The organism is Microbacterium sp. Leaf159 (genome assembly GCF_001423615.1).
Taxonomy (GTDB): domain Bacteria; phylum Actinomycetota; class Actinomycetes; order Actinomycetales; family Microbacteriaceae; genus Microbacterium.
On sequence record NZ_LMOU01000001.1, the window covers coordinates 2,403,246 to 2,459,866 of the forward strand.

Annotated in this window: 53 protein-coding genes (1 of these 53 only partly in view); 27 read left to right on the forward strand and 26 right to left on the reverse strand. The window is 68.0% G+C overall.

The window, feature by feature from the left end; genetic code table 11:
• The 3 genes in view from ASF80_RS11320 to ASF80_RS11330 are tightly spaced (each overlapping or abutting the next) and all read right to left on the reverse strand, a layout consistent with a single transcriptional unit that may run on beyond the window.
• Positions 1-993 carry the 5' portion of a Na+/H+ antiporter subunit D gene (locus tag ASF80_RS11320; protein ID WP_056310815.1) on the reverse strand. Its footprint begins 561 nt before the window's first position, so 993 of the gene's 1,554 nt are visible here — the first part of the coding sequence; it begins with the start codon at positions 991-993; its stop codon lies beyond the left edge, outside the window.
• On the reverse strand, positions 990-1,634 hold the full coding sequence (locus ASF80_RS11325; protein WP_082488286.1) for a Na(+)/H(+) antiporter subunit C: 645 nt from the start codon (positions 1,632-1,634) through the stop codon (positions 990-992). Before ASF80_RS11325 ends, ASF80_RS11320 begins: the two co-directional genes overlap by 4 nt.
• On the reverse strand, positions 1,634-4,576 hold the full coding sequence (locus ASF80_RS11330) for a Na+/H+ antiporter subunit A (protein WP_056310817.1): 2,943 nt from the start codon (positions 4,574-4,576) through the stop codon (positions 1,634-1,636). The genes ASF80_RS11325 and ASF80_RS11330 overlap by 1 nt, the downstream gene beginning before the upstream one ends.
• Before the next feature lie 285 nt (positions 4,577-4,861).
• On the opposite strand from ASF80_RS11330, the gene ASF80_RS11335 reads away from it, so the two are divergent.
• Positions 4,862-5,191 (forward strand): L-rhamnose mutarotase, encoded by a 330-nt coding sequence (locus ASF80_RS11335; RefSeq protein ID WP_056310819.1) that lies wholly within the window; start codon positions 4,862-4,864, stop codon positions 5,189-5,191.
• Between the two features lie 114 nt (positions 5,192-5,305).
• Positions 5,306-6,805, forward strand: coding sequence for a hypothetical protein (locus ASF80_RS11340; RefSeq protein WP_056310821.1), 1,500 nt, complete (start codon positions 5,306-5,308; stop codon positions 6,803-6,805).
• Positions 6,806-6,836: 31 nt separating this feature from the next.
• Here ASF80_RS11340 and ASF80_RS11345 read toward each other — a convergent pair whose 3' ends face one another.
• Positions 6,837-7,898: a LacI family DNA-binding transcriptional regulator gene (locus ASF80_RS11345; protein ID WP_056310823.1), complete on the reverse strand. Its 1,062-nt coding sequence runs from the start codon at positions 7,896-7,898 to the stop codon at positions 6,837-6,839.
• Positions 7,899-7,957: 59 nt separating this feature from the next.
• On the opposite strand from ASF80_RS11345, the gene ASF80_RS11350 reads away from it, so the two are divergent.
• Entirely contained in the window at positions 7,958-9,208 is a 1,251-nt protein-coding gene (locus tag ASF80_RS11350; RefSeq protein WP_082488379.1) for an MFS transporter, read from the forward strand.
• A gap of 26 nt (positions 9,209-9,234) precedes the next feature.
• On the opposite strand, the gene ASF80_RS18920 is transcribed toward ASF80_RS11350, so the two are convergent.
• On the reverse strand, positions 9,235-9,396 hold the full coding sequence (locus ASF80_RS18920) for a hypothetical protein (protein WP_157521040.1): 162 nt from the start codon (positions 9,394-9,396) through the stop codon (positions 9,235-9,237).
• A gap of 107 nt (positions 9,397-9,503) precedes the next feature.
• Here ASF80_RS18920 and nucS point away from each other — a divergent pair, with 107 nt between their 5' ends.
• Complete coding sequence (gene nucS / locus ASF80_RS11355; protein ID WP_056310825.1) at positions 9,504-10,199, forward strand: endonuclease NucS; 696 nt, start codon at positions 9,504-9,506, stop codon at positions 10,197-10,199.
• A 63-nt stretch (positions 10,200-10,262) separates the two neighbouring features.
• A complete protein-coding gene (locus ASF80_RS11360) occupies positions 10,263-10,928 on the forward strand; it encodes an HAD hydrolase-like protein (RefSeq protein ID WP_056310827.1) in 666 nt (221 codons plus the stop codon).
• 94 nt (positions 10,929-11,022) lie between these two features.
• Here ASF80_RS11360 and ASF80_RS11365 read toward each other — a convergent pair whose 3' ends face one another.
• Entirely contained in the window at positions 11,023-11,229 is a 207-nt protein-coding gene (locus ASF80_RS11365) for a cold-shock protein (RefSeq protein ID WP_042540947.1), read from the reverse strand.
• Positions 11,230-11,791: 562 nt separating this feature from the next.
• Between ASF80_RS11365 and ASF80_RS11370 the strand changes: the two genes are divergently transcribed.
• The gene (locus ASF80_RS11370; RefSeq protein WP_200934774.1) at positions 11,792-12,610 is read left to right on the forward strand and encodes a shikimate 5-dehydrogenase; all 819 of its coding nucleotides are present in this window, start codon (positions 11,792-11,794) and stop codon (positions 12,608-12,610) included.
• Positions 12,611-12,653: 43 nt separating this feature from the next.
• Here the strand turns inward: ASF80_RS11370 and ASF80_RS11375 are convergent, their stop codons facing one another.
• The gene (locus ASF80_RS11375) at positions 12,654-13,439 is read right to left on the reverse strand and encodes an aldo/keto reductase (protein ID WP_056312050.1); all 786 of its coding nucleotides are present in this window, start codon (positions 13,437-13,439) and stop codon (positions 12,654-12,656) included.
• Positions 13,440-13,525: 86 nt separating this feature from the next.
• Complete coding sequence (locus ASF80_RS11380; RefSeq protein WP_056310830.1) at positions 13,526-14,713, reverse strand: MFS transporter; 1,188 nt, start codon at positions 14,711-14,713, stop codon at positions 13,526-13,528.
• Between the two features lie 113 nt (positions 14,714-14,826).
• On the opposite strand from ASF80_RS11380, the gene ASF80_RS11385 reads away from it, so the two are divergent.
• Positions 14,827-15,276 (forward strand): MarR family winged helix-turn-helix transcriptional regulator, encoded by a 450-nt coding sequence (locus tag ASF80_RS11385; protein ID WP_056310831.1) that lies wholly within the window; start codon positions 14,827-14,829, stop codon positions 15,274-15,276.
• A 15-nt stretch (positions 15,277-15,291) separates the two neighbouring features.
• On the opposite strand, the gene ASF80_RS11390 is transcribed toward ASF80_RS11385, so the two are convergent.
• Both ASF80_RS11390 and fdhD read right to left on the reverse strand, forming a co-directional pair.
• Positions 15,292-17,637 carry an FdhF/YdeP family oxidoreductase gene (locus tag ASF80_RS11390; RefSeq protein WP_056310833.1) on the reverse strand — a complete coding sequence of 782 codons (2,346 nt, stop codon included), beginning with the start codon at positions 17,635-17,637 and terminating at the stop codon, positions 15,292-15,294.
• Complete coding sequence (gene fdhD, locus ASF80_RS11395; protein ID WP_056310835.1) at positions 17,627-18,517, reverse strand: formate dehydrogenase accessory sulfurtransferase FdhD; 891 nt, start codon at positions 18,515-18,517, stop codon at positions 17,627-17,629. The genes ASF80_RS11390 and fdhD overlap by 11 nt, the downstream gene beginning before the upstream one ends.
• A gap of 129 nt (positions 18,518-18,646) precedes the next feature.
• Between fdhD and ASF80_RS11400 the strand changes: the two genes are divergently transcribed.
• The gene (locus ASF80_RS11400) at positions 18,647-20,476 is read left to right on the forward strand and encodes a substrate-binding and vWA domain-containing protein (protein WP_056310837.1); all 1,830 of its coding nucleotides are present in this window, start codon (positions 18,647-18,649) and stop codon (positions 20,474-20,476) included.
• 8 nt (positions 20,477-20,484) lie between these two features.
• The gene (locus tag ASF80_RS11405; protein WP_056310839.1) at positions 20,485-21,486 is read left to right on the forward strand and encodes a hypothetical protein; all 1,002 of its coding nucleotides are present in this window, start codon (positions 20,485-20,487) and stop codon (positions 21,484-21,486) included.
• 7 nt (positions 21,487-21,493) lie between these two features.
• Here the strand turns inward: ASF80_RS11405 and ASF80_RS11410 are convergent, their stop codons facing one another.
• Positions 21,494-22,192: an ABC transporter ATP-binding protein gene (locus ASF80_RS11410; protein WP_056310842.1), complete on the reverse strand. Its 699-nt coding sequence runs from the start codon at positions 22,190-22,192 to the stop codon at positions 21,494-21,496.
• On the reverse strand, positions 22,189-23,259 hold the full coding sequence (locus ASF80_RS11415) for an ABC transporter permease (RefSeq protein WP_056310844.1): 1,071 nt from the start codon (positions 23,257-23,259) through the stop codon (positions 22,189-22,191). The genes ASF80_RS11410 and ASF80_RS11415 overlap by 4 nt, the downstream gene beginning before the upstream one ends.
• Before the next feature lie 162 nt (positions 23,260-23,421).
• On the opposite strand from ASF80_RS11415, the gene ASF80_RS11420 reads away from it, so the two are divergent.
• Both ASF80_RS11420 and ASF80_RS11425 read left to right on the forward strand, forming a co-directional pair.
• Complete coding sequence (locus ASF80_RS11420) at positions 23,422-24,606, forward strand: sensor histidine kinase (protein WP_056310846.1); 1,185 nt, start codon at positions 23,422-23,424, stop codon at positions 24,604-24,606.
• A complete protein-coding gene (locus ASF80_RS11425) occupies positions 24,603-25,229 on the forward strand; it encodes a response regulator transcription factor (protein WP_056310848.1) in 627 nt (208 codons plus the stop codon). Before ASF80_RS11420 ends, ASF80_RS11425 begins: the two co-directional genes overlap by 4 nt.
• A gap of 44 nt (positions 25,230-25,273) precedes the next feature.
• On the opposite strand, the gene ASF80_RS11430 is transcribed toward ASF80_RS11425, so the two are convergent.
• The 4 genes from ASF80_RS11430 to ASF80_RS11445 all read right to left on the reverse strand — a co-directional run bounded on the left by ASF80_RS11430 (position 25,274) and on the right by ASF80_RS11445 (position 28,295).
• Positions 25,274-25,972, reverse strand: a complete 699-nt coding sequence (locus ASF80_RS11430) for a hypothetical protein (RefSeq protein ID WP_157521041.1) — start codon at positions 25,970-25,972, stop codon at positions 25,274-25,276.
• Positions 25,973-25,997: 25 nt separating this feature from the next.
• Positions 25,998-26,273, reverse strand: coding sequence for a type II toxin-antitoxin system prevent-host-death family antitoxin (locus ASF80_RS11435; RefSeq protein WP_056310851.1), 276 nt, complete (start codon positions 26,271-26,273; stop codon positions 25,998-26,000).
• A gap of 95 nt (positions 26,274-26,368) precedes the next feature.
• Positions 26,369-27,235 carry a CPBP family intramembrane glutamic endopeptidase gene (locus ASF80_RS11440; RefSeq protein ID WP_056310852.1) on the reverse strand — a complete coding sequence of 289 codons (867 nt, stop codon included), beginning with the start codon at positions 27,233-27,235 and terminating at the stop codon, positions 26,369-26,371.
• A gap of 97 nt (positions 27,236-27,332) precedes the next feature.
• The gene (locus ASF80_RS11445) at positions 27,333-28,295 is read right to left on the reverse strand and encodes a LacI family DNA-binding transcriptional regulator (RefSeq protein WP_056310854.1); all 963 of its coding nucleotides are present in this window, start codon (positions 28,293-28,295) and stop codon (positions 27,333-27,335) included.
• Between the two features lie 152 nt (positions 28,296-28,447).
• Here ASF80_RS11445 and ASF80_RS11450 point away from each other — a divergent pair, with 152 nt between their 5' ends.
• The 7 genes from ASF80_RS11450 to ASF80_RS11480 all read left to right on the forward strand — a co-directional run bounded on the left by ASF80_RS11450 (position 28,448) and on the right by ASF80_RS11480 (position 36,243).
• Complete coding sequence (locus ASF80_RS11450; RefSeq protein ID WP_235559951.1) at positions 28,448-29,980, forward strand: mannitol dehydrogenase family protein; 1,533 nt, start codon at positions 28,448-28,450, stop codon at positions 29,978-29,980.
• Positions 29,977-30,981, forward strand: coding sequence for an L-idonate 5-dehydrogenase (locus tag ASF80_RS11455; RefSeq protein ID WP_056310856.1), 1,005 nt, complete (start codon positions 29,977-29,979; stop codon positions 30,979-30,981). Before ASF80_RS11450 ends, ASF80_RS11455 begins: the two co-directional genes overlap by 4 nt.
• A 61-nt stretch (positions 30,982-31,042) precedes the next feature.
• Entirely contained in the window at positions 31,043-32,434 is a 1,392-nt protein-coding gene (locus ASF80_RS11460; protein WP_056310857.1) for an MFS transporter, read from the forward strand.
• 82 nt (positions 32,435-32,516) lie between these two features.
• A complete protein-coding gene (gene manD / locus ASF80_RS11465) occupies positions 32,517-33,743 on the forward strand; it encodes a D-mannonate dehydratase ManD (protein WP_056310859.1) in 1,227 nt (408 codons plus the stop codon).
• Complete coding sequence (locus tag ASF80_RS11470; RefSeq protein ID WP_056310861.1) at positions 33,733-34,386, forward strand: bifunctional 4-hydroxy-2-oxoglutarate aldolase/2-dehydro-3-deoxy-phosphogluconate aldolase; 654 nt, start codon at positions 33,733-33,735, stop codon at positions 34,384-34,386. Before manD ends, ASF80_RS11470 begins: the two co-directional genes overlap by 11 nt.
• Positions 34,383-35,342 carry a sugar kinase gene (locus ASF80_RS11475; RefSeq protein ID WP_268776030.1) on the forward strand — a complete coding sequence of 320 codons (960 nt, stop codon included), beginning with the start codon at positions 34,383-34,385 and terminating at the stop codon, positions 35,340-35,342. The genes ASF80_RS11470 and ASF80_RS11475 overlap by 4 nt, the downstream gene beginning before the upstream one ends.
• Before the next feature lie 139 nt (positions 35,343-35,481).
• Positions 35,482-36,243: a Pr6Pr family membrane protein gene (locus tag ASF80_RS11480; RefSeq protein ID WP_056310863.1), complete on the forward strand. Its 762-nt coding sequence runs from the start codon at positions 35,482-35,484 to the stop codon at positions 36,241-36,243.
• 6 nt (positions 36,244-36,249) lie between these two features.
• Here the strand turns inward: ASF80_RS11480 and arr are convergent, their stop codons facing one another.
• The 7 genes from arr to ASF80_RS11520 form a co-directional block, all read right to left on the reverse strand.
• On the reverse strand, positions 36,250-36,660 hold the full coding sequence (arr, locus tag ASF80_RS11485) for an NAD(+)--rifampin ADP-ribosyltransferase (protein ID WP_056310865.1): 411 nt from the start codon (positions 36,658-36,660) through the stop codon (positions 36,250-36,252).
• Between the two features lie 78 nt (positions 36,661-36,738).
• Positions 36,739-36,993, reverse strand: coding sequence for a hypothetical protein (locus ASF80_RS11490; protein WP_056310867.1), 255 nt, complete (start codon positions 36,991-36,993; stop codon positions 36,739-36,741).
• Complete coding sequence (locus ASF80_RS11495; RefSeq protein WP_056310869.1) at positions 36,990-37,226, reverse strand: hypothetical protein; 237 nt, start codon at positions 37,224-37,226, stop codon at positions 36,990-36,992. The genes ASF80_RS11490 and ASF80_RS11495 overlap by 4 nt, the downstream gene beginning before the upstream one ends.
• A gap of 73 nt (positions 37,227-37,299) precedes the next feature.
• Positions 37,300-37,632 carry a DUF202 domain-containing protein gene (locus ASF80_RS11500; protein ID WP_056310871.1) on the reverse strand — a complete coding sequence of 111 codons (333 nt, stop codon included), beginning with the start codon at positions 37,630-37,632 and terminating at the stop codon, positions 37,300-37,302.
• Complete coding sequence (locus ASF80_RS11505) at positions 37,629-37,988, reverse strand: YidH family protein (protein WP_056310873.1); 360 nt, start codon at positions 37,986-37,988, stop codon at positions 37,629-37,631. Before ASF80_RS11505 ends, ASF80_RS11500 begins: the two co-directional genes overlap by 4 nt.
• Complete coding sequence (locus ASF80_RS11510) at positions 37,985-38,989, reverse strand: formylglycine-generating enzyme family protein (RefSeq protein ID WP_414845665.1); 1,005 nt, start codon at positions 38,987-38,989, stop codon at positions 37,985-37,987. The genes ASF80_RS11505 and ASF80_RS11510 overlap by 4 nt, the downstream gene beginning before the upstream one ends.
• Before the next feature lie 9 nt (positions 38,990-38,998).
• A complete protein-coding gene (locus ASF80_RS11520) occupies positions 38,999-40,738 on the reverse strand; it encodes a sulfatase (protein ID WP_056310879.1) in 1,740 nt (579 codons plus the stop codon).
• Between the two features lie 172 nt (positions 40,739-40,910).
• Here ASF80_RS11520 and ASF80_RS11525 point away from each other — a divergent pair, with 172 nt between their 5' ends.
• The 3 genes from ASF80_RS11525 (at position 40,911) to ASF80_RS11535 (ending at position 43,574) form a co-directional block, all read left to right on the forward strand.
• Positions 40,911-41,504 (forward strand): PadR family transcriptional regulator, encoded by a 594-nt coding sequence (locus ASF80_RS11525; RefSeq protein WP_056310880.1) that lies wholly within the window; start codon positions 40,911-40,913, stop codon positions 41,502-41,504.
• 215 nt (positions 41,505-41,719) lie between these two features.
• Positions 41,720-43,051, forward strand: a complete 1,332-nt coding sequence (locus ASF80_RS11530) for an MFS transporter (protein WP_056310882.1) — start codon at positions 41,720-41,722, stop codon at positions 43,049-43,051.
• A 160-nt stretch (positions 43,052-43,211) separates the two neighbouring features.
• Entirely contained in the window at positions 43,212-43,574 is a 363-nt protein-coding gene (locus tag ASF80_RS11535; RefSeq protein ID WP_056310884.1) for a hypothetical protein, read from the forward strand.
• Between the two features lie 2 nt (positions 43,575-43,576).
• Here ASF80_RS11535 and ASF80_RS11540 read toward each other — a convergent pair whose 3' ends face one another.
• Complete coding sequence (locus tag ASF80_RS11540; protein ID WP_157521042.1) at positions 43,577-49,555, reverse strand: DUF5979 domain-containing protein; 5,979 nt, start codon at positions 49,553-49,555, stop codon at positions 43,577-43,579.
• Positions 49,556-49,766: 211 nt separating this feature from the next.
• On the opposite strand from ASF80_RS11540, the gene ASF80_RS11545 reads away from it, so the two are divergent.
• Entirely contained in the window at positions 49,767-50,756 is a 990-nt protein-coding gene (locus tag ASF80_RS11545) for an aldo/keto reductase (protein WP_056310889.1), read from the forward strand.
• 14 nt (positions 50,757-50,770) lie between these two features.
• Here ASF80_RS11545 and ASF80_RS11550 read toward each other — a convergent pair whose 3' ends face one another.
• On the reverse strand, positions 50,771-51,568 hold the full coding sequence (locus tag ASF80_RS11550) for a siderophore-interacting protein (RefSeq protein WP_056310891.1): 798 nt from the start codon (positions 51,566-51,568) through the stop codon (positions 50,771-50,773).
• A 125-nt stretch (positions 51,569-51,693) separates the two neighbouring features.
• Here ASF80_RS11550 and ASF80_RS11555 point away from each other — a divergent pair, with 125 nt between their 5' ends.
• Both ASF80_RS11555 and ASF80_RS11560 read left to right on the forward strand, forming a co-directional pair.
• Positions 51,694-52,326 carry a Pr6Pr family membrane protein gene (locus tag ASF80_RS11555; protein WP_157521043.1) on the forward strand — a complete coding sequence of 211 codons (633 nt, stop codon included), beginning with the start codon at positions 51,694-51,696 and terminating at the stop codon, positions 52,324-52,326.
• A complete protein-coding gene (locus tag ASF80_RS11560; RefSeq protein WP_056310895.1) occupies positions 52,323-52,919 on the forward strand; it encodes a cysteine hydrolase family protein in 597 nt (198 codons plus the stop codon). Before ASF80_RS11555 ends, ASF80_RS11560 begins: the two co-directional genes overlap by 4 nt.
• A 53-nt stretch (positions 52,920-52,972) precedes the next feature.
• Here the strand turns inward: ASF80_RS11560 and ASF80_RS11565 are convergent, their stop codons facing one another.
• Positions 52,973-54,334, reverse strand: a complete 1,362-nt coding sequence (locus ASF80_RS11565; protein WP_082488290.1) for an LCP family protein — start codon at positions 54,332-54,334, stop codon at positions 52,973-52,975.
• 273 nt (positions 54,335-54,607) lie between these two features.
• Here ASF80_RS11565 and ASF80_RS11570 point away from each other — a divergent pair, with 273 nt between their 5' ends.
• From ASF80_RS11570 to ASF80_RS11580, 3 genes are read left to right on the forward strand one after another with little or no spacing between them, the layout of a single operon-like run.
• The gene (locus ASF80_RS11570; RefSeq protein WP_056310897.1) at positions 54,608-55,000 is read left to right on the forward strand and encodes a hypothetical protein; all 393 of its coding nucleotides are present in this window, start codon (positions 54,608-54,610) and stop codon (positions 54,998-55,000) included.
• On the forward strand, positions 54,997-55,305 hold the full coding sequence (locus tag ASF80_RS11575; protein WP_056310898.1) for a transcriptional regulator: 309 nt from the start codon (positions 54,997-54,999) through the stop codon (positions 55,303-55,305). The genes ASF80_RS11570 and ASF80_RS11575 overlap by 4 nt, the downstream gene beginning before the upstream one ends.
• A gap of 26 nt (positions 55,306-55,331) precedes the next feature.
• A complete protein-coding gene (locus tag ASF80_RS11580; RefSeq protein WP_056310900.1) occupies positions 55,332-55,832 on the forward strand; it encodes a hypothetical protein in 501 nt (166 codons plus the stop codon).
• Positions 55,833-56,621 lie beyond the last annotated feature (789 nt).

Here is a 56,621-nt window from a genome sequence, read left to right on the forward strand (position 1 = left end):
GATGTAGTACACCGTGGCGCCGATCGCGGCCGGTGTCGCTATCGCGAGACCGAAGATCATGTAGCCGACATGGCTCACGAGCGTGAACGAGAGGATTCGTTTGAGCTCCGCCTGCGCGACGGCGCCCAGTACTCCCACGATCATGGTCGCGAGCGCGATGATCAGCAGCAGGGTGTCGATGCTGTTGTCGGCGAACAGCTGCGTCTCGGTGCGGATGAGCGCGTACACGCCGACCTTCGTCAGCAAGCCGGCGAAGACCGCGGTGACCGGAGCCGGCGCCGTCGGATACGAGTCGGGCAGCCAGAACGAGACGGGGAAGATCGCGGCCTTGATGCCGAATGCGATCACCAGCATGAGGTGCAGCACGAGCTGCGTCTCCTGCGGGAGCTCGGTCATGCGCTCGGCGATCTGCGCCATGTTCACGGTGCCGAGGGCTCCGTAGATCATCGCGATCGAGGCGAGGAACAGGATCGACGAGACCAGTGACACGACGATGTAGACGGCGCCTGTGCGGATGCGGGACTCGGTACTGCCCAATGTGATCAGCACGTAGGACGCGACGAGCAGGATCTCGAATCCGACGTACAGGTTGAAGAGGTCGCCCGCGATGAACGCGTTGAAGATTCCGGCGGCGAGGATGAGGTACGACGGATTGAAGATCGAGATCGGTGTCTCGTCGGTGCCGTCTGCCGCGCCCTGACCGATCGAGAAGAGGAGCACCGCGAGCAGCACGATGCTCGAGATGAGCACCAGGAGAGCGGCGAGCCGGTCGACGTAGAGCACGATGCCGAACGGCACCGGCCAGCCGCCGACCGAGACCGCGAGTGGAGCCCCGGCGTCGACGACCACCAGGAGCACCGCGGCGATGACCGAGACGATCGCGAGGGTCGCGACCGTGACGAACGCCTGAAGTCGGGGGTTGCGGCCGAAGATCAGCGTGACTGCGGCACCGAGCAGCGGCAGCGCGACGAGCAGCGGGACGAGGGCGCTCATCGGCGGTCCTCCCCGTCTGTCGTGTCGTCCGATTCGCCGTGCTCGTCGTCCTCGGGCGGAGCCGATTCGTGGGCGAGAGTGGATGCGGCGGCATCCGCGTCCGGCTCCGGCTCTGCCGCCGCGGGCGCAGGACGAGGGGCGGTCGGGCGATCGGTGGGCGCGTCGTCGTGGATCGCGGGGTGGTCGCGCATGTGCAGCACGGTGATCGGTGCCGTCTGCACGCCCACGAAGTCGGTGGTGGCCTCGTCGTCGGCGGCGTCGGCCTCGTCGTCCATGAGATCCTCGTCGGCATCGGTGCGCTCGCGGAGCGCGATGTCGGCCTCGTCGTCCTCGACGGTGTCGGCCTGGCCCAGCTGCCAGGAGCGGTAGATGAGCGCCAGGAGGAACGCCGAGACGGCGAACGTGATCACGATGGCTGTGAGCGTGAGGGCCTGCGGAAGCGGATCGCTGAGCTCGCCCTCGGTGCCGAAGAAGGGCGCATTGCCCGGAACGCCCATCACGATGAGCAGCAGGATGTTCGTGGCGTTGCCGAGCAGGAGGAATCCGATCAGCACGCGGGTCAGGCTGCGCTCGAGCATCGCGTAGACGCCGCAGGCGAAGAGCACGGCCATGATCACGATCAGGGTCAGGGAGACATCCATCAGATGGTCACCCCCCGCTCGCGGAACTCCTGCGCCTGGCGGTCGACCTCGCCGCCGAGGCTGCGCAGCACGTCGAGCACGAGACCGATCACGACGAGGTATACGCCGATGTCGAAGATCGTCGAGGTGACGAACTCCATATGCCCGATGCCCGGGATCTCCCACTCCCAGAATGTGCTGGTGAGCGGGGCCATGCCGAAGAACAGCGGCACGACGGCGGTGCCGACGGCGAGGATGAGGCCGGTGCCGAGAAGTCGACCGGCATCCGTGGGCGCGGCCGCTCCGAGCTCCCAGCGCCCGCCGGCCACGTATCGCATGACGAGGGCCATTCCGGCGACGAGTCCGCCGGCGAAGCCGCCGCCGGGGAGGTTGTGTCCGGAGAACAGCAGGAAGATCGACACGACGATGATCGTGTGGAACAGGATGCGGACGATCACCTCGAGGAGGATCGACCGATTCTCGGGCTTCATCCGCTGACCGCCGACGAGCCAGGCGCGAGGGCTGCTCTCGTTCTCGGAGGTCTGGAAGCGCACACCCTCGGTCGTCTCGACGAGGGGGCGGCTGAGCGTGCGACGGCGGCGGGCCTTGGGCAGCGTCTTCGTCGCCGAGAGCATGTCGGCCCGGTGCGTGACGAACACCAGCGATGCGACTCCGGTGGCGGCCAGCACGAGCACCGAGAGCTCGCCCATCGTGTCCCACCCGCGGAGGTCGACGAGCGCGACGTTCACGACGTTCTTGCCATGACCGATCTCGTACGCGAGCTTGGGGAACGCTTCGGAGATCGGATCGGAGACGCGCGACTGCGTCGCCACGATCGCGACGAGGGCCATCGTGAGGCCCACGCCGACACCGAGGAGTGCCCGCGGGATGCGACCGACGGATGCGTTGTGCTCGCCCATCCGCGCCGGCAGGCGCCGGAGCACGAGGGCGAACGTGACCATGGTCACCGTCTCGACGAGGATCTGCGTGAGCGCCAGGTCGGGGGCGCCGCTCGTCGCGAACAGCACGACCATGCCGAGACCCGTGATCGAGACGAGCACGACACCGGTGTAGCGCTTCTGCGCGCGCACGGCCATGACGGCTGCGGCCGCCATCATCGGGGCAACGACCAGCTGGGCCGGCGTGTGCCATGCCGAGAGCTGGAAGCGGTCGATGTCACTGGCCAGCAGTGCGGTGATCTCGGCCGCCACGAACACGACGAAGATCGTGCCGACGTAGACGGGGAGAGAGCCTCGCTGGGTCAGCGTGGTGCTGAGCACCGAGAGGCGGTCGATTCCGCGCATCACCAGGTAATAGACGTCTGCCGCGGTGAAGCGGATGAGGCGCGCCTTGCGATCCCATCCGGTGCGCACGGTGAGGAGGAACAGTCCCGCACCGAGAAGGATCGAGAGGATCGAGATGCCGAGCGCCGGCTCGAGCCCGTGCCAGAGCGCGAGGTGTCCTGGGCCCTCCGCCGCGACGCCCTCGGGATCGAGCCCGGGGGTCGCGGTCAGCGCATACCCCTGCAGGGCGGTGTCGAGCGCGGGCGCGCCGATTCCGGCCGCGAGGGTTATGCCGGCGAGGATGATCGGTGCCGAGAGGAAGCCGACGGGCGGGTCGGGCCAGGCGGTGTCCGGCAGGCGGTCGCCGACGGCATCCCGCTTCTTCCAGAAGGCTCCCCAGAGGAAGCGGATGCCATATGCCGCAGTGAGAATGGATCCGAGGCTGACGCCGATGATCGCGACGAGACCCCACGGAGAGCCGTGCATGGCGTCGTCGAGGAGTGCGGTGAGCGTCGACTCCTTCGCAACGAAGCCGATGGTCGGAGCGATACCGGCCATCGAGGCGACCGAGATGAATGCCGCGGTCGCCATGACCGGGGCCTGTCTGCCCACTCCGCTCAGCTCATCGATGTCACGGGTCGACAGCTGTCGGTCGATCACGCCGACGATCAGGAACAGCGCCGACTTGAACAACGCGTGCCCGATCACGAGCGCGAGCCCCGCGAGGGCGCTCGCCTGCGTGCCGTAGCCGATCACGATCGAGAAGAACCCGAGCTGGCTCACGGTGCCGAACGCGAGGATGCGCTTGAGGTCGGTCTCGCGCAGCGCCTGGATGCCGCCGATGAGCATCGTCACGATTCCCAGCGAGATGATGATCGGCCGCCAGGGGCCGGTGAACGCGAAGATCGGTGCGAAGCGCGCGATCAGGTAGATGCCCGCCTTCACCATGGCCGCCGCGTGCAGGTACGCGCTCACCGGCGTGGGCGCGGCCATGGCTCCCGGCAGCCAGAAGTGGAACGGGAAGATCGCCGACTTGCTTATGGCTCCGATCAGGAGCATCACCACTGCGGCGTCGACGATGGGCCCGGTCGGGGCGAGCTCGAGGATCTCGCGGATGCTCGAGGTGCCGGCGTCGACCACGAGCAGTACGACGCCGACGAACATGACGAGTCCGCCGAGGGTGGTGACCAAGAGCGCCTGCAGAGCCGCACGTCGGCTGGCCGCGCGGCGCCGGTAGTGCCCGATCAGGAGGTACGAGAGGATGCTCGTCACCTCCCAGAACATGACGAGCATGACCAGGTCGTCGGTCAGGACGAGACCGTACATCGCGCCGGCGAACCCGAGCAGGACGGCCGCGAACTGGCCGATCCCCGCCGAGTCGTCGTGGAAGTACCAGCGGCAGTAGAGCAGTACGAGAGCACCGACGCCCGTGACGATCAGGGTGAGCACCCAGCCGAGCACGTCCATGTTCATCGACAGGTTGAGCCCGAGCTGCGGGATCCACTCGACCGACACGAACGGCGTCGGCCCGTCGAGCACCTGCGGGGTGAGGACGAGCGCGTGGACGAATGCCGCTGCGGGAATGAGAGCCGCGATGGCGAATGCCTGGGACCCCAGCCAGCGCACCAGCACGGGCATCACGATGGACCCGAGTAGGAACACGGCGAGGAGCGTCAGCATATACGCGGCTCCTCGAAGCTCGTCGGCCGGGGGTGCGGGTGTCGCTACCTAGTTTACCTTGCGATTCCGGCATTCCGGGTCGATGATGTCGCTTTCGAATCGCGCAAATGGCTGATTCCCCCCGGCATTTCGGGCAATTTGCGCGATTCGAAACCCGTGATCAGGTCATTCGGATGCGTTCATCGACTGCTGCGAGGCCCCACGGTGGGATCCTGGTCGATGTGGCGGTTGCCGCGACCCCGTCGCGATCTCCCTCCGCCTCCACGACCGACGAGAGGCCTCTTCATGCGCATCGCCCTGCACTCCGAGATCCGCGACGGCGCGGTCGACGGCTACCGCACGAATCACGCGCGCATCCCGGACGCGCTCGCGGCGACGTTCACCCGCATCGGCATCCACGATTGGACCATCTGGCGGTCGGGCCACCGCCTGTTCCACCTCGTCGACTGCGACGACTGGGATGCCGCGGTCGAGGCGCTGAAGGATGACCCCGCCGATCACGCGTGGCAGGCCGACATCGGCCGGTTCGTCGAGGTCTTTCGCGACGCGGACGGCGATGAGGGCACGGCCCCACTCGAGCAGATCTGGGACCTCAGGGCTCAGACGTCCTCCTGACCGTCTGCCGACCGGCTCACCGAACCGTTCGAATCGCGCAAATGGTCGTGAATCGAATCCGGATGCCGCCATTTGCGCGATTCGAACGTGCGCGGGCCGTGGCAGAGTAGCTCCGTGGCACGGGCATGGGTGCGGGAGCTGACGGGGTGGCTGGCCGCCACCGCCGTGTCGCTGATCGCCGCAGCGACGGTCGCATCATCCGCCCGCGCCGAGCTGCTGTTCCGTGACGGCGACTCGCTGATCGTCGCGATGCTCGCGCGATCCCTTCTGTCCGGAGACGCGCTCGACTGGGCGATGTCGAGCGTGCTCTTCCTGCCCGAGACCGGCGCGTTCGCAGCGCTCGACGCCACGTCGGCCCTCGGGGCGAATGGACTCTTCGCGGTGAGCGCGGCCCTCAACCTGCTGGCGCTCTACGGTGCGATCCGCCTGACAGCGGGGCGGGCCCGGTCAGGCGCGGCGCCCGTCGCCTGGTCGATCGTCGCGCTGGCGGCGTTCGCGATACTGGCGATGACCGAGACGTCGGCGTCGCGTGACGCGCTGGAACTCGCGTCGCTGCACCTGACCACCACCTACTACTCCGCGACGGTCGTCACCGTGGTGCTGGCGATCGGCATCGTGCGGCGCATGCTCGACCGACCTGGGCTCAGCCTGTGGGCGATGGGCGCGCTCAGCGCCATCGCGATCGTGGCGACGCTCTCCAACCCGCTGTTCGCTGTCTGGGCGACGCTGCCGCTGGCCCTCGTCCTGGTCGCCGTCGCACTGCGCACGACCCGGCGCGCTCGCATCCTGGGTCTTCTGGCGGTGCTCGTCGGTGCCACCGCGATCGGCTTCTTCGCACGCATTCCGTTTGCGGCATGGATCGCGAACACAGGCGCCGGATACGCGCAGCCCGAGCACTGGCAGGAGTCGGTCGAGTACTACGGACGGCTCCTCGGTGAGCGCCTTCACAGCCCACTCGGACTCGTCGCGCTGCTGCTCATCGCTGCGCTCGTGGGGCTCGGGGGCGTTCTCTCCGTGCGCGCCGCTGGGCTCGGGGCGCGCCTGGTCGCTGCGATTGCATGGGCAGCCCCTCTCATCGTGGTCGTCGGCGCCGTGGCACTGGGCACTCACGCGGCCCGCTACCTCCAGCCCGCGGTCTTCGCTCCGATACTCGCCCTTGTCGCGGTGCCGCGGGTGCTGAGCGTTCCGACCCGTCTGCGCCGTCCGGTCGCGGCCGTCGCCTCTGTCCTCCTGGTCGTGGGCGGCGGCCTGAGCATCCCTCGACTCGCGGATGCCGCGCAGCAGCCCGACCCCGATCTCGCCTGCGTCACCGACTGGGTGGACGCCTCGGGACGCGCCGGCGCCGGACAGTTCTGGACCGTACGGCTGCCGAAGCTGCACCTCGAGGATCCCTCGCAGCTGGTGCAGGTCGACCATCAGCTCAACGGCTATGCCTGGCTGGTGAATCGCACCGACTTCGCGATCGGAGAGGTCTCGTTCCTCGTCGAGGACTCCCAGACCGTGCCCTGGGATCTCCCGCGATCGATCACCCCCGACGAGGTGGTCGACTGCGGTCGCTACTCCATCCTCGACTTCGGCACGCAGACCCTGCCGCTCGGCCCGCCACACTCCTGATCAGAGGCCGCAGAGGCCGGGCGCCCGTGGATCAGCGCGACGGCCGCGCGGTGGTCGTGCCCTCTCGGAACCGACACGTGAGGTGCAGCGTCAGGCCGGGCTCGCCACGCAGCATCCGGGCGACCTGCTCGCCTGCCGCACGCCCCTTCTCGACAGCGGGCTGCACGCTGGTGGTGAGCACGAGATCGCCGAGGCCGTCGGCGGCGATGCCGTCGAATCCGGCCACCGACAGATCTTCGGGCACCCGTAGGCCGAGTTCCTCGGCCGCGCGGACGATCCCGACCGCGAGGAGGTCACTCTGAGCCAGGACGGCCGTCGGCCGAGACTCGGCATCCGCCAGCAGGATGCGTCCGGCGAGAAGACCCTCGTCGATCAGGCTGCCGCCCGCCGAGATGGCCGGCGCATCAGGGAAGATCTCGCGCATGCCGGCGAGGCGGTCGATCGTGACGTCGACGGTCGCGGAGTCGATGCGTTCCCGCGTGACGGGGCCTCTCTCTCGTCCGGTGTCGAGGGGCAGAGTGACGAGGGCGACGTCGCGATGCCCCAGGTCGCGCAGATGACGGGCGACATCTGCGGCCGCCGCGGTGTTGTCGAGGGTGATCCTCGGGATCCCCTCGCCCGCATCGCCCTCGATCACGACGACCGGCAGACCACGGCTGCGCACGATGTCAAGCGAGGCTTTGGTGCGGCCGGAGCATCCGATCAGCACGACCGCATCGACCGGCGCGTTCGAGAGCGACGATCCGTCGTCGCCTGGCTCGTCGCGCATGAGCAGGATGCCCGCACTCAGGTCGGCCATCCCGTCGGTGAGACCGTCCATCATCGCGGTGGTCACCGGGTCGAGGAACGCCGCCCGCAGGTGGCCCTCGAGCACCACGGCGACGATGCCGCTGCGTCCTCGGCGCAGTGAGGCGGCACGCGGGTCAGGTCCGGCGTAGCCGAGTTCGGCAGCGACCGCGAGCACCCGCTCACGTGTGGCCGGTGCGACATTCGCCTTGCCACTGAACACGACGGATGCGGTCGACGTCGCCACGCCCGCCGCGCGTGCGACGTCGGCGATCGTCGCGCGGCGCGTGGTCTCATGACTCGTCATACTCCGAGGATAGCTCCCCCGCTTCCCTCGTATCGAATCGATTCGATATGCTGTCGATCATGGACACGGCTCTCTCCCGATCGCAGTACGTGCGCTGGCGCACGGCGATCTTCGCGATCTTCCTCGCCAGCGGTCTGTCGATCGCCACCTGGGCATCGCGTGTCCCCGACATCAAGCTCGCGCTCGAGGTCGACAAGGCGCAGGTCGGCATGCTGCTGCTCGGCGCGGGAATCGCGTCGATCATCGGAATCTCGACCAGCCCCGCGATCATGGCGCGCACGGGCGCGCGCCTCGGCATGATGGTGTCGATCTTCACCTTCGCCTCGGGTGTGGCACTGATCGGCATCGGAGCGAACGTGCTCGGCTCCTATGCCGTCGTGCTCATCGGCCTCGTGCTCTTCGGCCTCGGCAACGGGTGCGTCGACGTCATGATGAACGTCGAGGCCACCGCGATCGAGCAGCACTCGGGCAAGACGATCCTCCCGCTCTTCCACGCTTTCTTCAGCTTCGGCACCGTCATCGGGGCCGGACTCGGAGCCCTCGCCGCACAGCTGCGGATCGACGTCTTCACGCACACCCTCGTGATCGCGGTGTTGATCGCCGCCATCGGTGTCGTCAGCATCGCCAGCGTCCCCCGTCGCGAGGAGGCGCTCGATCCGAGCGGAGACGACGGCGAGAAGCCGCACTGGCGGGACCGGATGCACGTCGCGCTCTCGGCCTGGCGCGAACCTCGCACGTATGCGATCGGCGTGGTGATGCTCGGCATGTCCTTCGCCGAGGGTGGGGCCAACGACTGGCTCGCGCTCGGAGTGGCCGAGGACCACGGTGGAGGGACCGCGCTCGGCGCAGCCGCCCTCGCCACGTTCTCGGTCGCGATGACCGTCGTGCGCGTCTTCGGCGGGCCCCTCGTCGATCGATTCGGCCGCGTGGCGGTGCTGCGCATCCTCGCGGTGGCCGCGGCATCCGGCATCCTGCTTTTCATCCTCGCCCCGAACCTCCCGCTGGTCTTCGCGGGTGCGGCACTGTGGGGGATCGGCGCATCGCTCGGCTTCCCGCTCGGCATGTCCGCCGCAGCGGACGACCCCGCCAAGGCTGCCGCTCGGGTGAGCGCTGCGGCGACGATCGGCTACATCTCGTTCCTGGGCGGCCCGCCGGTGCTCGGCTTCATCAGCGAGCACATCGGCCTGCTCAACACCCTGTTCATCCTGGTCGGCCTCGTCGTCCTCTCGGGTCTGTTCTCGGGTGCCGCCCGCCCGCTGCGCCAGGACGAGATGTCGACGCCGCCCGTCGCGGTGACGAGAGAGGTCTGATGAACAGACGGGATCAAGACTGAGCTTCAGCTCCGCCGATCGGCATGGTCAGCCAATCGCTCGATTCGAGATTCGAGACGCGCGAACTTCGAGTCGAGATAGGACACGGCAGCGCCGAGGCCGAACACCAGTCCCAGCAAGCCGGTAGAGGTCGCAACCATGGCCGCTGTGGTGATCGAGATCGTCATGCTGCGATCATGACCGAGCCGACGTGACATGGCGGAATGCCAAGTCACTCGGACTCCCGCACCCCGGTACAGCAGAAGGAGTCCGCCCGACGAAGTAGGCTCGACGGGTGCGTCTCGTCATCGCCCGCTGCTCCGTGGATTACACCGGGCGGCTCAATGCTCATCTCCCGCTCGCCACACGTCTGCTCGTGCACAAGGGCGACGGGAGTCTGCTCGTGCACTCCGACGGCGGCAGCTACAAGCCGCTGAACTGGATGAGCCCGCCGTGCTCCCTCGCCTCCGAGGAACCCGGTGAGGAGGAGTCGATCGCCGGCGTCACCGAGGTCTGGCGCGTCACACACAAGAAGACCGGCGATGCGCTGCGGGTGCAGATCTACGAGATCCTGCACGACACCACTCACGAGCTCGGCATCGACCCCGGTCTGCAGAAAGACGGCGTCGAAGCCGACCTGCAGCGGCTTCTCGCCGAGCAGGTCGAGCGCATCTCCGACGGCGCGACGCTGGTGCGGCGCGAGTACCCGACGGCGATCGGACCGGTCGACCTCCTCGTGCGGGATGCCGACGGCGCGGCCATCGCCGTCGAGATCAAGCGCCGTGGCGACATCGACGGCGTCGAGCAGCTCACCCGCTACCTCGAGCTGCTGGGTCGCGACCCGCATCTCGCCCCGGTGCAGGGCGTGTTCGCCGCGCAGGAGATCAAGCCTCAGGCGCGCGTGCTCGCCGAGGATCGCGGCATCCGCTGCCTCGTGCTCGACTACGACGACATGAAGGGCATCGAGTCCGGCATCCCCCGCCTCTTCTGAGGCGAGCTGCACAGATGTTCATCGCGGTCGGTCGCACCGTGCACTGCCCATAGGCTGGAAGGCATGGCTTCTTCCCCTTACTCCTGCGTGCTCTGGGACGTCGACGGCACCATCGCCGACGCATCGGTCGGCATCCTCCGTCGTCTGAACGTCGCCCTCACCCACTTCGGGCACCCGGCGCCGACGCGCGAGGAGCTGGTGCACTGGATCGGCCCGCCGATGTTCGAGTCGTTCCAGGCGCAGGCCGGGATGACGCCGGAGGAGTCCGCCGAGGCCGTGACCTTCTATCGCACGCTCGGCAAGGCCGACGGCTATACGACCGATGTCGCGACCTACCCCGGCGTGCCCGAGATCATCCGAGATCTGCACACCGCCGGCGTGCCCCAGGCGACCGCGAGCTCGAAGCCCGAGATCCAGGTCGACGCGATCATCGACTTCTTCGAGCTGCGCCCGTACTTCCTCACGACCGTCGGTGCGACTCCCGACGAATCGACCCTCGCATCGAAGACCGACATCGTCGCCGAGGCACTGCGCCGTCTCGCCGAGCGCGGCGCAGACGTGTCGCGACCGGTGCTCATCGGAGACCGGCACCACGACGTCGAGGGCGGCAACGCGAACGGCGTTCCGGTGATCTTCGTCGAGTGGGGCTTCAGCGACACGCACGAAGGCGATGAGGCCGCGTTCCGCGCCGGATCCCCCGATGAGCTGCGCGCATTGCTTCTCAGCTGACTACCGAGGCCAGCCGCCGGAAAGCACAGAACTCCCTGCCGGAGGTCGCAACGAGTGCGGACCCCCGGTCAGGGAGTTCTATTGACGTCCGCTCTCAGAGCGGACGGATGTTCTCAGCCTGCAGGCCCTTGGGGCCCTGCGCCACGTCGAACTCGACTCGCTGGTTCTCTTCAAGAGAGCGGTAGCCGGATGACTCGATGGCGGAGTAGTGCGCGAAAACGTCAGCGCCGCCGTCGTCGGGGGAGATGAAGCCGAAGCCCTTCTCCGAGTTGAACCACTTAACCGTGCCCTGGGTGCTCATGTACTGCCTGTTCTGCTGGAAAGAAGCCGACGCAGGATGCCCCGACGTGCTCCACGCTAGTGGAGCACGCGCTGAGCGGAAGTCCCGAGGTCAGCCCGTAACCCAAATGTTGCATGAGCGGTAACCGTCGGTCACACACGAGGCACGCGTCTCTGCATCGAGAGGGCCCGAAAAAATGGTGTGGCCCTCACCGCGGGGGGAGCGATGAGGGCCGAAGACGACCGGAGGGTGCGTCAGATTCCAGCCTAACCCCTCCGGCACCCTTTTGTCCCCCATATGGGGGACAAATCGGAAAAAAGTCGAAAGACGGGCGATCAGCGGCCCTCTCGAGCAGCCCGTTGGGGACGGAACCGCTCGAGAGGGCCCAATCGCGTGCACGGATCGCCTTTGCCTCTGGGGAAGGCAGCCCGTCATCTGGGGTGGACGGAGACGATCAATCCCCTGTGCACGCACCTTCACACTAGGGGAGCCTGCTCCGCGACGCCATGGGGGTTGACCTCGGGCGATATCGGTGAAGGCCTTTCGCCCGGTCGCGCGGAGATTCCGCGAGTAGCCTGGGTCGGTGACCATGCTGAACAAAGACATGACGCTGTGCATCTCGCTGTCCGCGCGCCCGAGCAACAACGGAACCCGCTTCCACAACTTCCTCTATGAGGAGCTCGGGCTGAACTGGATCTACAAGGCGTTCGCACCCACCGACCTCGGGCAGGCGATCGCCGGCGTTCGCGGTCTCGGCATCCGTGGATGCGCGGTCTCGATGCCGTATAAAGAGGACGTCATCGCACTCGTCGACCGCATGGACCCGTCGGCGACGGCGATCGACTCGGTCAACACGATCGTGAACGACGAGGGTGTGCTCACCGCATACAACACCGACTACAGCGCCATCGCCCAGCTGATCGAGCGGAACACGCTCGATCCGTCGTCATCCGTGCTCCTGCGCGGTTCCGGCGGCATGGCGAAGGCCACAGCCGCCGCCTTCCGCGACGCCGGATTCTCGCGGGTCACGATCGCGGCGCGCAACGAAGAGCGCGGCCGCGGTCTCGCCGACCTCTACGGGTTCGACTGGACGGCGGATGCGGAGGCTGTCACCGCCGACGTGATCGTCAACATCACCCCGATCGGCATGGCCGGCGGCGCCGACGAGCACACCGTGTCGTTCTCGACCGCGCAGATCGCCGCGGCATCCGTCGTGTTCGACGTCGTGGCTCTCCCTGCCGAGACCCCGCTCATCGCGGCGGGGCGGGCGGCTGACAAGACCGTCATCACGGGAGCCGAGGTCGCGACCCTGCAGGCGCTCGAGCAGTTCGTGCTCTACACCGGCATCCGCCCGACCCCCGAGCAGGTCGCGGCCGCCGAGGAGTTCATGCGGGCGCAGTAAGCACCGCGCCCGCACGACCCGATCGGCTCAGCGGCCGATCGACTCAGCCGTTGAACTCGGCCGGGTGCGGTCCTGTGCGACCGTCGCGCTCGAGAGCATCTATCGTCGCGAGTTCCTCCGCGCCCAGCACGAAATCGAACACGTCGAGGTTCTGCGCGATGCGCGCCGGGGTCACCGACTTCGGGATGACGACACGACCCTGCTGCAGATGCCAGCGCAGCACCGCCTGTGCGGGCGTCTTGCCGTGGCGGTCGGCGATCTCGACCACGGAGGCGTCACCGAGCACGGCGCCCTGCGCGAGCGGGCTCCACGCCTCCGTGACGATGCCCCGCTCGGTGTTCGCCGCGGCGACCGCGCGGTTCTGTAGCGCCGGGTGCAGTTCGACCTGGTTCACGGCGGGCACGATGCCCCTGTCAGAGGCGATCCGCTCGAGGTGCTCGGGTTCGAAGTTCGACACACCGATCGCGCGCACGCGCCCGTCGGCGTAGAGCTTCTCGAGGGCCCGCCACGTCTCGGCGTACGTTCCGAGCGCGGGCGTGGGCCAGTGGATCAGGTACAGGTCGAGGTGGTCGAGGCCGAGGCGCTCGAGCGACTCGTCATAAGCGCGGAGCGCGGCGTCATAGCCGTGGTCGGCGACCCAGACCTTGGAGGTCACGAAGAGATCGCTCCGGTCGATGCCCGATTCGCGGAGCGCGCGGCCGACACCCGCCTCATTGCCGTATATCGCCGCGGTGTCGATGCTGCGGTATCCGGACTCGAGGGCCGCGGCGACGGCGGCCGTCGTCTCGGCATCCGGCACCTGGAACACGCCGTAGCCGAGCTGCGGCATCTCGATGCCGTTGTTCAAGGTGACGGTGGGGATGAGGGGAGTGCTCACTGCTGTGTCCTTCTTGTTCTGTCTACGGTTCTGAATGGTCACGCGGCGACGGTCTGCAGGGTGCCGGTGGTGACGGGTGACGGGTGACGGGCCGTGATCACCGCGATCACCATGACGACCAGAGCGGATGCGGTGATCGCCGCACCGATCCAGATGGGCGATGTGTAGCCGAGTCCTGCCGAGATGCCGAGGCCGCCCGCCCAGGCGCCGAGGGCGTTGCCGACGTTGAACGCACCGATGTTCGCCCCTGAGGCGAGGGTCGGCGCTCCGCCCGCGTAGTGCATGATGCGGCTCTGCAGACCCGGCACCGTGCCGAAGCCGAACGCTCCCATCAGCACGAGAATCCCGATCGTGACGGGCTGCGACCACGCGAAGAAGCCGAACAGCACGAGCACCACGACGAGGGCTGCGATGAAGATCAGGAGGGTGCGGTCGATGGAGCGGTCGGCCAGGCGTCCGCCGATCCAGTTGCCGGCCACGAGCCCCACGCCGAACAGCACGAGAAGCCACGGGACCGCGGTATCGGCGAACCCGGTGACGTCGGTGAGTGTGTAGGCGATGTAGGTGAAGGCGCCGAACATTCCGCCGAACGCGAGTGCGGTGACGACGAGAGAGAGCCACACCTGGCCAGAGCGGAAGGCGCGGAGCTCGCTGCGCAGACTCACCCGCGCGCCGGTCGGCTTCGGAGCCGTCACGAGCAGCGCGATGCCGGCGAACGCGACCACGCCGATGGCCGAGATCACCCAGAACGTCGAGCGCCAGCCGAACTGCTGGCCGAGGAACGTACCGAAGGGAACGCCGAACACTTTGGCCGCTGTGAGGCCGGTGAACATGATCGCGATCGCCCGCGCCTTCTTCTCGGGGGCGACGAGCTCGGCGGCGACCACAGAGCCGATGCCGAAGAACGCGCCGTGGCACAGGGCGGCGATGATGCGGCCGATCATGGCGATCGTGTAGTCGGGGGCGAGAGCGGTGAGGGCGTTGCCGGCGATGAAGAGCACGACGAGTCCGAGCAGCACGGGCTTGCGCGGGAGGCGCGTCGTGGCGGCGGTGAGACCGAGCGCGCCGACGACAACGGCCAGCGCGTAGCCCGAGATGAGCCAGCCCGCCGTGGCCTCGGTGACCCCGAAGTCGGTGGCCACCTCAGGGAGGAGGCCCATGATCACGAACTCGGTGAGTCCGATCCCGAAGGCGCCGATGGCGAGTGCGATGAGTCCGAGTGGCATGGGTGTGCTCCGAGGTCCTCTGCTAAAGTAGTTGCAGACGCGGGATATTGCGTCCGAGGGATAATCATTGCACACGCAAGTATCCCGCGCAAGCAACTACTTCGGAGGTCACTGTGGGCATCTCAGACGACGCTGTCGAGATCCGGGCGCGCGGCTGGCGCACGCTCGCCGCTCTGCACGGCATCATCGAGGCAGATCTCGAGAAGGCGCTCGGCGCGTCGGTGGGACTCTCCGTCGTCGAGTACACCGTGCTCGACGCGCTCAGCAGGCAGGACGGCTGGCACATGCGGATGCAGCAGCTCGCCCGCGCGACGGCCCTGAGCCCGAGTGCGACGACACGGCTCGTGACCCGGCTCGAGGACCGCGGGCTGCTCACCCGCATCCTCTGCGCCGACGACCGTCGAGGCATCTACACCGAGCTCACCCCGGCCGGCCTGGCGCTGTACGAGCAGGCGCACCCGATCCATGACGACACCCTCGAACGCGCGCTCAGCGATGCCGTGACCCAGCCCGAGCTCGCGCCGGTCGTGCACGCACTGCAGGGCTCGACGGTCGACGCCTAGTCGCCGAGTTCAGCGTCAGGATGCCGCGCGCGCGACGGTCACCTGAATGCTCTTCATCAGCGGCTGGTCGCTCTGCACGCTGAAGTCCTTGCGACCGATCAGCACGTTCATCTCGGGCATGTAGCCGGCCGCACTGCCGCGCGGAAGGTCGTACGGCACGGCGCGGAACGCCCTGAGCATCCGAGTCGAGCCGTCCTTCGACGTCGACACGATGTCGACGAGGTCGCCCTCGACGAGACCGCGGTCACGCATGTCGTCCTCGTGCAGGAACACGAGCTCACGGAGGTTCTTCACCCCGCGATAACGATCGTCGTTCGAGTAGATCGTGGTGTTCCACTGGTCGTGCGAGCGCACGGTCTGCAGCACCAGGGTCTCGGCGGATTCGGGAATGACGTCGGGCAGTGGCGCGTGCGAGAACTCCGCGCGGCCCGACGGCGTCTGGAACACCCGTTCCCTCGCCGGCTGGGGAATGCGGAATCCGTGCCGGTCACTCACGAGCTCGTTGAACCCCTCGAAACCCGGCAGCACCTCGGCCATCACGTCACGGATGCGCGCGTAGTCGCCGACGTACCAGTCCCACGGGGTGGCGCTGTGCGGCAGGGTCGCCTTCGCCAGTCCCGCGATGATCGCGGGCTCCGACTTGAGGTACGCGGATGCCGGCTGCTTGCGACCCATCGAGAGGTGCACCATGCTCATCGCGTCCTCGACCGTGACGCCCTGCGGGCCCTGCGTCTGCTGGTCGCGCTCGGTGCGACCGAGGCAGGGCAGGATCAGCGCCTTCTCGCCGTGCACGAGGTGGCTGCGGTTGAGCTTCGTGCTCACCTGCACCGTGAGACGGCACTTCTCGAGCCCCTGCGCCGTGAACGGGGTGTCGGGAGCCGCAAGCACGAAGTTGCCGCCCATGCCGACGAACACCTTGACCCGTTCGTCATGCATCGCCTCGATGGTGCGGACGGTGTCGAGACCGGGATGCCGCGGCGGATCGATGCGGCAGACCTCGGCGAGGCGATCGAGCCAGGCATCCGTCGGCCGGTGGTCGATGCCGCAGGTGCGGTTGCCCTGCACATTGCTGTGGCCTCGGATCGGTGAGGGCCCCGCACCCTGGCGGCCGATGTTGCCACGCAGAAGCAGCAGGTTGACGATCTCGCGCACGGTGTCGACGCCGTGTTCGTGCTGACTGACGCCGAGGCACCAGCTGATGATCGTGCGCTCTGCCGTGAGGTACACGGCAGCAGCTGCGCGGATCTGCTCCTCCGTCAGCCCCGACTGCGTGATCAGGTCTGCCCACGGCGTCGCCTCGACCAGCGCGCGGTACTCCTCCACGCCCTGGGTCAGGACGCCGAGGAACTCGGTGTCGAGGACCGACGGGTCATCCGCAGCGGCCTCGAAGACCACCTTCGACATGCCGCGGATCAGTGCGAGGTCGCCACCGGGGCGCACCTGCAGGTTCATGGTGCTCGTGCCCGTCGCCTTGAAGCGCGCCATGTCGACGAAGTCGTGCGGCACGATCGTGCGGGTGGCGCCGGCCTCGACGAGCGGATTGACGTGCACCACCTGGGCGCCGCGCTTCACGGCATCCGCCAGCGCCGTGAGCATGCGCGGAGCATTGGATGCCGCGTTCACGCCGAGCACGAAGAGGGCGTCGCAGTCGTCCCAGTCGTGCATGTCGACTGTGCCCTTGCCCGTGGCGATCGACGCCTTGAGCGCCCGGCCCGAGGCCTCGTGGCACATGTTCGAGCAGTCGGGCAGGTTGTTCGTGCCGTACTCCCGCACCATCATCTGGTACAGGAACGTAGCCTCGTTGCTGAGGCGACCTGATGTGTAGAAAGCCGCTTGGTCGGGGCTGTCGAGACTCTGGAGCTCGTCACCGACCAGCGCGAACGCATCGTCCCACGAGATCGGCACATAGTGATCGGTGGCCGAGTCGTAGGTCATCGGCTCGGTCAGGCGCCCCTGATCCTCGAGATCGAAATCCGGCCAGGTGGCGAGCTCGGTGACCGTGTGTTCGGCGAAGAAACGACGATCGACGCGCTTGCGCGTCATCTCCCACGTCACATGCTTGATGCCGTTCTCGCAGATGTCGAGCTTCAGGTTGCCGAGATCGTCGGGCCACGCGCAGCCTGGGCAGTCGTAGCCCGATATCGGGTGATTCATCTGCAGCATCGCGAGCGGACCGGCGATCGGCTCGCGCTGATCCAGCACGACTCTCCCCACTGACACCGCCGCACCCCACCCGGCTGCCGGGTGACCGTAGGGCTTGCGCGACCACGCCCGATCGGCGCGGGGGCCGTACCCGCCCTGACGCGGCTCGACCGGCATCAGTCCGAAGGCGGTGCCGGAGGTTCCCTGGCTATCGAGCATGGCTGGCTCCCTCCGCGGCGGGCTCGGACGTGCCGATCCCCGCGTTGTCGATACGCACCCGATGAGCGTGCGTGTAGATGTTCATGGATCGTCCTCGGACGAAACCGACGAGCGTCACCCCCGACTCGTCGGCGAGCTCGGCGGCAAGAGACGAGGGAGCAGAGACGGCACTCAGCAGCGGGATGCCCGCCATCGCCGCCTTCTGCACCAGCTCGAAGCTCGCCCGCCCCGACACCTGCAGGATCTGCCGGCGCAGAGGAAGCCTGTCGTTCAGCAGCGCCCAGCCCACCACTTTGTCGACCGCGTTGTGCCGACCGACGTCTTCGCGCAGCACGAGCATCTCGCCGGTGTCGACATCGAACAGCGCGGCCGCATGCAGACCCCCGGTCTTGTCGAATGCCGCCTGCTCGGCGCGCAGCCTGTCGGGGAACGCCGCGATGTGCTCCGGTTCGATCCGGATGTCGTCCTCGGCGATCGGATGCTGCGACACGGTGCGCACGGCATCGATGCTCGCCTTGCCGCACACCCCGCAGGAGCTGGTCGTATAGAAGCGCCGCGCGGCCTCGGGGTCAGGGAGCGCGACTCCGTGCGCGAGGCTGATGTCGAGCACGTTGTAGGTGTTCTCCTGGCCGCCGGTGCCCGGGCCGCCGCAGTGGATCGCGGAGTGGAAGTCGGAGGTCTGCGCGATGATCCCCTCGGACACGAGGAACCCGGCCGCCAGCTCGACGTCGTGCCCCGGGGTGCGCATCGTCACGGCGAGCGGTGCACCCGCGACTCTGATCTCGAGCGGCTCCTCGACGGCGAGCGTGTCGGCGCGACGACTCGCACCCTCGCCGAGGGTGAGTTTCAGAATCGGTCGCCGCGTCGTGATCCGCCCCACACGAGCGAGCGTACCTCGCAGGTCGCCGGATCGGGCGGGTCACCGGATCGGGTCGGTCTCGAGATCAGACGGATCACGAGATCGGACCGATCCGTGATCGGGGGCGCGATACCTGGGTAGCCTAGGCGCATGAGCGCGCCCCGCAACGCACGACGGACACCCGCCGCCCTCGCCATGGCGGCGATCGTCGCCCTGACATTGACCGCCTGCACCGGCGGTGGCGGCGAGAACGGCACCACGAGCGACGGTGGGCAGGGCTTCCCCGACGACGGCTGCACGCATATCGCGGTCGCGACCTCGTCGGAGAAGGTCAACATGCTCGATGAGCTGGCGAAGGCGTTCAAGGACTCGCCCGAGCACGAAGGGCTCGAGACCTGCGCCACCGTGCGACCGACCAACGTCTCCTCGGGCAACGCGACGCGCTTCCTCACCTCGGGCGACGACTGGCCGAGCGACGATCAGTCACTGTGGCCGACGCTCTGGTCTCCGGCATCCACCGTCTGGACCGATCGCGTCGCCGCAGCCGCGTCGCCCGGACTCGTGGGCGAGCCGAAGTCGTTCACCCGCACGCCCGTCGTATTCGGGATGCCCGAGCCGATGGCCACCGCGCTCGGCTGGCCGAACACGCCGATCAGCATCACAGACCTCGAGAACCTCTGCCAGGACCCCGCCGGATGGGGCAGCGTCGGCAAGGACATCTGGGGGGCGTTCAAGATCTCGAAGACGAACCCGAACACCTCCACCACGGGCCTCTCGACGATCCTCATGCAGTCGTACGAGGCGACCGGCAAGGCCGAAGGCCTCACCTCGGCAGATGTCGAAGCCTCGGCCGACTTCTCCCGCGTGTTCGAGGAGTGCGTCATCCACTACGGCGACACCACGGGAAACGTCCTGTCGACGCTCTATGACGAGACCCAGAACGGCTCGAACGGCTCGGCCTACGTCTCGGCCGTCGCGCTGGAAGAGACCTCGCTGCTCAACTACAACCAGGGAAACCCCGACTCGCACACCGTGCAGCCGGGAGAGACCCTGACCCCGCCCAAGACCAAGCTGGTCGCGGTCTATCCCGCAGGCGGATCCATGTGGTCGGACAACCCGATCACCGTGCTGGGCGCCGACTGGGTCACCGCCGAGCAGCGCACTGCGGGCGAGGCCTTCGCCGAGTTCGTGCAGACCACGGCGGCGCAGAAGATCCTCCCGGACTACGGATTCCGCCCGCTCGACGAGTCGGTGCCACTGGGCGACCTGTTCACCGCGAAGTTCGGCGTCGACCCGGCGCAGCCCGCCATCACCCTGCCGAAGCCCGAGGTCGACGTGATCTCGACAGCCATCGACCAGTGGACACAGGTGCGCAAGCCCTCGTCGGTGCTCGAACTCATCGACATCTCGGGTTCCATGGACGACCCGATCGGCGACGGCCGTTCGCGCCTCGACGGAGCGATCGAGGGCGCGCAGTCGACGCTGAACCACTTCCGCTCCACCGATGAGATCGGCGTCTGGGCGTTCACGACCGGCATCTCGTCCGACGAGGGCGAGGGCATCCAGGTGCTCCGCGATGTGACGGCACTCGGTTCCGATGGCGAGAAGCTCGACTCCTCGCTCGACGACCTCCGGTACGCGCAGCGCAACGGCACGCCCCTCTACGACTCGATCCTGCTCGCCTACGAGGCGATGAGCGAGCGGGCCGAACCAGGGCGCATCAACGCGATCGTCGTGCTGTCGGACGGCGAGGACACCGACTCGAGCATCTCGCTCGACTCGCTCATCGCGAAGATCGGCAAGAGCACGAAGGAGGGCGGGGACGACGCTCCCGTGCGTATATTCCCGATCGCGTATGGAGAGGGTGCCGACACGTCCGCGCTGCAGCGGATCGCGGATGTGACCGGAGGACAGCTGTTCGACGCCTCCGACGCCGAGCGGATCGACCTCGTGTTCGCTTCCGTGATCAACAACTTCTGAGGGTCGCGATGCCGTTTCTCTCCGCGTCGAACAATCCCTGGATCGATGATGCCGTCGAAGGCATATCCGGGCAGAACATCTACGTCGACCCCGACGTGTCAGGTGGCCAGGCCATAGCCGACGCGCTCTCCGGCGTCGTACCGGGCGACGGCTCTCTCGCGGTGGTCGTGCTGCCCGCGGATGCTGCGCGTGACACCCCGTACAACACCTACATCCTCGAGCAGCTCAAGGCGGGCGCGAGCCAGAAGACCGTGATCGTCGCGATCGGCGACGACCTGCAGGCGGCGTCTGCAGCGATCCCGAGCGACGACGCGCTGCGCATCGCGAACGAGAATGAGGCGTCGGGTTCGAACCTCCAGGAACAGCTCGTCGAAACGGTGCAGGAGATCTCCGCAGAGACGCCGACGTCATCGGGCGAGGGCGCCTTGGTCGCCAACCCCGTGATCCCGCTCGTGATCGGCGGGGTCGTGCTCGTCGCGGCCGCCGTGACTGCTGTGGGTCTGATCGCCCGTCGCCGGCGTCGCACGGCCCCCGCCTCAGCGGATCCGGTGCCCGCCGGCATCCGGCTGCGGGTGAATCGTCTGCGCGAGCTGCGTGCCGACTACGCCGCAGTGCCGGGCAGCCCGGTGGCGGCCGAGACGGCAGCGGGGATCGACGCCCTCGCCTCGCACGTCGAGCAGCTGTTCATCCGCCTCGACGCCAAAGCGGGCGAGGACCAGAGCGTGCTCGCCGAGGCCGAGTACTCCGACAAGCTCGCCCGTCTGGTCGCCGCCCTCGATCGCGACTACCTGCTCGACCTGCTCACCCGGCCCGACCTGTGGGACGCCCCTGACGAGCGCATCGCCGAGGTGCGTGAGGCGCTGTCTTCGGTGACCACCCAGATCGTCGACAACATCAAGCAGGTCAACGCCCGCAAGGGACTGCTGTTCCAGGTCTCGCTCGACTCGCTCATCGGTCGCAGCGAGCTGCGCGACTGGGAGCGGCAGTTCAAGCAGAGTTCCGGCGACTGACCGGCTCTCAGCGCCTCGCCACAGCGGCGGCGTCGACGACACGACCGTCCACGAGGTGCAGCACCCCGTGCATACGCGGGAGGTGCACGAGGTCGTGGGTCACGAGCAGCGTCGACGTGTTCCGCTCGTCGGTGAGACGAAGGATGAGGTCGATGATCTGAGCCCCGCGCTCCTGATCGAGAGCGCTGGTGGGCTCGTCGACCAGGAGCACGCTCGGATCGTTCATCAGTGCTCGAGCGATGTTGACGCGCTGACGCTGCCCGCCGGAGAGCTGGTGCGGCCTCTTGTGACCGTGCTCGGCGAGGCCGACAGCCGAGAGCAGCTCATCCGCGCGATCGGACGCCTTCGCGCGATGGCGTCGACTGTGCGGGGCGCCGAGCTCGTTCATGACGCTGAGCTGCTCGCGGGCAGTCAACGACGGGATGAGGTTGGGCTGCTGGAAGACGATGCCGATCCGGTCCCGCCTGAGACGCGTGGCCTCGGCCGGGCTGAGAGCCGTGACGTCGCTCCCGTCGATGAGGATCTCGCCGGAATCCGGGCGTAGAAGGGTGCCGGCGACGGCCAGCAGACTCGATTTGCCCGAGCCGCTGGGCCCGGTGATTCCGGTGACGGTTCCGGGGTGGGCGGTGAGGGAGACGCCATCCACGGCGGTCACCCGCGAGTCGCCGTCGGGGAAGGTCAGGGTGATGTCGTTCAGGCGGATCATCGGTTGCTCCCGAGTGCGGTGAGGGGGTCGGCGGAGGTGACGGAGCGCAGGGCGAAGGCGGCGCCTGCGAGGCCGAGGGCGATCATGATGCCGCCCGGAAGGATCGTCGTGACGGGGCTCAGCAGGAACGGAAGGGCGGTGCCGGCGAGCAGTCCCAGCGCGGTGACCAACCCCAGACCGATGCCGATGCCCACCAGCAGGACGATCAGCGCCTGTCCCAGAGCGTCGCGAATCAGGGATCGCGTGCTCGCGCCGAGCGCCTTCAGGACGGCGACATCGCCCTTGCGCTGCATGGTCCACACGGTGAAGAAGGCCCCGATGACGAGTCCCGAGATGCCGAAGAGCATGGCCACCATGAGGAGGAGCGATCCGATCTCGGAGCGAAAGGCGCTCAGCGCTGTCAGCGATCCGAGGGTCGTCTCGGAGATCGTGTCACTCGCCTTATCCGCGGCATCCCAGTCAGGGGCACCCGTGACGGCGAGGACCGTGGCATAGGCATCGGGGTTTCCGGTGGATGCCGAGTACGCCTGCCAATCGTGCAGGGTCATCTGCACGACCGGGGTATGGCTGTACCAGTCATCTCCCTCGACCGTCTCGACGTCGTACGAGACCCCGGCGATCTCGACCTGATCTCCGACCTTGACGGCGAGCGCATCCGCGGCGGGCACCGACAGGTGCAACCGACCGTCCCCGGAGGGCGCACCCGCGTCGAAGCCGGGCTCGACGCCGAACACCGCGATCGCGGCACGGGTGTCGTCGGTCTCGGCGCGGGTCTGGCTGATGCCGAGGGGACGCGCATCGGTCACGCCGGCCGTCGCCGCCCAGTCCTTCGCCTGCTGCTCGGTGATGGCGGAGTCCGCGAAGCTGGCCGCACCGTCGCCGCCCGAGGGGGCGGAGAACACGATGCGGTCTGCGGGGAGCGCGAGCACACCCGAGACGTTCTGGATGGCGAGGCCTCCCGTGAGCCCGCTAAGGAACCCGACGAGCAGGGTGATGAGGGCGACCACGGAGCCGATGAGGATGAATCGCCCTCTGGCGAAGCGAAGATCGCGTAACGCGACGAACATGATGAGCCTTTCCTGTCTCCGATGCGGCGACCATTCCACTTTCGCCGTCGACGTCGAGGGGGTCATCGGCCACCGGGACGGGCTTTCGCACCCAGGATGAGGACGCCTCGATCGTCCTTTCGGACGATGCCGCGCGCGGTGCGGCGGCGTAGAGTTCGATCCATGGCGCATACCGCTCTGACCCCGGTGTTCGTGGGTCTGCGGACGGGTCTTCACGTTCTCTTCTTCGCCCTGACGGGGGTCGTCATCGCCCGCGCGGTGCTCGACCCGTCGGATTCGAGCGTCTCCGCGATCGTCCTCGCCGTGATCGTCGCCGCGACCTACGCGTCCGGACTGCTGCTCACGCGACTCTCCGCCGGACGGCGGCTGATCTCACTGATCTGGTTGGCCCTGCTCTCGGCGGAATGGCTGGGGCTGCTCTGGGTGAGTGCCGATGCCGCCTACCTCGTCTTTCCGCTGTTCTTCCTGTTCCTGCACCTACTCGGGCGTTGGGCGGGATCCGCCGCGATCCTCGCGGCGACGATCATCGCGGTCTACGCACTCGGCATCCACGGCGGGTGGAGCGTCGGCGGCGTCGTCGGCCCGTTCGTCGGCGCGGGTGTCGCCCTCCTGATCGGCCTCGGCTACCAGGCTCTCGCTCGAGAGGCGCAGCAGCGCGAAGCGCTGGTCACCGAGCTGCTCGCGACCCGCGGGCAGCTCGCCGCACGGGAGCATGAATCAGGCGTCCTCGCGGAGCGCGCCCGGCTTGCCCGCGAGATCCACGACACGCTCGCGCAAGGGCTCTCCAGCATCCAGATGCTCCTGCACGCCGCGGAACGCGTCGACGACACGCGCCCGGGGATCGAGCACATCCGGCTCGCGCGCGAGACGGCCGCCGCAAACCTCGTCGAGGCGCGACGGTTCATCCGCGAGCTGACACCTCCGCAGCTCGACGACCAGACCCTCGGCGGGGCGCTGCGTCGACTGGCCCGAACGCAGTGGGCGACGCAAGGACTCGACGTGAAGGTGCGGGTGTCCGACACGATCGTCCTGCCCATGCATCTGCAGACGGCGCTGCTGCGCATCACCCAGGGTGCGATCGCGAACGTCCTGCAGCACGCTCATGCGAAGACGGCGACCGTCACCATCGGCGTCGAGAGCGACCACCTGCGCTTCACCGTCGAAGACGACGGCACCGGCTTCGATGCGAATCTCCATGAGCCGGCGACCACCGAGAAGTCGGATTCCTTCGGCCTGCGCGCCACCGCCGAGCGCGTGCAGCAGTTGGGCGGACGGCTCGAGATAGACACCGCGTCGGGCCGGGGAACGACACTCACCGTCGACCTCCCCCTGACGGAGTTCGCATGATCCGCCTCGTCATCGCCGACGATCACCCCATCGTCCGCGCCGGGCTCACGGCCCTGTTCAGCCTCGAGCCGGATCTCGAGGTGGTCGCCGAGGCAGGCACCCCCGATGAGGCAGTGGCCTGCGCCGAGCGTGAGAACCCTGACGTGGTCCTGATGGACCTGCAGTTCGGTTCCCAGACCAAGACCACAGGCGTAGACGCGACTCGACGCATCCGTGCGCTCGAGGCCCCGCCTTACGTGCTCGTGCTCACGAACTACGACTCGGATGCCGACATCCTCGGCGCCGTCGAGGCCGGTGCGAGCGGCTACCTGCTGAAAGACGCCCCGCCGCACGAGCTGACCGCCGCAGTGCGCGCGGCGGCCGCCGGAGAGAGCGCGCTCGCGCCGGTGATCGCCTCCCGACTGCTCGACCGCATGCGCGCGCCGCGCGTCAGCCTCAGCAGCCGCGAGATCGAGGTGCTCGAGCTCGTCGCCGCCGGACGATCGAACAGCGAGGTGGCAGACCAGCTCTTCGTCAGCGAGACGACCGTGAAGTCGCATCTCGCACACATCTTCTCGAAGCTCGATGTCAGCTCACGCACCGCCGCGGTCTCGGCGGCCCGTCGGAAAGGCATCCTCCGCTGAGATCTGGCGCGTCGCGGCGGATCCTCTTTGCGGACATCGCTGACTCACCGGTGAGCGCGGTGGGCACCCGCATGCTCTTTCGCGCGGATGCATGGGGCGTTCGCCATCGGCATCCAGGCGCCGCACCGAGGCGATCGTCTCGAGGTGAAGACACGATCCGGGGTCGCGCTCGTGGCGACTCGCTCCATCGCGGCGGCGAGCGCTGCGTGCGTATCGAGTTCCCCTGATTCCCAGGCTGCGGCCATCGCCGTCGTGAGTTCACTCTGAGTCAGTCGTCTGGCGATGTCCTCTTCGAGGATGCCGGCCGCCACTGCCGCCTTCACCATTCCCACCGGTGCAGGCTCTTCGAAGTAGTCCCACTCCTCGAGGCCCAGACGTTCCTTCGTCTCCTCGAGCAGCTTCAGCGCATCCCAGATCTGCGTCTGCTCGGCCTCGCTCAGCTTCCCCGAGTGAATCAGATCGTGCGCCTCCGCGTAGACATCATCGTCCCGACGCAATCCGATGGTGATGATCTCGATCGCGCCCACGCCGTCATGCATCTTGGCTCGGAAGATGACTCGGTAAGCACGCTGACACGCCTCCACGGTGTTGAATCCGACGAGGTTCGTCCTCCCGGGGTTCGACAGGCGGTGTTTTCCCTCGGGCGAGGCGAAGAGCCCGGCGATCGTGTCGAAGACCGTCTCCCGTTCTGAGACGTTCACGTTCGCAATGAGCCAGTCGATGCTCTCTTGGGTGAACGTCACCTCTGCCTGGTCGTCAGGGAAACGCTCACCCGGCTGCAAGCAGTCGCTCCCTCGCCTCATCGACCGCGAGCATCGTCGAGCGATCCGCCACCAGATCGGCTGCAATGCTCAGAACCTTGAGCTCTGCATCGCGCAGAAGGCGGCGCTGCTCGTCGTACTCGGCCGCAGACACCACGACTGCGACCGGCTTACCGTGACTGGTCAGTTTCACCGGCCGTTCCTGCGCCTCGGAAGTGAGGAAGCCGACGCCTCGTCTGGCTGCGACTGTCGAAGACATCGTGAGAGGCTGGATCGTGGTCATGACACCACTTTACGCTGAAATATGTATAAGTGTGTAGAAATATTCCGGTATGTGCTGACCTGGTTTCGTCGCCGCCGGTAGGCGGCGGTCTCGGCTCAGACCTGCGGGTCCGCCGCGACTCTCCGCGCCTTCCGCGCACGGTGGTCCTCGCGGGCCGCGCTGATCACGCCGGCGATCGCGAGGGCGACGAGAAGGCTCTGGATCGTCACCAGCACGGGCTTCAGCGATCCCAGGTCATCGCTGGACGACATCGCCTCGGCAGCACTCGCCTCACCGGACGCGAGATAGAGAGTGAAGTCGGTGAGCGCATGGATCGCCATGCCCACCCAGAGCCGACCGGTCACCCGCCGCACCCAGTAGTAGAGGCTGCCGGTCATGCTGAGCGCCGCGACCTGGAACGCGATCGCCGCCGGAGGCAGCCCCGCCCACACGCTGCCGACGGTGTGCGCGGCGCCGAAGAGCAGCGAGGTCACGAGCAGGGTGACGAGTTCGCCGTGCCGTTTGCGCAGCGAGACGAACAGGATGCCGCGAATCACGAGTTCCTCGCCGAAGCCGACCATGATCGTCCCGACGAGCACGATCATGACCGTGCCGAACCCACGCTCCACCCATGGAATACCGGGCAGCTGCACGAGCGGCAGCGCGACCAGCAGCACGGGGATCGCGATGAGCCAGAGACGACGAGGCTGCATGCGCAGCGTCGACGTGTTGCGCCACACATCACGCCACCAGCCCGACCACCAGGTGAACCACAGTGCGAGACCGATGGCGATCGGCAGCGGAATGAGATGGCTGAGCGCGAACTCCGCCGTGACATCACCATCGGGAGCGAGAGAGCCGGTGATGTTGCCCAGCACCGCGGCGAACAGGATGTAGACGACGAGGGCCACCGCCCCGATCCAGAAGCGTCTCGGCACCCTGTCTCCGACTCGCTGGCGGGTGTCGTCCTGGGGTTGCGACATGCGCCGTCCACCTTTCGTCAGCGGTGCGTCAGTATGCCGATATTCCGGCAGGGTCGGGTTTCAGACTAGTGACCGTCTGCGTCGTCCGCGCTGGTCGTCAGGCGGCGGGAGCAGCGGTCGACGCGCGCACGATCAGCTGCGAGCCGAGCGTCACGACGTCGTCGATCGCAGTGCCGTTCATCGCCTGCAGCAGCAGGTCGACCGCGAGCGCGCCACTGCGCTCGATCGGCATCCGCACCGTCGTGAGCGCGGGCGTGACTGCACCGGCCAGATCGATGTCGTCGATGCCGACGATGCTGATGTCGGCGGGGCACCGCTTGCCGAGCTCGAGCAGTCCGGCCTCGAGGCCGAGGGCGACGAGATCGTTGTACGCGATCACTGCCGTGGCGCCGCTCGCTGCGGCAGGTGCCGCGGCAGCTCGCCCACCCTGGATGGAGGCGGCGTGGTGGCTGAGCCCGGTGAGGCGGATGCCGTGGCGCTCGCACGCCCGGGCGACGGTGTCGGCCCGACGCACGTCAGCCCATGATCCACGAGGACCCGCGGCGTAGGCGATGTGCGTGTGGCCGAGGGCCGCGAGATGCTCGATCGCCTGGGCCGGACCATGCTCGGGGTCCATCAGCACGCAGGGTGCTCCGTCGATCTGACGGTTGACCACGACGCACGGGGTGTCGCCGATCAGGTCGAGCACATCGGCGTCGGGCAGACGCGGTGAGCACAGCAGCATCCCGTCGAGCTTGCGGGCCTGTTCGATCTGCTCGCGTTCGCGGCGCAGGTCTTCGTCGGCGTCGAAGAGCACGATGCGGTGGCGGCCATGCCATGCCTGCCCCTGGATCGCCTTGAGCAGCGTCGCGTAGACGGGGTTCGAGACGTCGGGGACGACGACACCGAACGTGCGGGTGGCGGTGGCGGACTGCGAGGTCGCGTAGCCCAGCTCTCCTGCGGCCTCGAGGACGCGGCCGAGCGTGTTCGGGGCGAGTCGATCCGGTTCTCCGAAGGCGCGGGACGCGGTCGCGATGGACACGCCTGCACGCCGTGCCACATCTGTCAGCGTCGCTGCCATGTCGATCTCCCGCCCTCGCAGGCAATCCTACGATCCTCACCCCCGATGTAAAACGGCTTGACAAGTTTGTACAAACACTGCACACTGATTTTCATGACGATCAACGCCGATCACCCTCAGCGGTGCGCGGCCCCGAGCGAAGGAGCCACCGCGTGAGCATCCCAGCACCGGCCCTGCGCCGCACGACCTCTGCGACCGCATCCCCTCTGGTCGCCCCGACCGCTGCAGGCATCCTGCACCTCGGACTCGGCAGCTTCCACCGCGCGCACCAGGCCGTCTACACCGCGGCCGCACTGCAGTCCGCCGGCGGCGACTGGGGAATCATCGGCGTCGCCTCGCGTTCGCGCACCGTCGTCGACGCGATGCACGCGCAGGACATGCTCTACTCGGTCGCGACCATCGCCCCCGGCACCACGTCGCTGACGATCCCGGGCGTCCACACCGACGCCTTCGTCGGCGCTGAGCAGCCCGAGCGCGTCGTGTCGCAGATCGCCGACCCCGGCATCCGTATCGTGACGCTCACCGTGACCGAGAACGGCTACAGCTACTCGCCCGCGACACAGCACCTCGACCTCGACGACGCCACCGTGCGCGCCGACCTCCGAGGCGGCGCCGCGCGCTCGACGATCGGCCAGCTCGCCCGAGGACTGCAGGCGCGTGCCGCGGCCGGCGGAGCACCGATCTCGATCCTCAGCTGCGACAACCTGTCGTCGAACGGCGCTCACACCGAGAAGCTGGTCCGCGAGTTCCTGCACGAACTGCCGGGCTCCGAGGGCGCGGACACGCTCGCGTTCCTCGACCGCGCCGTGTCGTTCCCCTCGAGCATGGTCGACCGCATCGTGCCGTCCACCACCGCCGAGCTGCGCACCCGCGTCAGCAGTCTGCTCGGCGCCCGCGACGACATCCCCGTGCCCGCCGAGCCGTTCACGATGTGGGCGATCGAAGACCGCTTCGCCGGCGGTCGCCCCGCGTGGGAGGCCGGTGGTGCCGTCTTCACCGACGAGGTCGGACGCTATGAGCAGATGAAGGTGCGGCTGCTCAACGGCACGCACTCGCTCATCGCCTACCTCGGTGCGCTCAGCGATGTCGGCACGATCCCCGAGGCCATCGGACTCGACAGCATCGAGAGCGCCGCGCGCGCCGTGCTTCGCGACGAGTACGAGCCCTCGATCGACGTACCCTCCGGTGTCGACATCCGCGCCTACGAGAGCGAACTGTTCGAGCGCTGGGCCAACAGCGCGCTGGGTCACCGCACGAGCCAGGTCGGCACCGACGGTTCGGTGAAGCTGCGTCAGCGCATCCCCGAGCCGGCCCTTCGCGCGCTGAGCCTCGGCGAGATGCCGCACCTGATCGCGCTGACGGTCGCCGGCTACCTGTCGTGCATCGCTCCCCTGCCCGGCTTCGACCCCGGCCTGCACGCCGCCGCGATGACCGACGGCGCTCGCGAGCGCCTCGCCGGATTCGCCGCCACCGCACGCAACGGTCGCGAGCTGGCACAGCGCGTGATCGGCGAACTGCACCTGTTCGGTGATGGACTCGGATCTCAGGATGCGTTCATCGCCCGCGTCGGCGAACTCGTCGACATCATCCAGCGAGGCGGCGTCGATGTCGCGATCGCCGATGCCGTCTCGGCATCCCAGACAAGCACACCATCATTCATCAGCGCAGAGGAGATGCAGCCATGAAGGCTCTCGCCATCCACGGCAAAGAAGACATCCGCTGGGAAGACCGCGAGGTTCCGACCCCCGGCGACGGCGAGGTGCGCCTCCGGGTCAACTACGTCGGCATCTGCGGATCCGACCTGCACTACTACTTCCACGGCGCCAACGGCGAGTACACGATCCGCGAGCCTCTGACCCCCGGTCACGAGCTCTCCGGTGTCGTCGACCTCGACCCCTCGGGTCGTCTGGCTCCCGGCACCCCTGTCACGGTTCACCCCGCGCGCTACGGCCCCGAGGTCCCCGGCCTCGAGGACCGCCCCCACCTGCGCCCCGGCGGCGACTACTTCGGCAGCGCCGCGGCGAACCCGCACCGCCAGGGCGGAGCATCCGAACTGCTGATCGTCGAAGAGCAGATGATCCGCGTGCTGCCGGCATCCCTTCCGCTCGAGCGCGCAGCCCTCGCCGAGCCGCTCGCCGTCGCGATCCACGCCGTGAACCTCGCCGGTGACATCACCGGCAAGCGCGTGCTCGTGATCGGTGCCGGACCCATCGGCCTGCTCGTCGTGGCCGCTGCGGTCAAGGCGGGGGCATCGGTCGTGGGTGCCAGCGATGTGCGCGAAGAGCCCCTCGACCGCGCGCAGGCACTCGGCGCGACCGAGGCGTCGCTCGTCGGCCGCGACACGATCGAGAACGAGTCGTACGACGTCGTCTTCGAGTGCTCCGGCGTCGGAGTCGCGCTCACGCAGGCCGTGCGCGCCGCTCGCCGCGCCGGCACCATCGTGCAGGTCGGAATGCTCCCCAACGCCGACATCGGAGTGAACCTCGCCCCGATGCTCGCCAAGGAGCTCACGATCCGCGGCGCCTTCCGCTTCTCCACCGAGATCGACGACGCGGTCGCCCTGCTGGCCGAGTCCGACGCCCTCGACTCCGTCATCTCTCACGTCCTCCCGGCATCCGACGCTGTCCAGGCCTTCGAGCTCGCTCGCGACTCGTCGGCCTCGGCGAAGGTCCTGCTGTCCCTCTAGCCGCATCCCCTCCGCGCCACCCCGCGCACCCACCTGTTCCTGGTCCGAAGGAGTACCTCCCATGTCAGAACCGCAGACGACGGCCACGGCCGCCGACCCCACCGCGAAGAGGTCGGTGAAAGACCTCGTTCGCGCCGCCATCTCCGGATGGCTCGGCACGGCGCTGGAGTTCATGGACTACCAGCTCTACTCGCTGGCCGCCGCGCTCGTCTTCGCCGATCTGTTCTTCTCGTCCGAGAACCCGGCGGTCGCGGTCGTCGCCGCGATGGCCACGTACGGCGTCGGCTACGTCGCCCGCCCGGTCGGCGCGTTCTTCTTCGCGCGCCTCGGTGACAAGACCGGTCGCACGAAGGTGCTGTTCTACACGATCCTCCTGATGGGTCTCGCGACCACCCTCATCGGCTTCCTGCCGACGTACAACCAGGTGGGCGTGCTCGCGCCGATCCTCCTCGTGCTGCTGCGCATCGCGCAGGGCTTCGGTGCGGGTGCCGAGATCTCGGGTGCGGGCGTCATGCTCGCCGAGTACGCACCGGCCAAGCGCCGTGGCATCATCGCGTCGCTCGTCGCGCTCGGCACGAACTGCGGAACCCTACTCGCGTCCGGCATCTGGGCCATCCTCCTCGTCGCCTACAGCGAGCAGGAAGTCATCGACTGGGCATGGCGCATCCCGTTCATCGGCAGCGCGATCATCATGCTCTTCGCGATCTGGGTGCGCTTCAACCTCAAGGAGACCCCGGTCTTCGAGGAGCGCGACGACGTCGTCGACGGCAAGGCGCTCTCTCGCGAAGAGACGATCCAGCTCGCCACCGAGACCGGCGACGTGCGCACGCTCGAGGCGATGGAGCGCAAGCCCTGGAAGGCGTTCTCGATCGCCCTCCTGCTGCGCTTCGGCCAGGCCGGCAACTCGGGCATGATCCAGACGTACCTGATCAGCTACATCACCGTCGTGCTGCTGCTCGACCGCTCGATCGGCGTCAACGCCGTGATCGTCTCGTCGCTCGTCGCCTTCATCACCGTGCCGCTGTCGGGCTGGCTCGGCGACCGCTTCGGCCGCAAGCGCATGTACATGATCTGGTCGATCGTCGCGCTGATCATCATCATCCCGACGATCCTCATGATCAGCAGCGGTGTCACGGTGCAGGTCTTCATCGGCTACGTCGTGCTGCACAACCTCGCGGTGATGAGCTTCGCGTCGCTCGAGAACCTCACGCTCCCCGAGCTGTTCGGTGCACGCAACCGCTACACGTTCACGGCCATGGCGCGCGAGATCGCCGCCATCATCGCGACCGGCGCCGGCCCCGTCATCGCCGCCGCATGGGTGTCGGCCGTCACCGGCTCGTTCATCCCGATCATCATCATGCTGTTCATCTTCACGCTGAGCGCGCTGATCGCCTCGATCTGGATGCCCGAGGTCGCCGGCCGCGACCTGACGGACCCCCGCGACGCGATCTGATCGCCCCGCACATCACGACCAGGGGTGCGGACGCCCGAACGTCCGCACCCCACACCTCGCCCCGCATCTTCAGGAGAACGACATGACCATCGAGATCGTCGACGTCAACATCACCAGCCCCGGACGCAACTTCGTCACGCTCAAGATCACGACCTCCGACGGCATCGTCGGCCTGGGTGACGCCACGCTCAACGGACGTGAGCTCGCCGTCGCCTCGTACCTCTCCGACCACGTCGCCTCGATGCTCGTCGGACGCGACGAGGACCGCATCGAAGACACCTGGCAGTACCTCTACCGCGGCCCGTACTGGCGTCGCGGCCCCGTGACCATGGCGGCGATCGCCGCAGTCGACATGGCGCTGTGGGACATCAAGGCGAAGAAGGCCGGGATGCCGCTGTACCAGCTGCTCGGCGGCGCCAGCCGCGAGGGCGTCCGCGTCTACGCCCATGCCTCGGGCACCGACTACGCGGCGCTCAAGAACGCCATCACCGGCTACGAGGAGCTCGGCTACACCGCCGTGCGCGTGCAGACCGGTGTGCCCGGCCTCGGCCAGATCTACGGCGTCTCGAACGCCGGTCCCGGCGTGCGCTACGACTACGAGCCCGCCAAGCGCTCGGGCGACCGCCCTAGCGAAGAGACCTGGGACACCCGCAACTACCTCAACCACATGCCCGGGATCTTCTCGCAGATCCGCGAGGACTTCGGCACCGACCTGCGCATCCTGCACGACGGACACCACCGGATGTCGCCGATCGAGGCCGCGCGCTTCGCGAAGGACATCGAACCCTACGACCTGTTCTGGCTCGAGGACTGCACCCCCGGTGAAGACCAGACCGCGCTGCGCCTGGTGCGCCAGCACTCGACCACGCCGCTCGCGATCGGCGAGGTCTTCAACTCGGTGTTCGACTATCAGACCCTCATCACCGAGCGCCTGATCGACTACGTGCGCTCGGCCGTCACCCACACCGGTGGCATCACGGCCATGAAGAAGCTGCTCGACTTCGCCGCGATCTACGGCATCAAGTCCGGCATCCATGGTCCGACCGACATCTCCCCGGTCGGCATGGCCGCAGCCCTGCACCTCGACCTCGCGATCCACAACTTCGGCATCCAGGAGTACATGCCGCACAACGCGCAGACGCTCGAGGTGTTCCAGACGTCGTTCACGTTCGACAAGGGCTTCCTGCACCCCGGCGACAAGCCCGGACTCGGTGTCGACCTCGATGAGGATGCCGCCTCCGGCCACGAGTACACCAAGGCGTATCTGCCGGTGAACCGTCTGCTCGACGGGACCGTCCATGACTGGTGAGGTGCTCCGGGTCGCCCTGTCGCCGCGCACGGTCGACTCGCGTCTGATCGTCGTCGCCCGCGCGAAGCGGGCAGAGGACTACGACGCCGTGCTCGACGTCCTCGTGGAGGCCGGCATCCGCAGCGTCGAGCTGACGCTCACGACCCCGGGCACGTTCGCGCACTTCCCGCACCTGCTCGCGCGGTTCGGTGACACGATCGACCTCGGCATCGGGACCGTCACGAACACCCACGACCTGGCACGGGCGATCGAGGTGGGCGCCGCCTACATCGTGACGCCGATCACGTCGACCGACTTCGTCACTCAGGCGACGGATGCCGGTGTGCCGATCGTCCCGGGCGGACTCACCCCGACCGAATTGTTCGCCTCGTGGTCTGCGGGCGCCTCTGCGGTCAAGGTGTTCCCCGCGGGGCAAGTGGGTCCCTCGTACCTCAAGGATCTGCGCGGGCCGTTCCCCGACCTGGTCGCGGTGCCTTCTGGTGGCGTCGATCTCGCCGGAGCAGAAGCCTGGCTGCGTGCCGGTGCGGTCGCGGTGAGCGTGGGCGGACCGCTGCTGGGCGACGCCTTCGCCGGCGGAGACCTCGCGGCGTTGCGTGAGCGGGCTGCGGCATTCGTCGAGGTCTGCGCGCGGAGCGGCGAGTGAGCGCTGCCCCGCCGTCTGTCGTGACGCTCGGCGAGACCATGGCGCTCGTGCGCACGACCGAGATCGGATCCCTGCGGCACGCGAACTCGCTGGCGTTCGGCATCGGCGGCGCCGAGAGCAACGTCGCGATCGGGCTCGCTCGCCTCGGCGTGCCGACCTCGTGGCTCGGACGCGTCGGAGACGACTCCCTCGGCGAGCGCGTCGCACGCGAGATCCGCGGTGACGGCGTCGATGTGCGGGCGGTCGTCGACCCCGATGCCGCGACCGGCCTGATGGTGAAGGAGCGGCCCTCTGCCGCATCCACCGCCGTGCACTACTACCGGGCCGCGTCTGCGGGCTCCCGCCTGCATCCGGACGATCTACCCGACGGATGGGTCGAGGGCGCAGCGCTGCTGCACATCACGGGCATCACTCCCCTGCTGTCGGATACCGCTCGGGCGACTCTTCACGCGGCGATCGACCGCGCGCGGGCGGGCGGTGCGATGGTCAGCTTCGACATCAACTACCGCTCGGCGTTGGCATCGCCCGAAGTCGCCGGCCCCGTGCTCCGCCAGCTCGCGGAGCGTTCTGACATCATCTTCGGCGGCGAGGAGGAGTTCGCGATCCTCTACCCCGGCGCGTCGGCTGCGGATGCCGCCGCCTCCCTGCGCGATGCCGGATGCGCGACGACAGTGCTGAAGCTCGGTCCGGACGGTGCCACCGTGTTCGCCGAGGATGCCGAGGTCACAGGCCCCGGGTTCACGATCACCCCGGTCGACACCGTCGGCGCGGGCGACGCCTTCGTCGCCGGATACCTGAGCGGACTGCTCGACGGACTCGACCTCGACGTAGTCCTGCGCCGCGCGAACGCGTGCGGCGCGATGGCGTGCCTCGTGCCGGGCGACTGGGAGGCCGCGCCTACGCTGCGCGACCTCGAGCGCTTCCTCGATGGCGATTCCGATCCGGTACGGCGCTGATCCGGTGCGGCTCGATCGCGTCCTCACGACCGGGACGATCACGTCCTCGCGACCCGGCACCATCGCCATACCGGAATCCGTCGCGCGCGTCATGGGGCACGCGCAACTGGCGCCCGGTGAAGGCGCGTAGCCTCGAAGTATGACGAAAGCCGCTGTATCCCCGTCCACGGCTTCCGCCCTCCCGGATTCCGACCGCTCGCGCACTCCGCTGTTCGCTCACGCCGCGCTCAACTCCCGACCGGTCGCGCTGATCTACCGCATCCTCGCTCTCGCGGTCATCATCGCCGGCGTGATCCGGCATTCCGACGTCCTGACCGGTGCGCCGAACTGGACGACGCTGCTGTTCTACACGATGGTCAGCAACCTGCTGTGCCTCGTCTGGGTCGCACTGCTCGTCGTCCGCACGGGCAGAGATCTGGGCCGCCGAGGCCCGGCCGGCACCTCCACGCCGAGCGCTCGAGCAAGCGGGGCCGTGATGATGGCGATCACCGTCACGATGCTCATCTACCTGGTCGTCCTGGTGCCGACGAGGTTCGCCGACGGCGACTCCGACATCTTCTCGCTGACCGACAACCTCATCCACATCATCACGCCGCTGCTGGTGATCGTGGACTGGCTGGTCTTCGTGCCGAAGGGGTCGTTCCGGTGGACCGACCCCTTGCTGTGGACGCTCATCCCCTACGCATACCTGGTGTGGGCCTTCATCTACGGAGCTGTCGGCGGGGAGTTCACGCCCGGTCAGAAGTATCCGTACCCGTTCATGGACGTCGACGCTCTCGGAGTCGGCGGCGTCGCCCAGTGGATCGTCGCGCTGACTCTGGCGCTCGTCGTCGTCGGCCTGGTGTTCGTCGTGATCGATCGCGCACTCGCCGCCCTCGCACGGCGCCTCGACCGCCGCTGACTCGGCTCAGTTGATGATCTCGCCGTGCTCGTCGTCGCGGATGGCGGCGAGCCGCTCCCGCCAGATGGCGAGTGCCTCGGGCGTCAAACGGGTCCAGTCGTGCACCTCGCGGATCACCCGCAGCGGCGCACTGCTGCGGTACGACCGGGTCGGGTTGCCCGGGAACTTCTTGTCGGTCACGTTCGGATCGTTCTCGAACGCTCCGGACACCTCGACCTCGTAGACCCGAGGCTCCCGGTCACCGGGTACGAGCTCGGCCGCGAGCCCCGCGCCGTCCGCCACGGCCGTGAAGTAGATGTGATTCATCACGATCTCGGGGCGGTAGTTCGAGTGGAACCCGGCCGTCAGCAGGTCGCCCGGTCGCAGATCTGCTTTGGTGCCGTGGAAGAAGGGGCCGTCATCCAGTGCGTCGCTCACCGCAGAAGCCTACGACTGCGCCTCGCACTTCGGAAGGACAGCCTCGGGGCTCCTGCGCACTCGCGCGCCGCGACGCCGTCAGCGCTCCGAGCGGCGCGTGCCCACTCCCGGCTCGTCGTTGTGGACTGATTCGTCAGCCACGGACGACTCCGACGACGGATCGACCCGAACCGCACCGGACCCGCCGGAGTCTGCGCCGGCCCCGCCGGCGGGGGTGTCGGTCACCTGCCCGGGGTCGTCGCCGTCGCGCTCCTCGATCAGTGCGGCGATGCCCTCGACAGAAGGCGAGGCTCCGTCTGGCGTGACGGCGTCATCGCGCTCGGCGCCGCTCATTCGCTGCCGTCGCGGAGGTCGCGCGGTGCATCTCCGGCGACGGCATCCGGTTCGCCCTCCGCGTCGAGATCGCCCTGGCCGTCGTCGCCCAGCTCGGCCTCGAGAGCATCCTCGCCCTGAGTCTCCGGCTGATCGGTGTTCGTGGGGAATGTGCCGTCGGTGAAATCGTCGACCGGCGGGATGCCCGGCATGTTCGGCGGGAAGCTGTTGGCGAAAGCGTCGATGTTCGACATGGTGCCCTCCTCTGGTTTCGTCCGAACCACCATGATCCGCGCGAACCGCGGCGAGCGCAGGGCGGTTGACAGCTCACTCGAGGACGAGGATGATTCCCGCGGCGACCCCCAGCAACAGAGTGGATGCAGTGGCGAGGGCCAGCGCCAGTGCCCCGTGGGCGAGACGCCCCTCACTCATCAGCGATGCAGTGGTCCGTCGGTATCCGACCGCGGCGAGCGCGTACGCGGTGGTCGCGAGGCCGGCGCCTAGCACGGCGACCACGACAGCCACCACGCCGCCGAGCTCGATGGTGAAACGCAACGCGATCAGGTTCGCCGTGGCGAAGGCGAGACAGGTCCGCCGCCAGGCGAGGAGCGTGCGCTCGGGCTGCATTCCCTTGTCGAAGATCGCCGCGGGCTCGCTCACACGAAGATGCCGATCGTCACGAGCGCTGCGGCGACGATGATGCCGATGACGATGACGCCGCCCACACCGAGATCGGGCATCGGCGACGACCGTCGCATCGCGGTCTCGGCGGCGCTCCACCCGAACCACGCCTGCAGCGCGGCGAGGGTTCCGAGGACGAGGAACACGGCGGCCGCCGCAATACGCCAGGCGACGGCATCCGGCAGGGCGAGAGCCTCGAGCGCGAACGCAGCCGCGTACATCGCGAGAGCGGTGCGCAGCCAGGCGAGGAAGGTGCGCTCGTTCGCGAGGCTGAAGCGCGGATCCGGCTCCTCGCCTTCACGGTAGACCCGATCGGGGAATCGTCTTCTCGTCATGGCAGCGTGTCTCCGGTCGATACCGACACGGTCCGGAAGCCGGCGTTGCCCATCGACGAGTCCGGCGTGTTCGACGACCGTGCGGAGTTCCGATACCTGTTGCAGTACGAAGCATGGCACAGGTAGCTGCCGCCGCGGAGGACACGGGGGTGCCCCGCGGGCACGGACGCCACAGGGGCGCGGTCGATCCGGCGCTGATACGCGTCGGGCGCGAAGCCGTCGGCGCACCACTCCCAGACATTGCCGACCGTCTGCCAGAGCCCGTAGCCGTTCGGCGCGAAGCTGCGCACCGGCGCCGTGGTGAGCCACCCGTCGGCTGCGGTGTTGACGCCCGGGAAGACGCCCTGCCAGATGTTGGCCCGCCAGCCGCCGGCGTCGACCGGTTCGTCGCCCCACGGGTAGCGAGCGCCCACGAGTCCGCCGCGGGAGGCGTACTCCCATTCGGCTTCGGTGGGCAGTCGCCGCCCCGCCCACGCGCAGTAGGCCTGGGCGTCGTTCCAGCTGACATGGACGACGGGATGCTGATCGAGTCCGTCGAGGCTCGATCGGCCTCCGCCCGGATGCGACCAGTCGGCGCCGCGCACCCCGAACCACCAGGGTGCGACACCCGCCGGGCCGGTGATGTCGGCGCGCTCGGCATCGACGGCGAGATGGAACACCGCCGAGTACCCGAAGGCCTCCGCCTCAGTGCGGTATCCGGTGTCGGCGACGAAGCGCGCGAAGTCAGCGTTCGTGACGGTCGTCGCATCGATCTCGAAAGCAGCGACCTCGATCTGATGCACCGGCAGCTCTCCATCGCCGGGGTTGCGATCGCCCGAGGAGTCCCCCATGGTCAGCACCCCCTCGGGCACCCTCGCCTGCGCGACGCGATGGCGGCCGTCACCCGGCGACGCCGCGGCCAGCACCGCAACCGGGCGCAGACCGATCCGCATCGTCATCGGCTCCGATCGCTGCGGCATCCCGCAGCCGCACCCGCACCCCTCGCTCCCGGCGCTGCTCATCGAGTGCTCCTAGATCGCGGCGAGCTCGTCAGCGATGCGATGCAGTTGCGGTGCAGGCATGCCGATCACCGCCGCCAGGTCGTAGAGAGTCGTGCCGCCGAGCATCCCGAGGATCTCGCTCTGCACGAGCATCGGGGCGTACCGCGTCACGACCTCCCGCGACACGGGGTGGGCGAGCAGCTCGGGCACCGAGGTCGAGACGCCGAACGCGCCGCTGGCGAAGTCCCCTCTCGGAGGCATGGGAAGCGCCGCCGCCTCGGCACGGTCGCTCTGCTCGCGAACGAGCAGGTGCTCCGCTCCCGGTTCGTCGTCGATGGGGATGCCGAGGCGCACGAACTGGCTCTCGGGTGCATCGTTCTCGCGCAGCAGACGGGCGAGCATCCGCAGCATCCGCAGTTCCTGCTCGGCATCGTCGAGCGGATGCTCCTGCGCAGGGTCCTCCTGGAGGTCGAACAGCAGTGTGCCGTACGTGAAGGGGTTGATCTGCGCGCGGCCGGCGAGCCGGAGCGGCCGGATCCCCTTCATGAAGGGGAACGGCTCAGCGAGCTCCGCCCCCGCGAACTCCGCAGGCGCGAACCGGCCGCGCATGTGGGTCGGCATGAGTGTGTACTCCTCCAGCGGCGCGTTCTCGGGGGTCGCGCACGCCCGCATGTAGACGTATCGTCCGTCGGTGACGTTGACGTGACCGCCGTGGATGCCGAACAGAGCGCCCTCGCGCGACACCTCGGCGATCGGGGTGCCGAGCATGTCGTCGGTCGGTGCGACGCCGAAGAAGTCGAGCAGGGTCGGAGCGATGTCGATCGTCTGGACGAGGCCGGAATCGCGCTCCCCGGCCACGCCGGTGCGCGGATCCCAGATGAAGGCGGGCAGGTGCACGAGCTCGTTGAACCACGGCTGCACGCTCTTGGCCCACCACCCGTGCTCGCCCAGAAGGAAGCCGTGGTCGGTGTTCACGATGAGGAGTGTGTCGTCCCACATGTCGTGTTCGTCCATGGCATCCAGCACGCGACCGAGCGAGCGATCGCACATGCTCACCAGCGCCTTGTACTCGAATCGGGCATGCTCGACCTGATCGGCGGGCTCGGTGACCTTGGCGTACGACGGCCAGTCGAACTCGGGCCCGTCATAGTCATGGGGGTAGAGCTTCTTGTACTCGTCATAGCTGAAGAACGGCTCGTGGGGGTCGAAGCACTCGATCTGCACGAACCACCGATCGGCGTCGGCGTTCGTCTGCAGGAACTCGATTCCGGCGTCGAACGTCAGGGTCTGCGGGTGGTCGGCTTCGCGACGGAGGTATCCGCGGTTGATCGCGTCCTGTCGGTGCAGCCTGTTCTTGAAGCCCTCCACCGCGGCGCCGCCCGTCGGCACCTGCGCCTTCCACGGGTCACCCTCCTGCCCACGGAAGAACTCCCACGTCGTGTACCGGGGATGGTAGGTCGCCCCACCGTCCTCCCAGTAGTGCGGGTGATCGCTGGCGAGGTGGGTGTGGACGCCGTGCTGTCCGAGCATCTCGGGCATCGAGTCGTCGAACGGCTCCAGCGGTCCCCAGCTCCGGTGCAGGAAGTTGTAGCGGCCGGTGTGCAGTTCGCGGCGGGCGGGCATGCACGGCATGGAGCCGGCATAGAAGTTGTCGAATGTGACGGTTCGCTCTGCGAGCCGCCGGAAGTTCGGCGCGTCGATCTCGTCCGAACCATACGGCGGCAGCATGTGCCGGTTGAGGCTGTCGAACATCACCATGATCGCTCGCATCGTCGCGTCTCCTTCTCGTCGCGGCCCCTCATCGAAACCATGACACTTGTAGAATAGATTTGTGGCCACTCTCCCATGAGCCGGGGATGCTGTCAACGCCGCCTCGCGTTGACAGGTCATAGCACTTGTGTCATTCTTCGAGGGTTTCCCCACCCTCGGCCGGACCGGATCAATGAAGCTAGAGCACCTCCTCCTCGGACTCCTCGGCGAGCTGCCCCGCACCGGCTACGAGATCAAGAAGTTCCTCGACACGCATGGGCGCTTCCTCCGGTCGAACACCACGATGAGTCAGGTCTACCGGTCACTCAGCTCGATGACGGACCGCGGCTGGGTGGCATACGCGATCGACGAGCGCCCCGGAGCGCAGAACGCCAAGATCTATCGCGTCACCCCCGAGGGCATGACGGTGTTCCGCGACTGGCTCGAAGGCCCTTACTCTCCGCCGAGTCGATTCCAGGACCCGGAGTTCGCGGCACGCCTGGGCTTCGCCGGCTACCTGACCGCCGAGAAGCTGATCGCACTCGTCGAGACCGAACTCGATGCCCGCCGCGAGCAGGTGGCGAAGTACCGGTTCCGCGATCGTTCGATCGCCGACGGCACGACCATCGAGTTCGACCGCGCACTGGCCGCCGCCGTGGGTGAGCGCCTGCACCTGAACGGCACGCAGCAGATCGACCTGCACATCGCCCAGCTCGAGGAGCTCCGTCGAGAGCTCCTCGATGGCACGCTGCCGACGCCGTCGACGCCGTCGACCACCACGCGCTGACCCTCCTCCCCACCCGGTCGCCGACTCTCGGCGGCATCGTGGCATCCGCGCATCCCCGCAGCCCGCTCGAGGCCGCACCGATCACCGTGGTGCGCTCTTCGATGATCTCGGACTGTTGACATCAAGCATTCCACTAGTGGAGTATGTGTCCATTCCACTTGTGTAATGACTTGACGCACACGCAGTCGACCATTTCAATGACGAAAGGGACTCACATGAACACGGCCACCACGGTGTCGGCGGACCCGACCGCCTCGCCCCGACCGACGAAGGTCACGGGGCGCTGGCGCAACCTCTCGACTCTGATCGGGGTCACCGTCGTCGAGAGCGGTGAGGGCAGTCTCACGACGACGCTCTTCCCCGCCATCGCGAAGTCGCTCGGTCTCGGCAACACCGAACTCGGGCTGCTCTCGACCCTGGGCCGCCTCGTCGGGGTCCCGTTCGGACCGTTCTGGGTCTGGTATGCGAACCGCACCACCCGGCGCCAGGCGATCTTCGTCAGCACCCTGGTGAGCGGTGCGCTCGCGATCGCCTCCGGCTTCGCGGAGAACTTCCTGCTGCTGCTCGTGCTGCAGACCCTGCAGGCCGGCGCCGTGATCGGCCTCACACCGATCACCAACGCGGTGATCGCCGACTCTTTCGACGACCGCTCCCGGGGGCGCGCGGTCGGCATGCTCTACGGCATCTCCGCCATCCTGAGCTCGTTCATCGGCCCCGTCATCGGTCTGCTGTCGCTCTGGGATTCCGGGTGGCGCTGGGGATTCTGGGGCGTGGGTGCACTGCTCATCCTCACCGGATTCCTGGTTCTCGCCCTCTTCAAGGAGCCGGAGGTCGGAGCATCCGACTACGGTTCCCAGGCGAACAGGATCGAGTATGCGCGGCCGCGCCTGAAGGACTCGATCGCACTCATGAAGATCCCGACGTTCAGCGTGATGATGGGATCGCGTCTGCTCTCCGGTCACCTGCTGATCGCCGTGTTCGGTGTGCAGTTCCTCGTGACCGAGCGCGGGTTCGACATCGCGGTCGCGGCCATCGTCGCGCTGCCGTTCGGCATCGGATACTTCCTCGGAACGGTCGGCGGCGGGTTCATCGTCTCGGCGCTCGATCGTCGCGGCGGACCCAACTCGCGCGTCGCCTTCCTGCAGGCTGCCCAGGTGCTGTTCGCCGTGGTCGCGTTCTTCGCCACGCAGTTCGATGTCGCCTCGATCGCTTTCTATGCGGCGTTCTGGGGACTCATGGGGCTCACGCAGGGGCTCAACCCGGGAGTCAACCGCCCCATCCTGATGTCGGTCATGCCGCCGGAGCTCCGTGCGCAGGGCTTCGTCATCTACCTGACGATCTTCGAGGTGATCGGGTGGGCGGCGTTCACTTTCGTCGCCGGCGTGCTCGCCGACGCGTTCAGCCTGCAGGCGGTGTTCCTGTGGATCCTGGTCGTGCTGATGCTGGTGAACGCGGCCTTCCTGGGGCTGCTCTACCGCTTCTACCCGCGCGACCGCCAGCGCATCGACGACCTGATCGCGAACCGCCTGGCCGCCGAGGCATCGTGACTCTCGCCGGTTGATCTCGGAGCCTGAGCGAAGGGCCGGACCCGGCGGGTCCGGCCCTTCGCCGCGCGGGTCTGTCACACTCCCGCGGGTGCTCTCGTCTTAGGAGAAGGACGCGCAGCCGACTCGGATGCGCGACGTACGACTCCTCGAAAGGCTCCCCATGGACTTCGCCGCAGCTGCCGCCGATCCCGCGTTCCTCGCCATCGTCGGCGGGCACATCCTCGTGCTGTTCCTCGCCGTGCTGCTCACCGCCTTCCGCCGCTACTCGGTCGGCGGATTCTTCGCCTGGCTCGCGACGATCGCCTCACTGCTGTTCGGCCTGTTCTGGTTCCTCGTGCTCGGCGGCGGGCGCAAGAACTCGCAGGCCGACGAGTCCGTGCAGTTCGCCCTCGACCCGAACGGCGGACTCTGGATCACGCTGTACATCGTGGGCGCGCTCATCGTCGCCTACGCCATGACGTGGATCTGCAAGCGCGGACGCGAGAAGGCCCTGGCGGCGAAGGCCGCAACCGTCGACGCCTGACTTCAGACCGTCGGAGCATCCACCCCTCGACGACGTCGAGTGGTCACGAAGGCAGCACCCAGCAGAAGCAGCAGGGTCGCGAGAGCGGCGAGGGCTGCGGCCTGCGACCCGTCGCCACCGGTGCCCGGAAGGCCGCCGCCCCCTGCGGGCGGATCGACGGGCGGATCGACCGGCGGGATGACGTACACGTTGGTGATCGACGCTGTCTGCACGGTCGGGATCTCGTCACCGTCGGCGTTCGGCGTTCGGATCTCGACAGTCTGCACGTCGTCTCGACGGGAATCCTCGCCGTACGCTCCCACCGCCCCCTGCTCGGAGACGATGCACTCGGATCCGAGCGGCAGGTCATCGAGCCGCTGCTGCAGCCCGCCCTCAGACGTCACCGTGACGATGCCGTCGTCCGGGAGCACCAGAGCGACCCCCGCCACGGTGCACTCGACCCGGAACTCGAAAGCCGCCGGGGCCTGAGCGACGGCGCCCTCGAGCACCTTCTCGACCCCGAGATCACCGTTCAGCAGCGTGACGCCCGCCTGCACCGGCGCCACGGAGTACTCGCGCCCCCCGGCATCCGTGCCGACGGCGCCCATCTGGTTCCAGGCGACGCCGCCCGCGTCGGGCACCGTGATCGGGGCCAGATCCGGGTATGCCGCCGACTCCGGCTCGTTCCGGGTCTCGTAGTGCAAAGCGAGGCGCTCGCCCGGGGCGAAGGACCCGGCGGCAGTGCCGCGGAAGTCGATGGTGACTCGCATGCCCGTCACGTCCTCCCACGCCCCCGCATAGGAGAGCACCGGGGTCCACGTCGCCGTGGTGTCGCAGAGGAGATCCCCGAACCAGGCCGAGCCCGTGCCTGTTCCCGTGCAGGGAGAGGCGCTGGTCGTGACGTCGAGCGTCAGCGTCGCGCCGGCCGGCAGCGAGTTCGCAGCAAGCGACTCCGCGATGAGCACCGGGGCGAAGGTCGTGTTGCGGGGGCTGCCCGTGGCCAGCATCCGGTCACCGAGGCGCGGGAGCGGATCGACGATCGACACCGTCGGGAATCCGACCGTTCCGCTGTTGAGCACCGACAGCTTCCAATCATCGGTGGCTCCGACCGCGGTGTAGGCGGCGCACGGGGTGCGGGTGTAGCCGTCGGCGTCGAGCGGGCAGGCCGCCGACGGGTTGTTCAGATTGACCTGACCGTCGACGAGGTCGCCGTCGATCTCACCCTTGACGTACTTCGTCGCCGACAGCGATCCGCCCGGCTGAGGCTGCACGTAGTTCGTCGTGCCGCACTGGTCGTCATCGAGCCCCGCGACAGTGCCCTCACCGTTGCCCGACGTGTTGGTGCAGGCATCGAGCGTCTCGTCGGTGGTCACGACGAACGTGTTCGTGGTGAAGTCCTCGAGGCTGAGACCCGGCAGAAGCGAGAGGTTCATGGTGATCGTGAAGACCTCACCCGGCGACATCCGGTCGCCACCCTCCGGCCACGCGAAGGTGATGACCTTGCCCGTGTCGTCGGCGGTCGCGGTGACGTCGGTCGACAGCGTGCCGCCGTCGGAGGTCACATAGGTCGGGGTCGAGAAGTCCCACTCCAGGAACTCGGGCAGCGTGTCGACGAGATCGTCGACCGTCAGGAATCCGGTGCCGGTGTTGGTGAACGTGAGCGTCCACGGCAGGCTGCTGCCGATGCCTACGACGTGGCTCGTGCCCGGTTGCGTCTTCACGACATCCATCCGGTGGGTTCCCGGTTCGAGTGCGAGGGTGGCATCCGCCTCCTCGTCGACGGCGGCATACAGACCGTCGAGACGCTCGCTCACGACCGACGCGGTGTTCGGCACCTCGGCAGGAAGCGCGAGAGCCGTGCCGTCACGCTGCGTCTCGAGCACGAGCACGTCGAACGCCAGCTGCGCCGTCCAGTCGGCGGGCGGAGCGTCGTTCGAGAAGATCGCACCGGATGCGTTGCGGAAGGTCGCGCGAACGCCGACGACATCGGCGGCGGCCACCGCCGGGAGCACTGCCGTCGCGTCGTAAGTGCCCTCGATCCAGGTGGATCCGACCAGGGCGTCGATGCGCACCTGATCGGCGCCGGCGGGCAGCGCGACCGCGACGTTCGGAGCATCGGCCAGCCGGACCGTGTTCCAGAAGTCGGCATCCTGATCGGTGATCGTGACCTGCTGCGAAGACGCGGTCGACTCCCCGTCGGTGGCGTCGAGCGTCACCCTGACCGGCGTCTCCAGCTCGCTCTCGATGAGCGAGTCAGGGGCGATCGTCTTGGCGAGCGTCACGTCGAGCAGCGCACTGATCAGCTGCACGCTCGCGCCATCGGTGTCGCCGGGCACCGACGCCGGCCCCGAGGGCTCGAGCACCGGGTCGTACGACTGCCCGATCACGGTGTTGTCGACCTGGCCGGGCTGCACGAGTTCCTCGGCATCCGTTCGCTCGTACTGGCGCACCTGGGTCGTCACGTCGAGCCGCAGTGTCGCTCCCGCTTCGATGCTGCCTCCGTCTGTCGCAGGATCCGTGCCCTGGTAGACGACGCTGATGCCGACGACGCTCGTCAGATCGGCCGCGGCGAGCGCTTCGGCCGCCGTGATCGAGAGCGTGCGAGTCGAGAGCGTGCCGTCATCGGCGCGGTCCCACAGGGTCACGATCGAGGCCTCGCGGTCGACCTGATCGGCGGGCAGAGTGAACGCCAGCGCCTGCACGGTCAGCTGCTCGTAGGGGTTGGTGATCGGGTCGTACTCGGCGTCCGCGAACGGGTCGGAGTCCCAGGCGTCGGCGGCTGTGAGGCACTCGGCCGTCGCGCCCGGTTCGCAGGTGAGCGGATCCGTCACACGCAGGTACGAGGCGCGCGCCGTGCTGTCGTTGCGCGCGTCGAGACGGAAGACGACGTTCGGGTAGCTCTCGGGCGCGACGTCGGCCGACTCGGGAATCGTCACCGTCGTCGGCGTCGCGGTCTTCGTCACGGACACGAGCGGAGGCTGATCGATCAGCGCGATGTTGTCGCTGTCGGAGTCGCTGCCAGTGTCGGTGGCCGTGGTCCAGTCGCCGCGAACCGTGTTCACGACGCTTCCGTCGGTCGAGTCGTTGAAGCTCTGGTCGGCCGTGACCCACTGCTCGTCGAGTCCCGTGGCATCCCGCACCACGTTGCGGAGCTCCCACGTGAGGAACGTCGGTCGGTATTGGCCCACCGCCGACGTCGCGAGGCCGGAACCCGGTTCCGGACGCGTGGGATCGGTGCTCGCCGCGCGGGCCGCATCATCCGGCACGTAGACGATGCGGACGCCCGTCGTACCGGCGGTCTGCTCGGGCGTCAGCGTGTACCCGACGAAGCCGTCAGCACCCATCCACGTGCCACCGGGTGCCGGGATCACCACCCATGCTCCGTCGACGAAGAGAGACACCTCGGTGATGTCGTCCCAGGCGAGCAGCGGATCCTGGGCCAGGGAGATCGGGTCGACGCTCAGGAGGTCGAAAGCCTGGAAGACGGTGGATGCCGCAGGCGCCGGATCTGCTCCTGGCGCGGTCGACGGATCGCTGATCGTGAGCGATTCGACGCCGCGGGTGCCTGTGCGCCATTCATTCCTGGTCGACACGATCTGCCCCGACTGCGAGTCGACGAAGTCGACATCCGTCGTCTTGTCCCCGGTCTCGACCCAGCGCTTGTTCACGTCGACGCCGGGGCCGATCCCGGTCGCGGGGGTCTCGACGCCGATGGTGTCCTGTGCATCGACGAGGTCGCTGTCGATGCCGTCGGGCAGTCCGGTGACATCGGCATGGCTCTGGGCCGTCGCCACGTTCTCGTAGATCGTGGGCTCCTGCGCCGACTGCTCGTCTTCAGGCTCGTCGCGCGGATCTGTCGGTCCGCTGCCGTCTCGGAGGTCGGAGCGCGCGTCGAACACGACGTTCGGCTCGACGCTGAAGCCCTTGGGGAATCCGTCGGGGTTGTCGAACGTGAAGCGGATGCCGGTGACATCGGACGACGTGTCGGGCGGAGTGAGCGCTGCGCTGAACTCGGCGCGGCTCATCTGGAAGGTCTCGGCCGTGTCCCCGGTCGCCTGCACGGCGAGAGTCGCCCAGCTGCCGTCCGGGCGCTGGTACTCGACCGTCAGGGTCGTGTTCGGCGGGATCTGGGTCGGCGCGATCGCCGCGATGTCGAACGCGTTCCAGAAGTCGTCCGGCTGATCCTCGCGCCAGCTGTCCTCGACGACGATCTCCGTGGGGAACACCTGCGCCGCGCCCGTGCCCGTCGTCGCGGTCAGACCGGCGACGACACTGTTGCCGGGCTCGACGGCCCCACCGGGAGTGATGTTCTTCTCGAGATTGATCGCGATCTCGGGGTAGTAGACGGTGATGTCGGCTGAGGCGTCATCCTCGGCGGTGCCGACGTCGTTCGTCGCCGAGACATCGATCGTGTTGGTACGGGAGGCGACTGGCGCCTCCTCGCTGACGAGCGCCAGGGTGGGCAGCACGGTCGTGTCGATCTCGGCATCCGCACCGGCGGGGATGTCTCCGGTGAACTCGATCACGAATCCGGTGACGACTCCGGCAGGAGGAACGGGGGTCGCTCCGTCCGCGAATGGCACCGGCGCTGTCGCGGCACCGTCGATGTACCAGGTGATCGTGGCTCCGGTGGCGCCGTCGGGGTACTGGATGCCGGAGGGGAACCCGCCGAAGACCATGTCGGCGTCGAAGAAGTCGAGGTCGGAGATCGTCAGACTCTGCACGGGTCCGTTCGACGTGTTCTCGGCGCCGAGGACTGCCGTGGCTTCCCCGCCTGCCGCGAGCTCGGCCGGAGTGATCGACTTCGATGCCGCGACGGCCACCGTCAGAGGAGTGATCTGGAACGGCGCGGTCGCGTCGTCGCTGACCGGCTCCTGCCCTGGCGCCTCGATAGTTCCGGTGATGCTGTTGGTGACGCTCGCCCCGGTCGCGAGCGTCGCGTCGGTGTTGCGATCGGTCGCCCGCTGCTCGACGGTGAACGCGGAGGAGGCCGCGGCATCCCCGGCGATGGCTCCGCCCGCGTACGTCAAGCGGATGCCGCCCACGTCGTCCGGTTCGACACCGTCGGGAAGAGCCGGTGTCGCGCCGGGAGTGCCCGGTTGCCAGCTCCACGTGCCGGTTCCCTCGTCGAAGGTGTAGACGTCGACCTGCACGGTGGTCGCGTCAGGAGGCAGCGTCGACGCGGTGAAGCCCTGGAAGTCGACGATGCGGAACGGGTTGTCGGCGCTCAGTTCGGTCGCGCCGTCGGCGGCTCCGCTCGGCTCCTGCACGACCAGGGAGTCACCGCTGACGTTCGACTGGTTCTGCGCTCCGATGGTGATCGTCGACGTGTCACCGGCGTCGAACTGCTGCGAGGCCGGGGTCCAACTCTTGCTCGCCGCGACGCCGATCACCGTGTCGATCGTGACGACGGCATCCGCGGTGTCCTGGATCGTCGCCGGAACGTCTCCCGGACCGTTGTCCCAGTCGGCGGTCGCCGTGTTCGTGACGGTGTCGCCGTTGTACTCCCAATCCGCCGGCAGATCCAGCGGCGCGCGCAGCACCACACTCAGCTTCAGCGTGCCGCCGGCTTCGAGCCCGATCCCCCCGTCGACCGGCTGCTGGAATGCGACGGTGACCGTGCAGTCGGCACTGACCTCGACCGGCACTCCACCCTCTTCGACGCATCCCTCGGTGGTCCGCGTCAGCGGCAGACCCGCGGGGCTGACCGAGGTGCCGACGAACTCGAACCCGGCGAACTCGGCGGGGAGCGTGTCGGTCATCACGACGTTGACGCAGTCGACGTCGTCGCAGAAGAGGTCGACCGTGTAGGTGAACTCGTCTCCCGGCGCCAGCTGATCCTGCACCTGCAGGTCATCGACCCGCTTGTCGATACGCAGCGACGACTCGGCGGCATATGCGGCGACCGGCGTGAACCCGGCGAGAACCAGACCGAAGATCGCGATGAGCGCGACGACGAATCGGCGCATCGGAGGGACGTCGGACCGGTTTTCAGCAGGCATCGGAATCTTTCTGCCGGGGGCGTTCAGAGCATCACGGTGCGCGGTACTGATTCGGACGACTGGTGAAGAAGCCCCCCGCTCACCTGCAATCCGAGTCAGTATATTGGCGCTCTGCGGCCGGGTGAAAGGCCTCTCACCCCCTCGGGGTGGGCCGGGCGACTGCACCGCGTGAGAGCATCGAACTCAGACCACGACTCGAGGGAGATCTCGGATGCTCGACACATCAGACAGCGTGAGGCTCGGCGGCTCGGGACTCCGGATCTCGAAGGTGGTGCTCGGATGCATGAGCTTCGGCGCACCGGACCGGGGGGCGCACGGGTGGTCGCTCGACGAGGAGACCAGCCGCCCGCTGATCAGGCAGGCACTCGAAGCCGGTATCACCACGTTCGACACCGCTGACGTGTACTCCGACGGCACGAGCGAGGAGTTCGTCGGCCGGGCGCTCGCCGACTTCGCGAGGCGCGACGAGATCGTGATCGCGACCAAGGTGCACGGGCGCATGGGACCGGGCGCGAACCAGGCGGGGCTCAGCCGTGCGCACATCCTGTCGGGAATCGATGCGAGCCTCAAGCGACTCGGAACCGACCACGTCGATCTGTACCAGATCCACCGCTGGGACCCGCAGACGCCGATCGAAGAGACGATGGAGGCGCTGAACGACGTCGTCCGCTCGGGCAAGGCCCGGTATATCGGTGCCTCGTCGATGTGGGCTTGGCAGTTCGCGAAGGCCCAGAACACCGCCGAGCAGAACGGCTGGGCGCGGTTCGTCTCGATGCAGGACCAGTACAACCTGCTGCAGCGCGAGGAGGAGCGCGAGATGCACCCCTTCTGCCTCGACTCGGGTGTCGGCGTGCTGCCGTGGTCGCCCCTGGCGCGCGGCAAGCTCACGCGCGACTGGGACGAGAAGACCGCGCGCACCGCGACGGATGCCTTCGGCGCGACCCTCTACCACCGCGAGGAGGAGTCGAATCGAGCGATCGTGGATGCGGTCGCGCACGTCGCCGAGGCGCGCGGCGTCTCCCGCGCGCAGATCGCGCTCGCGTGGGTCGCGCAGCAGTCCGCCGTCACTGCACCGATCGTCGGCGCGACGAAGGCAAGTCACATCGACGATGCGGTCGCCGCCGTCGGCATCCATCTCGAGGATTCTGAGCTGGAGACGCTGCAGGCCGCGTACACACCTCGCGAGCCCGAAGGGTTCTGAGGAGCGGAAGACCTTTACTCGATTTGGCCGATGGGCTCGCGCTTCTCGGCCTGGAACTGATCTTCGGCGCGGCCCCGCGCCCAGTACGCCGAGATCGACAGTCGCTCTCGCGGAACATCGCGCTGCTTGAGCAGGGCACGGACCTCTTTGATGGTTCCGCGCTCGCCGTGCGCGAAGACGCCCGGATGGCCGTCCGCCCACGGCAGGTCGGCGAGAACGGCGAGCAGTTCGTCGTCGGTCTCGGTCCAGCGCAGAGTCACGCCCGAGGGGACGGCGGGAAGGATGCGGTCCGCCGTATCCGCCACCGTCAGGACGATGTGGCCGACGGCATCCGCGTTCATCGCCTCGATCGCCGACGAGATCGCGGGCAGCGCCGTGTGATCGCCGATGAGCAGGTGCCACGGCAGCTCGGACTCGGGGACGTAGCCGCCGCCGGCACCGCTGACGACGATCGTGTCGCCCGGCTGCGCCTGTCGGGCCCAGGGCCCCGCGACACCCTCGTCGCCGTGCACCACGAAGTCGATGACGAGTCGGCGCTGCTCCGGGTCTGCCGAGCGGACCGTGTAGGTGCGCCGGGTGGGCAGCTTCTCGGGGCTCTCCTCGCGCAGCTGCGCCAGGTCGTACGGCGGGGTGAGCGCGTGGCTCGGGTCGGCGAAGAGGATCTTGACGTACTTGTCGGTGTAGACGTTGTCGGTGAAGTCGTCATATCCGTCGCCGCCGGCCGTGATCCGCACCAGGTCGGGGCTGATCTGCTCCACCTGCTCGACGGTGAGGACTGCTTGGCTGGGGGTTCGACGAGGCTGTTCCGGCATTGCGTCTCCTGAGATCACGAAAGGAAGTCACCTCCAGTCTGCCCGCCGCGCAGTGGAGCGGGGTCGAGGTTTCCGATCAATGCGCTGGACGCCTCCCCCGGCGAACCGCCCAGTATTCTGGCCGCATGAGAGAAATCGTGGCCGTCGTGCTCCGCCTTCTGCTGGCCGCGGCCTCGCTCGCAGGAGTCGTGACGCAGCTCGTGATCGCGATCCGGACCGACTTCGGCCTCGTGAACTTCTTCAGCTACTTCACGACGCTCAGCAACATGTTCGCGAGCGTGGTGTTCATCGTCGGTGCGGTCAAGATCCTGCGCCGCAGCGAGAGCAGTGGGCGCTGGGAGGCGGTGCGCGGAGCATCCGTCGTCTACATGGCCTTCGTCGGCATCGTGTTCAACACGCTGCTCTCGGGTGCGGACCTCGGCGGCCTGCTGCCGTGGACCAACGTCGTGCACCACATGCTGATGCCGTTGGTCGTCGTGATCGACTGGGTGCTGATGCCGCCGAGGCGTCGACTCGCGATGCGCACCGCATGGCTCTGGCTTCTCGTGCCCGTGGTCTACACCGTCTACTCGGTCGTGCGGGGCGCGATCACCGGCTTCTACTGCTACCCCTTCTTCAACCCGGCAGCGGTCGGCGGATACGGTGGCGTCGCCGCATACTGCGCCGGACTTCTGGTCGCGTTCATCGTGCTCGCCCTGGTGATCCGACTCGTCGGCAATGCCCTGTCACGCCGCACCGAGAAAGGACCTTCAGAATGACCACCTCCGCCACCCTCCGCGCACTCAGCGGCGTCGCCGACCAGCCCGCGAACCTCGCGACCTCGACCGTCGTGCTCGTCGACTTCCAGAACACCTACACGCGCGGCGAGATGGAGCTCGAGGGCTGGGACGCGGCTCTCGACGCAGCGGCCGACCTGCTCGCCCAGGCCCGCGAATCAGGGGCGACGGTCATCCACGTGCAGCACGACGGCGGCGCCGGATCGGCGTACGACATCCGCGAGGACATCGGGGCGATCCACGAGCGCGTCGCTCCGCGAGACGGCGAGGCCGTGGTCGTCAAGAAGGCGCCGAACTCGTTCGTGGGCACCGAACTCGGCGACCTGGTCGACGCCGCAGGCCACGAAGACGTCGTGATCGCCGGGTTCATGACCCACATGTGCGTGACCTACACGACCGGGGGCGCGTTCCTGCGCGGCAACCGGCCGACCGTCGTCGCCGCGGCCACCGCCACCCGCAGCCTTCCGTCGGTCGCCGGAGACGTATCCGCAGAGCAGTTGCACCGCGCGGCCCTCGCCGGCATCGCCGACCTCTACGCCACGGTCGTCCCGACAGCCGCCGATCTCGGGCGCTGATCTCGGGCGCTGACGGAACGAGCGGATGCGGCTGCTGACCGCATCCGCTCGGATCAGCCTGCGCAGAGGTCCGTGTCGGCGCTGCGGTTCACGGCATCGACCGGGCGCGACGGTGCCGGTGTGGCCTGCGACTGGGACTTCAGGTTCTCGTAGTCGGCGCCGAGCAGGAGCTGCACCCCGTCGACGTCGCCGACGGTGACCGTCACGCCGATGCCGAGCTCGGTGGCGAGTGCCTGCGCCGTCGCCTGCGCCTCGGGGGTGTCAGCCGCGACGATCGTCGTGGCATCGACGGCCTCTGCGTTGGCGAGCCCGGACACCGTGTACCCGTAGGCGGTGGCGTCTTCGGATACGCGTGATGCGAGACCGGCGACACCCGCGCCGTTGAGGATCTCGACGGGGGTGGTGCGCACCGTCGCATCCGGTTCGACAGCATCCGTCGTGAGCACGACGGGAACGTCGTCGCCCAGAGCGCGGAAGATGACGTCGGCGTCCGCGGTGGGCACGACGCGGTTGGCGTCCTCCGGGGCCTCGGTCGCGGGCATCGTCAGGAAGGTGACGCTGCTCATGGGGACGTTCGCGACCCGCGCGGCGAGGCCGGCCAGATCGGTCAGAGCACCGAGACCCGGGTCGACCGTCATCGACGAGGTGGCGGCGTCGAGGAACGCGTACAGACGATCGGGGCGCACCAGCACATCGGACTTGGTCGCCTTCTGCACGATGGCCGAGAGCACCATCTGCTGATGCCCGAGACGTGCGACATCGCTGCCTTCGGCGAGCGCATGCCGAGTGCGGGCCAGCGCGAGCGCCTGGGTGCCGTCGATCGACTGCGCGCCGGCGGGCAGATCGAGCTGCGCGTGCCCGTCGGTCAGGGCCTCCGGGAGGCATACGTCGATGCCGCCCATGGCATCGACGACGCCGATGAAGCCTTCGAAGTCCATCTGCACGAAGTGATCGATCGTCACGCCGGCGAGCTGCTCGACCGCCGCGACCGAGCAGGCGGGCCCGTACTCCAGCGCGGAGTTCAGCATCCCGTATCCGCCGTCGTAAGACCCCCGTCCGGTGTCCTCGCAGGCGGGCAGGTCGGCGAGTGTGTCGCGCGGCAGTTGCACCGCATCGATCCGCGAGCTGTCGCTCGAGATGTGCACGAGCACCATGGCGTCGCTGCGCTGACTGCCGTCATCCTCGCCGAAACCACCCGATGCGAGCGCCCGGGTGTCGGACCCGAGCACCAGGATGTTCAGGTCTCCGGTCGCGAGTTCCGGCTCGCCGTCGCCGTCGTCGGAGCGCAGTGGTGCGGTGCTGACGTTGCCCTGCAGCTGCGCGTAGGCGATCGCCCCGACGGCGACCAGGGCGACGACGATGAGCGCGCTGATCCAGCCGATCACCTTTCCACGCCGACGGCGAGGTCGGGTCACCTGGGAGGAGTCGGGAGTGGGGTCAGGAGTCGGGTCGGTCTGGGGGAATTCGGGCCGTCGCACTGGTTCACACCATCACGGGGAGCACGGCATCTCAAAACAGAGAGCCGGATTCACAGGACCTGTCCGGGGTACTCCAAGGTGCGTTCAGCGGCTCGGCAGTAGGGGAATGCACATCCATCAACACTTGCCATACTGGAAAGTGAGGACTAGCTTTCCAATATGGAAAGTGAACGGGATGATCCTCACGCCACCCTGGCCCGCCTTGACGCAGTGGCCACGACATACACCGACGCGCCTCGCGGCGAAGGCTGGTACCACGTGGCTCTGGGCGTCGGCGCGGGGATCTTCATCGCTTCCCAGGGCCTCCCCCAACCGTGGGCGCTCCTCGTCGCCGTGGCGTTCATCCTCGTCATGCCCGCGTTCATCGCCTGGTGGCGGCGAACTCACGGCTGGTGGGTCTCGGGCTACACCGGCGGCGCGACCCGGTGGGTGACGGCCCTGATGGTGGTGGCTCTTGTCGCGACCGGATTCTGGTCGTATCTGAGCGCCGACATCTGGTCCAGCATCGCAGCGGGGCTGACCGCATGCCTCGCTGTCACCGCGTCCGGCTTCGTCTGGATGCGCGTCTGGCGTCACCGCCTCCGGACGCAGGAGGCGATGTGAGCGGTCTCGATCCGGCCATCCACGCAGTCACCCGGCTCGAACTGTGCGGACTGCTCGCGCCCGTCGATGACGCGGAGTTCTCATTCCTGCGCGAGCGCCTGAAGGTCTCCGACTCCGTGCTCTCCAAGCACGCGAAGGCACTGGAGCAGGCCGACTACCTCCGCATCGACAAGGTCACGAGGAACGCCCGTCAGCGCACCCTGCTGTCTCTCACACCCGCGGGGCGCCATGCCTTTCGAGGGCACGTCGCGGAGCTTCGACGCCTCGCATCGATCGCGGACGCAGCGCACGAGGTCCTCGGCTAGATCCCGCCACGGGGGAGACTGGAGAGATGCGATCCGCGCCGTTCCGTGAAACCCTCATCGGACCGCGCTGGCTGGCGGTCGCCGGCGCGCTGACACTCGTCTTCCTCGCCGCGATCACCGCGATCGCGGCGCCTGTCGTGATCGGCCGAGCAGACGAGGTCGGCGCGTGGACGATCGCGCTGCTCGTTGCGGGAGTCATCCTGATCCTCGCCGCCGGCCTCCTGGGGATCGCCCGACGCATCACGATCGCGGTGAGCGATACGCACATCGATGCCCGTCTGACGCCGTTCCGCGTCATCCACCTCCCGCTCGCCAAGGTCGATCGAGTCGAGGTGATCGAGGTCACAGTCGCCCAGGCCGGCGGCGTGGGCTGGCGCCTCGCGGGCTCGGAGCGGTTCCTGCTGTGGTCTGCAGGCGCTGCGGTCAGGGTGACCGCAGCCGACGGTCGTTCGAGGGTGCTCCGCACCGAGCATCCCGAGGAGTTGAGCACCGCCATCGCGAGCGCTTCGCGTGCGATGCGGGAGTGAGGGGCAGGAAGGGGCATCGTCACGAATACTGCTCGCTGTGGTGTTGGCTATCGTGGCCGGAATGGAGAACATGGAGAGTCGGGGGATGACTCCCGACGAGCGGAAGAACACGTTCCTTCTATACCCGGAATGGTTCGGCGGAGATCGAGTTCCTGAATCGCTGACGATCCCACAGGAGCTGAGAGACCGACTACGGGCATGGAACCGTACGTGGGAGACAGTGCCGGACCCGGTCACCGAAGTGCGGTGGCCGGACCCGGCGATCGGTCACCGGTGGATCGCAGACGGTGAGCAGCTCGTCGTGGATCTGCGGGCTGAGCTCGCGCCAGGCGTGGCCGTCGTCGGCGATTTCGCGCGCTACGCCCCGCCGTCCGAATAGCGCTCAGCGGTGCGTGCCGCCGGTTGCACGGCGGTGACGCCCCACCCCCGCTCGTGCAGCACTGACGGCCTCCGCTATTCGCGCCTTGACCGCTACAGAGGGGTTGACGTCCCCGAATGCGTGGAGCTCAGTGTCATCGCCATGATCCACAGAGCAACGAACGCCACGATGGTCAACGCGAGAACGATAACCCCCGCGATGAGGATGCGGCGCTCCACCGTGGATGGCCTTCGCGTGAGACCGAAGACTGACGCTGCGAGGAGGGCAACACTGATGATGACCGTCCACGGAGTGAAGAACCCCGCCACGTACACGACTGCCCCCACGGCCAGAGGCCACCACTTGACGCCTTGTTCTGCTTCTACTGCGGACATTTGGCGATTCTCTCAGACCGTCTTGAGCCTCACGGT

Excerpts from the sequence above, each read along its gene's own strand:
- ASF80_RS11325 (WP_082488286.1), bottom strand. The coding sequence starts at position 1,634 with ATGGATGTCTCCCTGACCCTGATCGTGATCATGGCCGTGCTCTTCGCC.
- ASF80_RS11330 (WP_056310817.1), bottom strand. The coding sequence starts at position 4,576 with ATGCTGACGCTCCTCGCCGTGTTCCTACTCGGGTCCATCGTGATGCCC.
- ASF80_RS11335 (WP_056310819.1), top strand. The coding sequence starts at position 4,862 with ATGCGCATCGCCCTGCACTCCGAGATCCGCGACGGCGCGGTCGACGGC.
- ASF80_RS11345 (WP_056310823.1), bottom strand. The coding sequence starts at position 7,898 with ATGACGAGTCATGAGACCACGCGCCGCGCGACGATCGCCGACGTCGCA.
- ASF80_RS11350 (WP_082488379.1), top strand. The coding sequence starts at position 7,958 with ATGGACACGGCTCTCTCCCGATCGCAGTACGTGCGCTGGCGCACGGCG.
- ASF80_RS18920 (WP_157521040.1), bottom strand. The coding sequence starts at position 9,396 with ATGACGATCTCGATCACCACAGCGGCCATGGTTGCGACCTCTACCGGC.
- ASF80_RS11360 (WP_056310827.1), top strand. The coding sequence starts at position 10,263 with ATGGCTTCTTCCCCTTACTCCTGCGTGCTCTGGGACGTCGACGGCACC.
- ASF80_RS11365 (WP_042540947.1), bottom strand. The coding sequence starts at position 11,229 with ATGAGCACCCAGGGCACGGTTAAGTGGTTCAACTCGGAGAAGGGCTTC.
- ASF80_RS11375 (WP_056312050.1), bottom strand. The coding sequence starts at position 13,439 with ATGCCGCAGCTCGGCTACGGCGTGTTCCAGGTGCCGGATGCCGAGACG.
- ASF80_RS11380 (WP_056310830.1), bottom strand. The coding sequence starts at position 14,713 with ATGCCACTCGGACTCATCGCACTCGCCATCGGCGCCTTCGGGATCGGA.
- ASF80_RS11390 (WP_056310833.1), bottom strand. The coding sequence starts at position 17,637 with ATGCTCGATAGCCAGGGAACCTCCGGCACCGCCTTCGGACTGATGCCG.
- ASF80_RS11400 (WP_056310837.1), top strand. The coding sequence starts at position 18,647 with ATGAGCGCGCCCCGCAACGCACGACGGACACCCGCCGCCCTCGCCATG.
- ASF80_RS11405 (WP_056310839.1), top strand. The coding sequence starts at position 20,485 with ATGCCGTTTCTCTCCGCGTCGAACAATCCCTGGATCGATGATGCCGTC.
- ASF80_RS11410 (WP_056310842.1), bottom strand. The coding sequence starts at position 22,192 with ATGATCCGCCTGAACGACATCACCCTGACCTTCCCCGACGGCGACTCG.
- ASF80_RS11415 (WP_056310844.1), bottom strand. The coding sequence starts at position 23,259 with ATGTTCGTCGCGTTACGCGATCTTCGCTTCGCCAGAGGGCGATTCATC.
- ASF80_RS11420 (WP_056310846.1), top strand. The coding sequence starts at position 23,422 with ATGGCGCATACCGCTCTGACCCCGGTGTTCGTGGGTCTGCGGACGGGT.
- ASF80_RS11425 (WP_056310848.1), top strand. The coding sequence starts at position 24,603 with ATGATCCGCCTCGTCATCGCCGACGATCACCCCATCGTCCGCGCCGGG.
- ASF80_RS11435 (WP_056310851.1), bottom strand. The coding sequence starts at position 26,273 with ATGACCACGATCCAGCCTCTCACGATGTCTTCGACAGTCGCAGCCAGA.
- ASF80_RS11440 (WP_056310852.1), bottom strand. The coding sequence starts at position 27,235 with ATGTCGCAACCCCAGGACGACACCCGCCAGCGAGTCGGAGACAGGGTG.
- ASF80_RS11445 (WP_056310854.1), bottom strand. The coding sequence starts at position 28,295 with ATGGCAGCGACGCTGACAGATGTGGCACGGCGTGCAGGCGTGTCCATC.
- ASF80_RS11455 (WP_056310856.1), top strand. The coding sequence starts at position 29,977 with ATGAAGGCTCTCGCCATCCACGGCAAAGAAGACATCCGCTGGGAAGAC.
- ASF80_RS11460 (WP_056310857.1), top strand. The coding sequence starts at position 31,043 with ATGTCAGAACCGCAGACGACGGCCACGGCCGCCGACCCCACCGCGAAG.
- manD (WP_056310859.1), top strand. The coding sequence starts at position 32,517 with ATGACCATCGAGATCGTCGACGTCAACATCACCAGCCCCGGACGCAAC.
- ASF80_RS11470 (WP_056310861.1), top strand. The coding sequence starts at position 33,733 with ATGACTGGTGAGGTGCTCCGGGTCGCCCTGTCGCCGCGCACGGTCGAC.
- ASF80_RS11480 (WP_056310863.1), top strand. The coding sequence starts at position 35,482 with ATGACGAAAGCCGCTGTATCCCCGTCCACGGCTTCCGCCCTCCCGGAT.
- ASF80_RS11490 (WP_056310867.1), bottom strand. The coding sequence starts at position 36,993 with ATGAGCGGCGCCGAGCGCGATGACGCCGTCACGCCAGACGGAGCCTCG.
- ASF80_RS11495 (WP_056310869.1), bottom strand. The coding sequence starts at position 37,226 with ATGTCGAACATCGACGCTTTCGCCAACAGCTTCCCGCCGAACATGCCG.
- ASF80_RS11505 (WP_056310873.1), bottom strand. The coding sequence starts at position 37,988 with ATGACGAGAAGACGATTCCCCGATCGGGTCTACCGTGAAGGCGAGGAG.
- ASF80_RS11510 (WP_414845665.1), bottom strand. The coding sequence starts at position 38,989 with ATGAGCAGCGCCGGGAGCGAGGGGTGCGGGTGCGGCTGCGGGATGCCG.
- ASF80_RS11520 (WP_056310879.1), bottom strand. The coding sequence starts at position 40,738 with ATGCGAGCGATCATGGTGATGTTCGACAGCCTCAACCGGCACATGCTG.
- ASF80_RS11525 (WP_056310880.1), top strand. The coding sequence starts at position 40,911 with ATGAAGCTAGAGCACCTCCTCCTCGGACTCCTCGGCGAGCTGCCCCGC.
- ASF80_RS11530 (WP_056310882.1), top strand. The coding sequence starts at position 41,720 with ATGAACACGGCCACCACGGTGTCGGCGGACCCGACCGCCTCGCCCCGA.
- ASF80_RS11535 (WP_056310884.1), top strand. The coding sequence starts at position 43,212 with ATGGACTTCGCCGCAGCTGCCGCCGATCCCGCGTTCCTCGCCATCGTC.
- ASF80_RS11540 (WP_157521042.1), bottom strand. The coding sequence starts at position 49,555 with ATGCCTGCTGAAAACCGGTCCGACGTCCCTCCGATGCGCCGATTCGTC.
- ASF80_RS11545 (WP_056310889.1), top strand. The coding sequence starts at position 49,767 with ATGCTCGACACATCAGACAGCGTGAGGCTCGGCGGCTCGGGACTCCGG.
- ASF80_RS11550 (WP_056310891.1), bottom strand. The coding sequence starts at position 51,568 with ATGCCGGAACAGCCTCGTCGAACCCCCAGCCAAGCAGTCCTCACCGTC.
- ASF80_RS11555 (WP_157521043.1), top strand. The coding sequence starts at position 51,694 with ATGAGAGAAATCGTGGCCGTCGTGCTCCGCCTTCTGCTGGCCGCGGCC.
- ASF80_RS11560 (WP_056310895.1), top strand. The coding sequence starts at position 52,323 with ATGACCACCTCCGCCACCCTCCGCGCACTCAGCGGCGTCGCCGACCAG.
- ASF80_RS11580 (WP_056310900.1), top strand. The coding sequence starts at position 55,332 with ATGCGATCCGCGCCGTTCCGTGAAACCCTCATCGGACCGCGCTGGCTG.